General features: G+C 72.0%; 57 protein-coding genes (2 of these 57 running past the window's edge). 42 read left to right on the top strand and 15 right to left on the bottom strand.

Annotated features, from left to right (window positions below):
* The 4 genes in view from ACT01A_RS19655 to ACT01A_RS19670 are tightly spaced (at most 4 nt apart) and all read left to right on the top strand, a layout consistent with a single transcriptional unit that may run on beyond the window.
* Positions 1-324: the 3' portion of a sensor histidine kinase gene (locus ACT01A_RS19655; RefSeq protein WP_445148792.1), read on the top strand. The gene continues 1134 nt to the left of window position 1, outside the view; only the last 324 of its 1458 coding nucleotides appear in the window; its start codon lies beyond the left edge, outside the window; it ends in the stop codon at positions 322-324.
* Positions 321-638, top strand: a complete 318-nt coding sequence (locus tag ACT01A_RS19660; RefSeq protein WP_445148793.1) for a UBP-type zinc finger domain-containing protein — start codon at positions 321-323, stop codon at positions 636-638. The genes ACT01A_RS19655 and ACT01A_RS19660 overlap by 4 nt, the downstream gene beginning before the upstream one ends.
* A gap of 4 nt (positions 639-642) precedes the next feature.
* Positions 643-2187, top strand: a complete 1545-nt coding sequence (locus ACT01A_RS19665) for a Na+/H+ antiporter (RefSeq protein ID WP_445148794.1) — start codon at positions 643-645, stop codon at positions 2185-2187.
* Positions 2184-2666, top strand: a complete 483-nt coding sequence (locus ACT01A_RS19670; RefSeq protein WP_445148795.1) for a DsbA family protein — start codon at positions 2184-2186, stop codon at positions 2664-2666. The genes ACT01A_RS19665 and ACT01A_RS19670 overlap by 4 nt, the downstream gene beginning before the upstream one ends.
* A gap of 12 nt (positions 2667-2678) precedes the next feature.
* Here the strand turns inward: ACT01A_RS19670 and ACT01A_RS19675 are convergent, their stop codons facing one another.
* The 5 genes from ACT01A_RS19675 to ACT01A_RS19695 are packed head-to-tail and all read right to left on the bottom strand — an operon-like array spanning position 2679 to position 5978.
* Complete coding sequence (locus tag ACT01A_RS19675) at positions 2679-2990, bottom strand: DUF6510 family protein (RefSeq protein WP_445148796.1); 312 nt, start codon at positions 2988-2990, stop codon at positions 2679-2681.
* A 7-nt stretch (positions 2991-2997) separates the two neighbouring features.
* Positions 2998-3756: a ferredoxin reductase gene (locus ACT01A_RS19680; RefSeq protein WP_445148797.1), complete on the bottom strand. Its 759-nt coding sequence runs from the start codon at positions 3754-3756 to the stop codon at positions 2998-3000.
* Positions 3757-4362: a sulfite oxidase-like oxidoreductase gene (locus tag ACT01A_RS19685; protein WP_445148798.1), complete on the bottom strand. Its 606-nt coding sequence runs from the start codon at positions 4360-4362 to the stop codon at positions 3757-3759.
* Positions 4363-4371: 9 nt separating this feature from the next.
* On the bottom strand, positions 4372-5205 hold the full coding sequence (locus ACT01A_RS19690) for a siderophore-interacting protein (protein WP_445148799.1): 834 nt from the start codon (positions 5203-5205) through the stop codon (positions 4372-4374).
* Between the two features lie 44 nt (positions 5206-5249).
* Positions 5250-5978 (bottom strand): TetR/AcrR family transcriptional regulator, encoded by a 729-nt coding sequence (locus ACT01A_RS19695; RefSeq protein ID WP_445148800.1) that lies wholly within the window; start codon positions 5976-5978, stop codon positions 5250-5252.
* Between the two features lie 56 nt (positions 5979-6034).
* Here ACT01A_RS19695 and ACT01A_RS19700 point away from each other — a divergent pair, with 56 nt between their 5' ends.
* The 4 genes from ACT01A_RS19700 (at position 6035) to ACT01A_RS19715 (ending at position 9811) form a co-directional block, all read left to right on the top strand.
* Positions 6035-7063: an ATP-binding cassette domain-containing protein gene (locus ACT01A_RS19700; protein WP_445148801.1), complete on the top strand. Its 1029-nt coding sequence runs from the start codon at positions 6035-6037 to the stop codon at positions 7061-7063.
* Positions 7060-7920 carry an ABC transporter permease gene (locus ACT01A_RS19705; RefSeq protein ID WP_445148802.1) on the top strand — a complete coding sequence of 287 codons (861 nt, stop codon included), beginning with the start codon at positions 7060-7062 and terminating at the stop codon, positions 7918-7920. Before ACT01A_RS19700 ends, ACT01A_RS19705 begins: the two co-directional genes overlap by 4 nt.
* Before the next feature lie 221 nt (positions 7921-8141).
* On the top strand, positions 8142-9551 hold the full coding sequence (locus tag ACT01A_RS19710; protein WP_445148803.1) for an FAD-dependent oxidoreductase: 1410 nt from the start codon (positions 8142-8144) through the stop codon (positions 9549-9551).
* 59 nt (positions 9552-9610) lie between these two features.
* Positions 9611-9811, top strand: a complete 201-nt coding sequence (locus ACT01A_RS19715) for a hypothetical protein (RefSeq protein ID WP_445148804.1) — start codon at positions 9611-9613, stop codon at positions 9809-9811.
* A gap of 1 nt (position 9812) precedes the next feature.
* Here ACT01A_RS19715 and ACT01A_RS19720 read toward each other — a convergent pair whose 3' ends face one another.
* Positions 9813-10727: a TIGR03620 family F420-dependent LLM class oxidoreductase gene (locus tag ACT01A_RS19720; RefSeq protein WP_445148805.1), complete on the bottom strand. Its 915-nt coding sequence runs from the start codon at positions 10725-10727 to the stop codon at positions 9813-9815.
* A 238-nt stretch (positions 10728-10965) separates the two neighbouring features.
* On the opposite strand from ACT01A_RS19720, the gene ACT01A_RS19725 reads away from it, so the two are divergent.
* On the top strand, positions 10966-11478 hold the full coding sequence (locus ACT01A_RS19725; RefSeq protein WP_445148806.1) for a hypothetical protein: 513 nt from the start codon (positions 10966-10968) through the stop codon (positions 11476-11478).
* On the opposite strand, the gene ACT01A_RS19730 is transcribed toward ACT01A_RS19725, so the two are convergent.
* Positions 11475-11831 (bottom strand): hypothetical protein, encoded by a 357-nt coding sequence (locus tag ACT01A_RS19730; protein WP_445148807.1) that lies wholly within the window; start codon positions 11829-11831, stop codon positions 11475-11477. The two genes, ACT01A_RS19725 and ACT01A_RS19730, sit on opposite strands and share 4 nt — an antisense overlap.
* A gap of 162 nt (positions 11832-11993) precedes the next feature.
* Positions 11994-12278, bottom strand: coding sequence for a hypothetical protein (locus tag ACT01A_RS19735; protein ID WP_445148808.1), 285 nt, complete (start codon positions 12276-12278; stop codon positions 11994-11996).
* Positions 12279-12366: 88 nt separating this feature from the next.
* Here ACT01A_RS19735 and ACT01A_RS19740 point away from each other — a divergent pair, with 88 nt between their 5' ends.
* Both ACT01A_RS19740 and ACT01A_RS19745 read left to right on the top strand, forming a co-directional pair.
* Entirely contained in the window at positions 12367-12669 is a 303-nt protein-coding gene (locus ACT01A_RS19740) for an ArsR family transcriptional regulator (RefSeq protein WP_445148809.1), read from the top strand.
* A 45-nt stretch (positions 12670-12714) separates the two neighbouring features.
* A complete protein-coding gene (locus ACT01A_RS19745) occupies positions 12715-13635 on the top strand; it encodes a M28 family metallopeptidase (RefSeq protein ID WP_445148810.1) in 921 nt (306 codons plus the stop codon).
* Between the two features lie 4 nt (positions 13636-13639).
* Here the strand turns inward: ACT01A_RS19745 and ACT01A_RS19750 are convergent, their stop codons facing one another.
* A complete protein-coding gene (locus ACT01A_RS19750) occupies positions 13640-15472 on the bottom strand; it encodes a diguanylate cyclase (RefSeq protein WP_445148811.1) in 1833 nt (610 codons plus the stop codon).
* 148 nt (positions 15473-15620) lie between these two features.
* Between ACT01A_RS19750 and ACT01A_RS19755 the strand changes: the two genes are divergently transcribed.
* From ACT01A_RS19755 to ACT01A_RS19770, 4 genes are all read left to right on the top strand, one after another.
* Entirely contained in the window at positions 15621-16754 is a 1134-nt protein-coding gene (locus tag ACT01A_RS19755; RefSeq protein ID WP_445148812.1) for a 5-methyltetrahydropteroyltriglutamate--homocysteine S-methyltransferase, read from the top strand.
* 224 nt (positions 16755-16978) lie between these two features.
* Entirely contained in the window at positions 16979-18172 is a 1194-nt protein-coding gene (locus ACT01A_RS19760) for an aminotransferase class I/II-fold pyridoxal phosphate-dependent enzyme (protein WP_445148813.1), read from the top strand.
* Positions 18172-21180, top strand: a complete 3009-nt coding sequence (locus ACT01A_RS19765; protein WP_445148814.1) for a putative bifunctional diguanylate cyclase/phosphodiesterase — start codon at positions 18172-18174, stop codon at positions 21178-21180. Before ACT01A_RS19760 ends, ACT01A_RS19765 begins: the two co-directional genes overlap by 1 nt.
* Positions 21170-22522: an MFS transporter gene (locus ACT01A_RS19770; RefSeq protein WP_445148815.1), complete on the top strand. Its 1353-nt coding sequence runs from the start codon at positions 21170-21172 to the stop codon at positions 22520-22522. Before ACT01A_RS19765 ends, ACT01A_RS19770 begins: the two co-directional genes overlap by 11 nt.
* Before the next feature lie 47 nt (positions 22523-22569).
* On the opposite strand, the gene ACT01A_RS19775 is transcribed toward ACT01A_RS19770, so the two are convergent.
* Positions 22570-23502: a DUF559 domain-containing protein gene (locus ACT01A_RS19775; protein WP_445148816.1), complete on the bottom strand. Its 933-nt coding sequence runs from the start codon at positions 23500-23502 to the stop codon at positions 22570-22572.
* 57 nt (positions 23503-23559) lie between these two features.
* On the opposite strand from ACT01A_RS19775, the gene ACT01A_RS19780 reads away from it, so the two are divergent.
* Both ACT01A_RS19780 and ACT01A_RS19785 read left to right on the top strand, forming a co-directional pair.
* A complete protein-coding gene (locus ACT01A_RS19780) occupies positions 23560-23919 on the top strand; it encodes a VOC family protein (RefSeq protein ID WP_445148817.1) in 360 nt (119 codons plus the stop codon).
* 29 nt (positions 23920-23948) lie between these two features.
* Positions 23949-24323, top strand: a complete 375-nt coding sequence (locus ACT01A_RS19785) for a VOC family protein (RefSeq protein WP_445148818.1) — start codon at positions 23949-23951, stop codon at positions 24321-24323.
* Between the two features lie 27 nt (positions 24324-24350).
* On the opposite strand, the gene ACT01A_RS19790 is transcribed toward ACT01A_RS19785, so the two are convergent.
* On the bottom strand, positions 24351-24815 hold the full coding sequence (locus ACT01A_RS19790; RefSeq protein WP_445148819.1) for a MarR family winged helix-turn-helix transcriptional regulator: 465 nt from the start codon (positions 24813-24815) through the stop codon (positions 24351-24353).
* A 142-nt stretch (positions 24816-24957) separates the two neighbouring features.
* Here ACT01A_RS19790 and ACT01A_RS19795 point away from each other — a divergent pair, with 142 nt between their 5' ends.
* The 12 genes from ACT01A_RS19795 to ACT01A_RS19850 all read left to right on the top strand — a co-directional run bounded on the left by ACT01A_RS19795 (position 24958) and on the right by ACT01A_RS19850 (position 38500).
* Positions 24958-25806 carry an ABC transporter permease gene (locus ACT01A_RS19795; RefSeq protein WP_445148820.1) on the top strand — a complete coding sequence of 283 codons (849 nt, stop codon included), beginning with the start codon at positions 24958-24960 and terminating at the stop codon, positions 25804-25806.
* Positions 25807-25810: 4 nt separating this feature from the next.
* A complete protein-coding gene (locus ACT01A_RS19800; RefSeq protein ID WP_445148821.1) occupies positions 25811-26533 on the top strand; it encodes an ABC transporter ATP-binding protein in 723 nt (240 codons plus the stop codon).
* Complete coding sequence (locus ACT01A_RS19805; RefSeq protein WP_445148822.1) at positions 26530-27576, top strand: ABC transporter substrate-binding protein; 1047 nt, start codon at positions 26530-26532, stop codon at positions 27574-27576. Before ACT01A_RS19800 ends, ACT01A_RS19805 begins: the two co-directional genes overlap by 4 nt.
* Positions 27577-27581: 5 nt before the next feature.
* On the top strand, positions 27582-28571 hold the full coding sequence (locus tag ACT01A_RS19810; RefSeq protein WP_445148823.1) for an ABC transporter substrate-binding protein: 990 nt from the start codon (positions 27582-27584) through the stop codon (positions 28569-28571).
* A 3-nt stretch (positions 28572-28574) separates the two neighbouring features.
* Positions 28575-29702, top strand: a complete 1128-nt coding sequence (locus tag ACT01A_RS19815) for an LLM class flavin-dependent oxidoreductase (RefSeq protein WP_445148824.1) — start codon at positions 28575-28577, stop codon at positions 29700-29702.
* A 27-nt stretch (positions 29703-29729) separates the two neighbouring features.
* Positions 29730-30632 (top strand): ABC transporter substrate-binding protein, encoded by a 903-nt coding sequence (locus tag ACT01A_RS19820; RefSeq protein WP_445148825.1) that lies wholly within the window; start codon positions 29730-29732, stop codon positions 30630-30632.
* Positions 30633-30718: 86 nt separating this feature from the next.
* Positions 30719-32431, top strand: a complete 1713-nt coding sequence (gene ade / locus ACT01A_RS19825) for an adenine deaminase (RefSeq protein WP_445148826.1) — start codon at positions 30719-30721, stop codon at positions 32429-32431.
* A 15-nt stretch (positions 32432-32446) separates the two neighbouring features.
* Positions 32447-33184 (top strand): lipoate--protein ligase family protein, encoded by a 738-nt coding sequence (locus tag ACT01A_RS19830; RefSeq protein ID WP_445148827.1) that lies wholly within the window; start codon positions 32447-32449, stop codon positions 33182-33184.
* A gap of 63 nt (positions 33185-33247) precedes the next feature.
* Positions 33248-34447, top strand: coding sequence for an EAL and HDOD domain-containing protein (locus ACT01A_RS19835; protein ID WP_445148828.1), 1200 nt, complete (start codon positions 33248-33250; stop codon positions 34445-34447).
* A 36-nt stretch (positions 34448-34483) separates the two neighbouring features.
* On the top strand, positions 34484-35770 hold the full coding sequence (locus tag ACT01A_RS19840; protein ID WP_445148829.1) for a glycosyl hydrolase: 1287 nt from the start codon (positions 34484-34486) through the stop codon (positions 35768-35770).
* Between the two features lie 68 nt (positions 35771-35838).
* Entirely contained in the window at positions 35839-36852 is a 1014-nt protein-coding gene (locus tag ACT01A_RS19845; RefSeq protein WP_445152850.1) for a sensor domain-containing diguanylate cyclase, read from the top strand.
* 49 nt (positions 36853-36901) lie between these two features.
* Complete coding sequence (locus ACT01A_RS19850; RefSeq protein ID WP_445148830.1) at positions 36902-38500, top strand: DHA2 family efflux MFS transporter permease subunit; 1599 nt, start codon at positions 36902-36904, stop codon at positions 38498-38500.
* On the opposite strand, the gene ACT01A_RS19855 is transcribed toward ACT01A_RS19850, so the two are convergent.
* Complete coding sequence (locus ACT01A_RS19855) at positions 38497-39378, bottom strand: LysR family transcriptional regulator (RefSeq protein ID WP_445148831.1); 882 nt, start codon at positions 39376-39378, stop codon at positions 38497-38499. The genes ACT01A_RS19850 and ACT01A_RS19855 overlap by 4 nt on opposite strands.
* A 49-nt stretch (positions 39379-39427) precedes the next feature.
* On the opposite strand from ACT01A_RS19855, the gene ACT01A_RS19860 reads away from it, so the two are divergent.
* The 10 genes from ACT01A_RS19860 to ACT01A_RS19905 all read left to right on the top strand — a co-directional run bounded on the left by ACT01A_RS19860 (position 39428) and on the right by ACT01A_RS19905 (position 49582).
* On the top strand, positions 39428-40630 hold the full coding sequence (locus tag ACT01A_RS19860) for a M28 family peptidase (RefSeq protein WP_445148832.1): 1203 nt from the start codon (positions 39428-39430) through the stop codon (positions 40628-40630).
* A 78-nt stretch (positions 40631-40708) separates the two neighbouring features.
* Positions 40709-41050 carry a rhodanese-like domain-containing protein gene (locus ACT01A_RS19865; RefSeq protein ID WP_445148833.1) on the top strand — a complete coding sequence of 114 codons (342 nt, stop codon included), beginning with the start codon at positions 40709-40711 and terminating at the stop codon, positions 41048-41050.
* Between the two features lie 33 nt (positions 41051-41083).
* On the top strand, positions 41084-41788 hold the full coding sequence (locus tag ACT01A_RS19870; RefSeq protein ID WP_445148834.1) for an HAD family hydrolase: 705 nt from the start codon (positions 41084-41086) through the stop codon (positions 41786-41788).
* A complete protein-coding gene (locus tag ACT01A_RS19875; protein ID WP_445148835.1) occupies positions 41785-44151 on the top strand; it encodes a glycoside hydrolase family 65 protein in 2367 nt (788 codons plus the stop codon). Before ACT01A_RS19870 ends, ACT01A_RS19875 begins: the two co-directional genes overlap by 4 nt.
* Positions 44152-44161: 10 nt before the next feature.
* Positions 44162-45469 (top strand): acyl-CoA dehydrogenase family protein, encoded by a 1308-nt coding sequence (locus tag ACT01A_RS19880; RefSeq protein WP_445148836.1) that lies wholly within the window; start codon positions 44162-44164, stop codon positions 45467-45469.
* An 83-nt stretch (positions 45470-45552) separates the two neighbouring features.
* Positions 45553-46458: a serine hydrolase gene (locus ACT01A_RS19885; protein WP_445148837.1), complete on the top strand. Its 906-nt coding sequence runs from the start codon at positions 45553-45555 to the stop codon at positions 46456-46458.
* Between the two features lie 111 nt (positions 46459-46569).
* Positions 46570-46773, top strand: coding sequence for a hypothetical protein (locus tag ACT01A_RS19890; RefSeq protein ID WP_445148838.1), 204 nt, complete (start codon positions 46570-46572; stop codon positions 46771-46773).
* Between the two features lie 10 nt (positions 46774-46783).
* Positions 46784-48241, top strand: coding sequence for an amidase (locus tag ACT01A_RS19895; RefSeq protein ID WP_445148839.1), 1458 nt, complete (start codon positions 46784-46786; stop codon positions 48239-48241).
* The gene (locus ACT01A_RS19900) at positions 48238-48816 is read left to right on the top strand and encodes a TetR/AcrR family transcriptional regulator (RefSeq protein ID WP_445148840.1); all 579 of its coding nucleotides are present in this window, start codon (positions 48238-48240) and stop codon (positions 48814-48816) included. Before ACT01A_RS19895 ends, ACT01A_RS19900 begins: the two co-directional genes overlap by 4 nt.
* Before the next feature lie 10 nt (positions 48817-48826).
* A complete protein-coding gene (locus tag ACT01A_RS19905; RefSeq protein ID WP_445148841.1) occupies positions 48827-49582 on the top strand; it encodes an SDR family oxidoreductase in 756 nt (251 codons plus the stop codon).
* A 10-nt stretch (positions 49583-49592) separates the two neighbouring features.
* Here the strand turns inward: ACT01A_RS19905 and ACT01A_RS19910 are convergent, their stop codons facing one another.
* A complete protein-coding gene (locus ACT01A_RS19910) occupies positions 49593-50351 on the bottom strand; it encodes an MlaE family ABC transporter permease (protein ID WP_445148842.1) in 759 nt (252 codons plus the stop codon).
* Between the two features lie 84 nt (positions 50352-50435).
* On the bottom strand, positions 50436-51203 hold the full coding sequence (locus ACT01A_RS19915) for an MlaE family ABC transporter permease (RefSeq protein ID WP_445148843.1): 768 nt from the start codon (positions 51201-51203) through the stop codon (positions 50436-50438).
* 72 nt (positions 51204-51275) lie between these two features.
* On the opposite strand from ACT01A_RS19915, the gene ACT01A_RS19920 reads away from it, so the two are divergent.
* From ACT01A_RS19920 to ACT01A_RS19930, 3 genes are read left to right on the top strand one after another with little or no spacing between them, the layout of a single operon-like run.
* The gene (locus tag ACT01A_RS19920) at positions 51276-51974 is read left to right on the top strand and encodes a GntR family transcriptional regulator (protein ID WP_445148844.1); all 699 of its coding nucleotides are present in this window, start codon (positions 51276-51278) and stop codon (positions 51972-51974) included.
* A gap of 23 nt (positions 51975-51997) precedes the next feature.
* Positions 51998-52690 (top strand): GntR family transcriptional regulator, encoded by a 693-nt coding sequence (locus ACT01A_RS19925; protein ID WP_445148845.1) that lies wholly within the window; start codon positions 51998-52000, stop codon positions 52688-52690.
* The gene (locus tag ACT01A_RS19930; protein WP_445148846.1) at positions 52687-53277 is read left to right on the top strand and encodes a 2-oxo acid dehydrogenase subunit E2; all 591 of its coding nucleotides are present in this window, start codon (positions 52687-52689) and stop codon (positions 53275-53277) included. The genes ACT01A_RS19925 and ACT01A_RS19930 overlap by 4 nt, the downstream gene beginning before the upstream one ends.
* 23 nt (positions 53278-53300) lie before the next feature.
* Here ACT01A_RS19930 and ACT01A_RS19935 read toward each other — a convergent pair whose 3' ends face one another.
* A protein-coding gene (locus ACT01A_RS19935) for a GGDEF domain-containing protein (protein ID WP_445148847.1) crosses the window boundary here: on the bottom strand, positions 53301-54303 show its 3' portion. Its footprint extends 56 nt past the window's final position; 1003 of the gene's 1059 nt are visible here — the last part of the coding sequence; the start codon falls outside the window, past its right edge; it ends in the stop codon at positions 53301-53303.

The following is a 54303-nucleotide window of genomic DNA, read 5'->3' on the forward strand; positions in this document are numbered from 1 at the left end:
CTCGGCCAGACCGGGACGATCACGATCGGCGTCCACCGCGACGGCCCGTGCGTCCGGGTCGACATCGCCGACGACGGCCCGGGCATCCCGGAGGAGTCGCGCCGCCGCGTGCTGGAACCGTTCTACACCACCAAGGAGGTCGGGCACGGGACCGGCCTCGGCCTCGACACGGTCCGTCGTATCGTCGAGGAGCGCCACGACGGCAGCATCTCGTTCGACACCGGGCCCGACGGCACGACGTTCCACGTCTGGGTGCCGATCAACCCCACCACCAACGCCAACGCCACCGCCACCGCCACCGAGGATCAGGAGCCGACGCCATGAGCAGCAGCTGCACGCACCTGGACAGCATCGAGATCACCGAGCTGCCCGAGGAGGTCCCGGGCTGTGAGGACTGCCTGGCTGCCGGAGGCAAGTGGCTGCACCTGCGCATCTGCTTGACCTGCGGCCACGTCGGCTGCTGCGACGACTCGCCGTCCAAGCACGCGACCGCGCACGCCCGCTCGACCGAGCACCCCATCATCCGCTCGCTGGAGCCGGGCGAGGACTGGTGCTGGTGCTTCGTCGACGAGATCGGCTTCCGCATCCCGCAGGTCACCGGCTCGACGCGGATCCCGCCGTCGCCGATGCTCGCATAGCGCCTTGGAGCTGACCCAGGTCCTCATCGCGGTCCTGCTCGCCGTCGCCCTGCTGGCGTGGGGCGCGCGGGCGATCGGCGTGCCGTACCCGATCGTGCAGGTGCTCGGCGGCGCGGCGCTGGCGTTCATCCCGGGCGCGCCCGACGTCGTGCTCGATCCCGACATCGTGTTCTTGATCTTCGTGCCGCCGCTCGTGCACGCCGCGGCCTACAAGGCGGGGCACAAGCGGCTGATGGACCGCACCGAGGAGCTGGGGATCCTGGCGATCGGGCTGGTCGCGGTGACGGTCGTCGCCGCGGCGGCGGTCGCGCACGGGATGGTCGACGGGATGACCTGGCCGGCGGCGTTCGCGCTGGGTGCGGCGATCGCGCCGACCGACGCGATCGCGGCGACCGCCGTCTTCCGCCGCCTCGGCGCGCCCGAGCGCGTGCTGTCGGTCGTCGAGGGCGAGTCCTTGGTCAACGACGCAACCGGTCTGGTGACGCTGCGCCTGGCGATCGCGGCCGGCGTGGCGGGCACGTTCAGCGCCTGGCACGGCGTCGGCGAGTTCTTCTGGGTGTCGCTTGCGGGCGTGCTGGTCGGCGCGCTCGGCGGCCGGCTGGCCAGCTGGCTGCGTCAGCGGATCGACGACTCGCTGATCGAGATCACCGTGACGCTGCTGACGCCGTACGCGGTCTACGTCGGCGCCGAGGAGCTGCACGTGTCCGGCGTGCTGGCGGCGGTCGTGTCCGGGTTCTTCGTCGCCCAGCACGACTCGCGACTGGCGTCGGCCAGCGTGCGGCTCGAGGGCCGGACGTTCTGGGACATCTTGACGTTCTTGATGGAGTCGGCGCTGTTCGTGCTCGTCGGCTTCCAGGCGCGCGACACGTTCGAGGCGCTGACCGGCTCGGTGGGGCAGGTCGTCGGCGCGGCGTTCGCGGTCGTGGCGACGATCACCGCCGTGCGGATCTTGGTGTCCTTGGTCCTGTGGCGGCTGCCGGTCCGCGAGCGGCTGGTCGTCGGCTGGTCGGGCATGCGCGGGGCGATCTCGCTGGCGGCCGCGTTGTCGATCCCCTTGACGATCGACGGCGGCGGGGCGTTCCCGGTCCGCGACGAGATCCTGGCGATCACGATGATCGTGATCGCCGTGACGCTCGTGGGGCAGGGGCTGACGCTCGGGTTCCTCGCGCGGTGGCTGCTGCCGGCGGACGCGACCGTGCCGAGCGAGCGCGCTTCGGCGATGGCGCGCTTTGAGACCGTGACGGCGGTGCTCGACCGGATCGCCGACGTCCCGCCCGACAGCGAGATCTCCCCCGCGATCATCGAGCGGGCGCGCGAGCTGTACTCCACGCGCGCGCAGCAGCTCGCGGGCGCGTGCCGGTTGGGCGTGGCCGACGAGCAGTCCGACGTGGCGGCCTGGCTGCGCTTCCGCGTGCACCTGCTGGCGGTGGAGCGCAGCGCGCTGGCTGACGCGCGCAACGACGGGTCGATCGACAACAGCGTCAAGCTCGCCGTCGATCGCGAACTGGACCTCGAGGAGGAGCGCCTCCGGGCGCGGCTGGCGGCATGACGAACTGGGTGCGGGGCACGGGCGATCGCGAGCTGTTGGAGTACTTGGACTTCCAGTGTCCGTACTGCCGCACCGCGCACGGCGCGATCAAGTCGGTGGTGTTGGGCGACCTGGAGGGCAAGGTGCGCCACCGCGTGCGCCACTTCCCCTTGCGCGACAAGCACCCTCGTGCCGACGCCACCGCCCGCGCCGCTGAGGCTGCCGGGCGCCAGGACAGGTTCTGGGAGATGCACGACCTGCTGTTCGAGCGCTTCGAGGCCGTCACCGACGAGGACCTCGCCGCCTACGCGCTTGAGCTCGGCCTCGACCCGGCCCGCTTCGCCGCCGACATCGCCGACCCGACCTTGCTCGCCGCCATCGACGAGGACATCGCCACCGGCCTCGCCGCCGACGTTACCGGCACGCCCGGCCTCTTCCTCGACGGCGAGCGCTACACCGGCTTCTACGACCGCGAGACCCTGCTCGACCTGCTCTGGTGAGCGCTGCGGGCGTCAGCCCGCGAGGCCGGCCGCCGCGCTGACATCGCCGCCACCGCTGCCGATCGTCCAACGCCCCGCGAAGCGCACCTCGCGCACGTCGCGGGCCTCGTCCTCTACGACCGTCAGCGCGACGTCGCCGCAGCCCGGGCAGCGCAGGACCCAGCCGGCGCCGCGGTAGAGGCGGTGCTCGCCGAGCGGGTGGTGCTGGCTGCAGGAGCCACAGCCGCGGGCGGCGGCGGTCATCTCCGCACCGCCGAAGATGGAGGCGAGAACGCCGGCGAGGGCGTTGCCGTCGAGGACCAAGTTGTCGGGGTCGATCGTCATCGGGACATCACCCTCCTGTAGGGCCGAAGCGCTCGGTGTGGATCACGTCCGCGGCGTGGCCGAGGCCGACGAGCGCGTCGGCGACGGACTCGACGAACGGCGTCGGGCCGCAGACGAAGATCATGGGGTTGGTGGAGGGAGGCGGGCCGACCGACTTCAACATCTCGGCGTCGACGCGACGCGCCCAGCCGGTCCAGTCCGGCGGCGTGCCGCGCGTCAAGGTGTAGGTGATGCTCGGCGGCGCGCTGGCGGCACTTGCCAGCCGCCCCAGCTCGTCGCGGTAGAGCACCGCGTCCCACTCGCGCGCGCTGAGCAGCAGCCGCGCGTCGGTGGCGCCGCCCGCCGGGTCGGCCGCCCGATGGCGCAGCATCGCCATCAGCGGCACGAGCCCGCTGCCGCCGCCGATCAGCAGCAGCGGCCCGCCGTCGGCCACGCGCCAGGTGAAGTGCCCGCCGATCGGGCCGCGGACCTCGAAGCGGTCGCCCACGATCACCTCGCCCGCTAAGTAGGGCGAGACCTCGCCGTCGTCGATGCGCTCGATCGTCAGCGCCACGCGCTCGTCCTCAGGCGCGGAGGCGATCGAGTAGGAGCGCTCGGCCTGGTAGCCGTCCTCGGCGGTCAGGCGCACGTCGAGGTGCTGGCCGGCGGCGTGGCCGGGCCAGTCCGGGACGTCGAGGATCAGCGTCCGCGCGTGCGGCGTCTCGTCGCGCACCTCCGCGACGGTCGCCTCGCGCCACGTGATCCGCGCGGCGGGCAGGGCCGCCACTCAGTCGCTCCAGTAGCGCTGCTCGCGCCACGGGTCGCCGTAGTTGTGGTACCCGGCGGTCTCCCAGAAGCCGGGCTCGTCGTCGATCGTGAGCGTCAGCCCGCGCACCCACTTCGCGCTCTTCCAGAAGTACAGGTGCGGCACCAGCAGCCGGACCGGGCCGCCGTGCGCGGGCTCCAGCGGCTCGCCGTCGTAGGTGTGGACGACCCACGCCTTGCCGTCCTGCAGATCCTCCAGCGGCAAGTTGGTGGTGTAGCCGCCGTCGGCCCAGACGCTGACGTGCTCGGCCTCCGTGGCAACGCCTTCAAGAAGGCTGTCGACCGACACGCCCGTCCACGTCGTCCCGAGCTTGGACCACTTCGTGACGCAGTGGATGTCCACCGTGAACGTCTCCTGCGGCAACGCGTTCAGCTCGTCCCACGTCCACGTCGCGCTCGCGTCGACCGCGCCGTCGATCGCGAACGTCCAGGCCGCGGTGTCGATCCGCGGCGTGGGGCCCGCCGACAGGACCGGGAAGTCCTCGGTGACGTATTGGCCGGGCGGGACGCGCGAGGGGTCCACCTCCGGCCGCCTGCGGCCGTGGAACCCGCGGGAGAAGGACGACATGACGCGATGCTACGCGCCGAGGTCCTCCTCGACCAGCCGATTCCACTCGGCCTTGTCCTCGCGCCAGCCCTCCTCGGTGCGGGTGCGCTTCCAGTAGCCGGAAATCGACGTCGTCTCCTTGGGCACGTCGCGGTCGGCGAGCAGGTGGCGGCGGATCGCGCGGACGTCGCTGGCCTCGCCGTGGACGAAGGCGTGGACCGTGCCGGGCAGGAACTCCAGTGCCTCGAGCGCGGCGACCAGCTCGCCCGGCGCGACCCACGTCACGCGCAGGTCGCCCGGCGAGGTCAGCTCGACACGATCCTCCTCGGCGGCCTCGATCAGCACGACGGCCGGCACGCCCGCGCCGATCCGCGGCAGCGACGCCGAGATCGCGGGGACGACCGAGAGGTCGCCGACCAGCAGGTGCCAGTCCGCGGCGGGATCGGGCGCGTACGCGCCGCCCGGGCCGTTGAGCTGGAGCGTGTCGCCCGGCTGAGCGGCCAGCGCCCATGGGCCGGCGACGCCCTCGTCGCCGTGTACGACGAAGTCGATCGTCAGCTCGCCGCGCTCGGGGTCCCACGCGCGCACGGTGTAGGTGCGCGTGCGCGGCCAGTGCTCGCGCGGGTGGGTCGCCTTGACCTCTTCGGCGTCAAACGGCGCCGTGTAGGTGGCACCGCGCGGCGGGATCTGGAGCTTGACGTAGTGGTCGGTGTACTCGCCCGCGCCGAAGCCGGCGAGGTCGTCGCCGCCCAGGACGACACGGACGAGGTGCGGGGAGACGCGGGCGGTCGAGACGACGTGCGCCAGCAGCGGCGAGCGGCTGCGGCGCGGGGGAGCGGGGGAGGCGGGTGTGGGGTCGGCCATGTCCTGTCCGGTATAGCGCCCGGACACCCGCACCCCGCCGGCCTTCAGGCGGACTTCCTCGCCGGCGCGCCCGCCGCGCGCGGCACGTCCACATCAGCGAACGCCACCGCCAGGCGCTCGAAGGACTCGTCGACCACCGCGCGCACCCGCTTCTCGACCGTCCGCGCGCTGAGGCGCGCCATCATCGCCGCCGACAGCGTCCGCGCGCGCAACGTCATCGCCGCGATGATCATCGTCGCCAGCGCCGCCGCGCGCGGGTCGCCCGCCGGCAGCCCGAGCTGGTGGCCCAGGAGCTGGGTCAGCCGGACGGTCCACAGCTCCCCGATCACCAGCCGCCGGGTGCGCAGCGCGGGCGACCGCTCCTCGGTCTCCAGGTAGCGGCGGAAGCCCTCGTAGTGCTGTGGGTCGCGCAGCGTGCGCCAGCCGGACGGGTCGAACGGCACGCGCCGGTCGGCCAGCACGCGGTGCAGCGCGCCCACGACGGTCTCGCCCGCCGGCCGCTCGACGACCGCGTCGGCCAGCGCGCCGATGACGTCGTCGGCGCGGTCGAAGAAGAGGTCCTCCTTCGACGGGAAGTAGTTGAACACCGTCTTGACCGAGACCTCGGCCGCCGCCGCGATCTGCGCGAGCGTGACCGCCTCGAACCCGTCGCGCATGAACAGCCCGGTCGCGACGTCGGAGATCCGTGACCGCGTCCGCTCCTTCTTCCACGCGCGCAAGCCAGCCGGCGGAACTCCGCCAGCCTCGCTGCGCTTCGTCGAAGAAGCTTCCACGGGGTCAAACTTACACCCATTGAAATTTTCCGTCCAGCGTGGCACTCTGCTGCGCTGTGACCCCTCCCCCTGCCATCGAAGCCCACGGGCTCGTGAAGCGCTACGGCGACAAGCGCGCGCTGGACGGCGTCGATCTCGACGTCGCGCGCGGCGCGGTCTGCGCGCTGCTCGGCCCCAACGGCGCGGGCAAGACGACCGCCGTCCGCGTGCTCACGACCCTCACCCTCCCCGACGAGGGCACCGCTCGCGTCGCCGGCCACGACGTCGTCGAGAACCCCGTCGCCGCCCGCCGCGTCCTCGGCCTCGCCGCCCAGGACGCCACCGTGGACGGTCTGCTGACCGGCCACGAGAACCTGACCATGATCGGCGAGCTGCACCACCTCGGACGCAAGCCCGCGCAGGCACGCGCGACCGAGCTGCTGGAGCAGTTCTCGCTCAGCGACGCCTCCGACAAGCTCGCCAAGGAGTACTCCGGCGGCATGCGCCGGCGGCTGGACCTGGCGGCGACGCTCGTCGCCGAGCCCGAGGTGCTGTTCCTCGACGAGCCGACGACCGGCCTGGACCCCCGCGCGCGCAACGAGCTGTGGGACGTCCTGGATCAGTTGGTCGCGGGCGGCGCGACGCTGCTGCTGACGACGCAGTACCTCGAAGAGGCCGACCGTCTCGCAGACGACATCGTGGTCGTCGACCACGGGCGCGTCATCGCCCGCGGCGACGCGCGCTCGCTCAAGCGCCAGGTCGGCGGCGACCAGCTGCGGGTGGTCGTCGCCTCCCGCGACGACGTCGACGAGGTCGCACGGATCGTCGAGCGCGTCTCCGGCGCCGCGTCGGTCGTCGATCACGGCGCGCGGTCGGTCATCGCGCCAGCGATCGACGCCGGCTCGGCCCCGACCGACGGCGCCGGGCACGGCGTCGCGGCGCTCGGCGCGCTGGCCGAGGCGCTGAGCGAGGCGGGCGTCGCGGTCGAGGACCTCGGCCTCGCGCAGCCGACGCTGGACGACGTGTTCTTGACCCTGACCGGCAAGCCCGCGGAGGACGCGGACGCCGACGAGAAGGCCCCGATCGCCGAGGAGGTCGCCCGATGAGCGCCCAGGCCACCGCCGCTCCCACGCCCGCGCCGAAGGCGCAGCAGCGCGACAGCGCGCGCGGGACGTTCATCTCCGACACCTGGGTCATCGCCCGCCGCGGGCTGATCCACATGCGCCGTCAGCCGGAGGCGCTGTCGGACGCGACGATCCAGCCGGTGATGTTCGTGCTGCTGTTCGCGTTCGTCTTCGGCGGGGCGATCAGCGTGCCCGGCGGCGGGAGCTACAAGGAGTTCCTGATGGGCGGGATCTTCGCCCAGACGATCGTCTTCGGCTGCTTCGGCGTCGCGCTGGCGCTGTCCAACGACCGCAACAACGGCGCGATCGACCGCTTCCACTCGCTGCCGATCCCGCGCTCGGCGGTGCTCGCCGGCCATGCCGTGGCGAACCTCATCCGCTCGTTCCTGCCGATCGGCTTCATGACGGTCGCGGGGTTCGTGGTCGGGTGGCGGATCCACTCGGGCCCGCTGGACATCCTCGCCGCCTACGGGCTGATGGTGGTCTTCTCGTTCGCGATGATCTGGATCGGCGTGCTGCTCGGCTCGCTGGTCCCGACGCCGGAGGGCGTACAGGGCGTCGCGTTCGTGGTGATCTTCCCGGTGACGTTCATCGCCTCGACGTTCGTGCCGACGTCCACGCTGCCGTCGGTGCTGAAGACGGTCGCCGAGTGGAACCCGACGTCGTCGCTGGCCAACGCGTTGCGCCACCTGTTCGAGAACCCAGGCGGCATCCCGCCGACCACAGGCCCCTGGCCGTTGCAGCACCCGGTCGCCTACACGCTGATCTGGGCGATCGGGATCGTCGTGGTCTGCGCGCCGCTGGCGGTCATGCAGTACCAGCGCTCGATCAAGTCATAGGCCTAGGCCGCTCACACCTCGGGTCCCCGGCCCAAGGGCGGATTCCCCCGCGGGGACTCCGGTGCTCCGTACGTCCTCATGGCGTGGCGTGCGGGCACCGGAGGCCTCGTGCCGCAGGCTCGGCGCCTGCCGAATCGACAGCAGGCGCACAGCGTCTTCCCATATCCGATCGCTAGAGTCGGGGATCCGGCAAATCCCCTATTCCGGATCACCGATCGCCTATGACCGATATCGCCCCTGACTCCGCTGCCACTGCACCGCGCGCCGTGATCGTCGGCGCCGGCCCGTCCGGCTTCTACTGCGCCGACCAGCTGCTGGGTGCGGGCTTCGAGGTTGACGTGCTCGACGCGCTGCCGACGCCGTTCGGCCTGGTGCGCGCGGGCGTCGCGCCGGATCACCCGAAGATCAAGTCGGTCACGCGCGTCTACGAGAAGACGGCAAGGAAGGACGGCTTCCGGTTCTTCGGCGGGGTCTCGCTCGGCGAGCACGTCACGCGCGCCGAGCTGCTGGAGCGCTACGACGTGGTCGTCTACGCGCTGGGCACCAGCGACGACAACCGCCTCGGCATCCCCGGCGAGGACCGTCCCGGCGTCCACGGCGCCACGCAGTTCGTCTCCTGGTACAACGGCCATCCGGACGCGTCCGACCACGCCTACAACTTGGACGTCGAGCGCGCGGTCGTGATCGGCAACGGCAACGTGGCGATCGACGTCGCGCGCATGTTGGTGCTGGACGCCTCCGAGCTGGCGCCGACCGACACCGCCGACCACGCGATCGAGGCCTTCACCAACTCCAAGGTCCAGGAGGTCGTCCTGCTCGGCCGCCGCGGCCCGGCACAGGCGGCGTTCACCAACCCGGAGCTGCGCGAGCTGGCCGACCTGGAGCGCGCGGGCGTCGAGGTCGACATCACCGACCTGGAGCTCGACGAGGCCTCGGCGACGTGGCTGGAGACCGAGGCCGACGCGACCGCCAAGCGCAACGTCGAGCTGCTGCGCGATTACGCCGCCGCCTCGCCGAAGAACGCGTCGCACAAGATCGTGTTGAAGTTCCTGCGCTCGCCCGTGGAGATCCTCGGGGAGGGCGAGGACGGCGACGTCACCGCCATAAAGGTGGTGCGCAACGAGATCCGCCGCGGTGACGACGGCCGCCTCAGCGCGGTCGCCACCGGTGACGAGGAGATCATCGAGTGCGGGCTGGTCCTGCGCTCGATCGGCTACCGCGGCAAGCCCGTCGACGACGTGCCCTTCGATGAGCGCCGCGGCCTGATCCGCAACGTCGGCGGCCGCGTCAGCGCCGAGTCGGGCGACGCGCACACCGGCGAGTACGTCGTCGGCTGGATCAAGCGCGGGCCCTCGGGCGTCATCGGCACCAACAAGAAGGACTCGGCCGACACGGTCGCCAAGATCGTCGAGGACCGCGACGCCAACGCGCTGAACACCCCCTCGATCACCGACCCCGACGCGATCGCCGCGTTCTACGCCCAGCGCGCGCCCGAGTCGGTCACGTGGGCCGGCTGGGAGGCGATCGACGCGCACGAGAAGGCCTCCGGCGAGCCGCACGGCCGCCCGCGCGTCAAGCTCGTCCGCGTCGCGGACCTCGTCGAGCGCTCGCGCGCCACGACCGCGAGCTGACCGCACGCTGAGCAGCGGATGGTGGCGTCCCCCGAGTAGGGGAGCGCTACCGTCCGCGCATGATCATCGCCTCCGGCACCACGCAGATCCTGTTGGCCACGGGCGCCGGGGCCTTCGCGATCGTGGTCGGCGGCATCGGCGTGTTCTTCACGCTGGACGCGGAGGACCGCTCGAAGCTGGGCGTCCTGCTGCGCCATCCGGTCCGCACGATCTTCACCGAGGACGAGCCGGACCGCGACGACGACGAGCTCTCGCGTTAGGTCAGTCCAGCAGCGCCGGGGCCAGCGCCTCGAGCTCGGCGACCGCGCCGGCGACGCTCGTCCCCACGACCTGTAGGCAGATGTGGTCGGCGCCCGCGTCGAGGTGGTCGCGCACGCGGGCGGCGACGGCCTCAACGGAGCCCCAGCCGACGATCGCGTCGACCAGCGCGTCGCTGCCGCCGCCGGCCAGGTCGTCGTCGCCCCAGCCGAGGTCGCGGAGGTTGTTGGTGTAGTTGGGCAGCGCCAGGTAGAGCTCCATGAACGAGCGGGCGCGGGCGCGCGCGGTGGCCGCGTCGCTCTCGACCACGACCGAGACCTCCGGCGCCAGCAGCGGGCCGGCGCCCAGCGTCTCGCGCGCGATGCGCGTGTGCTCGACCGGCGTGAAGTACGGGTGCGCGCCCGTGGTCGCCGAGCCCGACAGCTTGAGCATCTTCGGGCGCAGCGCGGCGAGCACCAGCGGCACCGGCGTCTCGACGTCCGGGCCACCCCAGTCGGCGGCGTCCAAAGCCTCCAGGTAGTTGCGCATCGCGGTCAGCGGCTTGTCGTAGACCTGGCCGCGCAGTCGCACCGCAGGTGCGTGCGACACGCCGAGGCCGAGCGTGAAGCGCCCGGGATGGATCTCGCCCAGCGACAGGGCCGCGTTGCGTGCCGCCACGGCGTCCCGGGCCCAGATCGACGCGATGCCGGTGGCGACCGGAAGGCGCTCGGTGGCGCCCAGCAGTGCCGCGGCGAACGAGAGCGGCTCGCGGCCCATCGGCGTCTCGCTCAGCCACAGCGCGCCGTAGCCGAGCGCCTCGATCTGGCGAGCGGCGTCGAGCGCGTCCTCCCATGGCGCCCAGCCCAGGCCGCCGAACCACACGCCGACCCGCCCGAGCTGCGCTCGCGCGGTGTCCGGATCTGCCCAAGTCGTCGCCATATCCACTCGCCTCCAGAGTTCGATCGTCGTCGAACCTAGCAGGTCGAGACCAACGATCGGCGCTGCTAGGGTCAGCGTTTGATGACTTTCGGCCACGTCGACCCCGCCGCCTAGATGGGCCTTGCGACCATCGTCGCCCTCGGCACGTGGGTCGTCGCCGCCCTCGACCGACTGGTCGGGAGCAAGCGGCGCCGCGATGATCACTGAGCAAATCTAACTGTGAAGTAGCGTTTGCTCGGTGGCAAATGCGGAGCTACTTTGCTCGCATATGGCGACCAAGAAGGAGAAGGCCGAACGCCGAGCCTCGCTGCGCCCCCATCCGGCGCGCGATCAGATCCTCGATGTGATGCGCAGCTACGGCAAGCCGATCAGCCCGACGCAGTTGGCGAGGATCACGGGAGGGACCCTCGGGTCGACCGCCTACCACGTGCGCACGCTGGTCTCGGCGGGCGTCGTGGAACTGGCCGACGAGGGTCGGGTCCGTGGCGCCGTCGAGCACTTCTACGCGCTCGTGCCTGGCGACGATGATGACTTGCAGCTGGCGGATCCGATCACGCAGCTGCTGCGGTTGTGCGGGGCGTTGACGGTGCCCGCCGAGGACGGCGGCTATCCGCGTCCGAGCGTGGTCGACGACATCGCCCGCGAGCGGTTGACGTCCGTCATCGAGCGTCTCGGCCCTGAGGTGCGGCAGATCGTGGCCGAAGCGGTCGCTCGCGCGGAGGCCGAAGACGAGGCCGGCGAAGGCAGCTAGCCGGGCGCCGGTCCTGAACCCGGCCCGGACGACGACGGCCCCGCGGCGTCTCGGCGCACGAGCGCGGCCACGGTCCGCTCGAGCGCCTCGATGCGCTCGGCCATCGTCGGGTCGTCGTCGTCCCGCTCGACCGCGCGGCCGATCTCGGCGACCGTGAACCACGCGTAGGGCAGGTCGCAGGCGGCCGCGATCACCCGCAGGTGCGTCTCCTCGGCGCGCCCGCGGACCGTGCCGAGGTCCTTCAGCGTCGACCGGCTCAAGGGCGTGCGCGCGGCCAGCTCCTCCCAGGAGCCGATGTCGGCTAATGCCATCGCGGCGCGGATGCGCCGCCGGATCTCGTCCTGCTCGAGCACGTGGGACGCTTGACCGTACGGGGACAGAATCGGTCAGGAGTTGACAGCTTTCGAGGGTGCGGGTACGTTTCAGCCATTCCTGTCGGCAGACAACAGAAATGGTCGAATATCTGTGTGGTCGAGGACGGCACCTGTTCGCCGTTAGGCGATGCCGATCCGCGGTCAGGCGCCGTCGGTCGGCGACGGGGCGGCCGTGGCGGCGAGCAGGTCCGAAAGGCCGGCCCAACCGGTCACGCGGGTGCGCCAGAGCGGCTGGGCGCCGCCGTCCGGGACCGGCTCGATCAGGTACGCGTTCGCCAGCAGGCGCAGGTGCTCCGCGGCCTCGTCGGCGTCCAGCTCGCACCGCGCCGCGACGTCGCGGGTGGTGGCGGGCTCCTGCTCGAGCAGCACAAGCGCCCGCAGCCGGGCGGAGTGGCCGATCGCGGCGAGGAAGTCGGGGTCGAGCATGGGCGGAGGGGGCCGACCTTACGGGGTCGGAAGGGCGACCGCCGGGCGATGTCGTGTGGAGGAGGTCTTCGAGTGGTCCCAGACGGGAATGGCTGAGCCGGTCTCGGCTGCCGTGTTCGCGGCGATCTCCGATCCGCTTCGGCTCGCGCTGCTCGTCGCGCTCGAGCGCCGGCCTTCGACACCCGCCGAGCTGGCGACCCTGACGTCGGCGCGCGAGCCCGTCGTCGAACGCGCGCTCTCGGTTCTCCACGACGCGGGCCTGGTGAAGACTGCCAGCGGCGGGGACCGCCGCTTCCGGACGACCGGCCGCGGGTGGAGCGACGTCGCCGGCGCGCTGATCCTGCTGGACCGCGCGAGCCGCCCGGCGCAGGACGAGTCGGAGGACGCGTGAGCAAGAACCTCCACGCGCACCCCGGCAGACCGGCAGAATGCGCAGGTGGTCCGCCTCACGTCCCGCCGCCTCGTCGCGCTCGCGGCGCTTCAGGTCGTCCTGCTCGCCGTGCTCCTCGTGCGCCACGAGCACGCCAACGCGGCGCCGGCATCCGCGTCCGCTGCGGCCCGGGCCGCCACGCCGCCCACGACCGCGCACCGGTTCGACGTCGAGCGGGCGATGGCGACCGTGCGGCTCCAGCTCGCGGCCGGACAGCGGCCCGCAGGCTCACCGCAGCTGCGGCGCGTCGCCGAGCAGCTCCGCGCCAAGCTCCCGAACGGGCGCTTCGAAGATGTCCCAGGACATCCCGGCCTCCGCAACGTCATCGGGTCGCTGCCCGGCGTGCAGCCCGCGATCGTCGTCGGCGCGCACTACGACACCGAGTACCACCCGAAGGGCTTCGTCGGCGCTAACGACGCGGCCGCGGCGGTCGGCGCCGTGATCGAGATCGCGCGCGACCTCCAGCGCATCAAGCGTCCGGCCGGCTCCCCGGCGATCGAGTTCGTGCTCTTCGACGGCGAGGAGGAGCCGTTCCCGACCGAGGACTTCTACCTCGACGCGCTGCGCGGCTCCAAGGCCTACGCCGACGCCCACGCCGTGCAGACCCGCGCGATGGTCCTGCTCGACTACATCGGCAACCGCGGCGTCCGGCTCCCACGCGAGGGCACCTCGAACCCCAAGTTGTGGTCCATGGTCCGCGTCGCGGCCCGCAAGGTTGGCGCCGCCTCGGTCTTCCCGCTCGACGTCCAGACCGCGATCACCGACGACCACACCCCGTTCTTGCAGCACAACATCCCGGCCGTCGACCTCATCGACTGGTCCTACCCGGTCAAAGACACCAACAAGGACACCTACGACCAGCTTTCGCCCCGCGCAGTTGACGCGGTGGGGGAGACGATCGTCGAGCTCTTGCGGACCTGGCGCTGAGCGCCTAGACGACCGTGACCACGCGGTCGCGGCCCTCGTCCTTGGCCTGGTAGAGCGCCCGGTCGGCCGAGTCCATCAGCGCCCGCGGGTGATCGCGGCCGTCGGAGCAGACCACGCCCGCCGAGAACGTCACGGCGTCGGGCAGCGAGCCGCGCAGGCGCTCGATCAGCACCGCCGCGCCGGTCGCATCGCACCCGGGCAGCAGCAGCGTGAACTCCTCGCCGCCCCAGCGGGCCAGCACGTCGGTGGCCCGCAGCGACGAGCCCCATGCCGCGGCGGCGGCGCGCAGCAGCCGGTCGCCCGCGAGGTGCCCGTGCTTGTCGTTGTAGATCTTGAAGTGGTCGAGGTCGAGCATCGCCACCGCCAGCGGCTTGCCGTGCCGCTCGGCGACCGCCAGCTCGTGCGTCAGCAGCTCGTCCCAGGCGCGGCGGTTCGGCAGCCCGGTCAGCTCGTCGGTCCGCGTCAGCTCGTCCAGGCGCCCCAGCAGGTCGGCGCGCTGCATCGCCAGCGCGGCTTCGCCCGCCAGCACCCCGATCATCATCAGGTCGCCGTCGTCGATCGCGTCGCGCCGCTCGGGCCACGAGATCGCCAGCGCGCCGCGAATGCCGCTCGAGTCGGCGATCGGGTGAAAGAGCACCGACTTGGCGCCCAGCAGCTCGATGATCCGCCGGTCGCAGTGCGGCGAGTCGGCGGCGTCGCTGACCAGCAGCGGCTGCCCGGTCTCCATCACCACGCGCGCGCCGTGTTGGACCTGGCTGGGGCCGATCCGGTAAGGCGCGGTCGTCTCCGGTCGCGTCGCGGTCGTCGCCATGCCGCCGTCGTGCCCGTCCTCCCACAGGGAGACCGCGTGCGCGCCGTCGGTCAGCGCCAGCGCCGTCCGGCAGATCGCGGGTCGCGCGTCGAGCGGGTCGCAGTGCCCGATCTCGCGGATCACGTCGGCGATGTTCGCCAGCCGTTCGGCGTGGTGTCGCTGCGCGGCCTCGTGGGCGCGCAGCTCGGTGACGTCGCGCACCGTGTTCAGGAACGAGCGGCTGCCGTCGCCGAGGTCGGTCGGCACGCACGAGATCACCGCGGGGAAGTGGGTCCCGTCGGCGCGGACCAAGATCATGTCGAACGCGCCGCCGCCCGCGGCGACCACGTCGGCCAGCAGCTTGGCGTTACGCTCCACCGACTCCGCCGGCCAGAACGGGAACGGCGCCCGCGCGCCGAGCAGCCGCTCCTGGCTGAAGCCTGTGATCGTGGACAGCGCCGGGTTGATCTGGATGATCTCGCCATCGCGCGTCAGCGCGAAGCCCTCGGACATCGACGCCAGGATGGTCGCCGAGCGCTCGCCGGCCGCGCGCAGGTGCTCGACCAGCGCGAGCACAGCGAAGCCGGCGGTGGTCGCGACGACGAGCATCAGCGTGCCGCCGCGCCAGCCGGTCGACGGATACTGCGGCCCTGAGGAGACGAGGATCGGGACGAAGTAGATCGCCGCGACGCCGATCAGCACGAGCACGAGCTCGGTGCGGCGGCGTTCCAGCGCCGCCCACATGACCGGCAGGAAGATGAGCGGCCCGAAGCCCGCGCTGGCGCCGACGCCGTCGCGCAGCAGCATGATCGCGCCGAGCACGCTGAGCAGCGACGCGAGCGTCGTGCCGCGCCGCTCTTGGCCCAGCGCGGCGGCGGTCAGCCCCGCGCCCGCGACGATCATTAGGACCAGCGCGGCCGAGACCTCGGCGAGGTCGACGCGCTCTTCGAGAGGCAGCAGCCCGACGACGACGAGCAGCGACGCGCAGTACGGCAGGAGTAGCCGACGGGCCGACCGTGGGTCGCTGTGCTGATCTGCTCTGATCATTGGAGGTCGTGCCACCGGCGGAGAACGGCTCGCCGTGTGGCCCAGACACATGGTCGGCCGCAAGCGCCCCGCACTGGAGTGCAAACGCGCCCGTTTCTAGACACTGCCCCACGCGTTCCACCCGTCCGGGTGGGGTAGGAGCTACGACATGTCCCTCCGCACCACGCCTCCGTACCGCGCCGACCACGTCGGCAGCCTCCTGCGCCCGTCCTCGCTTCTGGACGCGCGCGCCGACCACGCCGCCGGCCGCATCGACGCCGCCGAGCTGCGCGCTCGCGAGGATGCGGCGATTCGCGACGTCGTCGCGATGCAGAAGGAGGTGGGCCTGCGCAGCGCCACCGATGGCGAGCTGCGCCGCGCCTCGTGGCACATGGACTTCATCTACCAGCTCGACGGCATCACCAAGGCGCCCGGCGATCTGAAGGTGCAGTTCCACAACGCCGAGGGCGACATCGAGTTCACGCCCGCCGCGATGCACGTCGACGGCAAGCTCGGCGTCAGCGAGACGATCTTCGGCGAGGACTTCGCGTTCCTGCGCTCGACGGTGGCCGACGTCGCGCCCGGATTGACGCCGAAGCTGACGATCCCCTCGCCGTCGATGGTCCACTACCGCGGGGGCCGCGCGTCGATCGACGAGTCCGTGTACCCCGACATGGACGCGTTCTGGGCCGACCTGACCGCCGCCTACGCTGAGCAGGTCCGCCGCCTGGGCGACGCGGGTTGCACCTACCTGCAGTTCGACGACACCTCGCTGGCCTACCTCAACGACCCCGAGCAGCGCCGGCACGTCGCCGAGATCGGCGGTGACGCCGAGCACCAGCACGAGGCTTACATCAAGCACATCAACGAGGCGTTGTCGGGGCGGCCCGAGGGCATGGCCATCACCACGCACATGTGTCGCGGCAACTTTCGCTCCTCGTGGGTGGCCGAGGGCGGCTATGACTTCGTCGCCGAGGCGCTCTTCAACGAGCTGGAGGTCGACGGGTTCTTCATGGAGTGGGACGACGCCCGCAGCGGCGGCTTCGAGCCGCTGCGATTTGTGCCGAAGGGCAAGGTCGTCGTGCTCGGCCTGGTGACCACCAAGCGCGGCGAGCTGGAGACCGCTGACGCGTTGAAGCGACGGATCGAAGAGGCTGCGCGCTACGTCGATCTCGATCAGTTGTGCCTGTCGCCGCAGTGCGGCTTCTCCTCGACCCTCGAAGGCAACGCGCTGACCTACGACCAGGAGGTCGCCAAGCTGCGTCGCGTCGTCGAGGTGGCGGAGGATATCTGGGGTAGCTGAGCGTCCCTGCGCGGACTTCGCTCAGGGAACCTGCAGAAAAGCGTCCAGAATCCTGGACATCCCTCAAATAGGGGATGGACGCTCCGACAACCGGACGGAGCATGCGTCCTTCGTCGACATCCCCTGCCGTCTCGCCTGCGGCTGGCCCGGTCGCTCGCCGACCCTGGCTTGACCACTGGCTCGAGAGCTGCCGCGACCTCGCTGAGCTGAAGGCGTCCCACCCCATGGTGGACGCCGTCATCGACGAGATCGACGGCCGCATGATCCGCGTTGGCGACCAGTGGCTCGCCGACTTCGCGTCGTGCAACTACCTTGGCTTCGACCTCGACCGCGAGATCATCGACGCGGTCCCGGCCTACCTCGACGCCTGGGGCACGCACCCGAGCTGGTCGCGTCTGCTGGGCTCGCCGGTGCTCTACGAGCAGATCGAGTCCGAGCTGACCGAGCTGCTGGGCTGCGAGGACTCGCTCGTCCTGCCGACGATCACCCACATCCACCTGTCGGTGATCCCGCTGCTGGCCGCCTCGGGGACGATCTTCCTCGACGCCCGCGCGCACAAGACGATCTACGACGGCTGCCAGGCCGCCCGCGCCCGCGGCGCCGCCGTGCGCCGCTTCCGCTTCGAGGATCCCGACCACCTCGACGAGCTGCTGTCCGCCGAGCGCGATCCGACGCGCCTGGTCTGCATGGACGGCGTGAACTCGATGACCGGCAACCCGCCGGACCTGCCCGCCTTCGCGGAGGTCGCGCGCAAGCACGGCGCGTTGTTGTACGTCGACGACGCGCACGGCTTCGGCGTCATCGGCGAGCGCGGCGAGGGGATCGCCAACCCGTACGGGTCGATGGGCAACTCGATCGTTCGTCACTTCGACGAGACCTACGACAACCTGATCCTCGTCGGCGGCTTTTCCAAGGCCTACAGCTCGCTGCTGGCGTTCATCGCCTGCCCGACGCCGGTCAAGGACCTGCTGAAGGTCGCGGCGCCGCCCTACCTCTACTCCGGCCCGTCGCCGGTCGCCTCGCTGGCGACGGTGCTCGCCGGGCTGAAGGTCAACCGCGAGCGCGGCGACGCGCTGCGCGACGAGCTGCACCGCCTGACGACGCGGACGCTCGAAGGGCTCGAGCGCCTGGACGTCCACACGCCCAACCGCTCCGGGCTGCCGATCATCGAGATCCCGCTGCGTCATCACGAGCAGATCGACTCGGTCGGGCGCTTTCTCTTCGAGAAGGGCGTCTACGTCACGCTCGCTGCCTACCCGCTGGTCCCCAAGGACGAGGTCGGGTTCCGCGTGCAGCTGACGTCGGCCAACACCGACGCCGAGGTCGACACGTTGCTGAGCGCGCTGGAGGAGCTGGCGGGCCGCGGCGTTCTGCGACCCGCGGGCGAGCTGCCGACCCCGATCAGGAGTGCCGCATAATGATCCGTCGCTGGGCGTGGGCCGGCTTCCTGGCTGTGGGCGCCGTTCTGGCGTTCCTGTACATGACGGTCCCGCCGTTCAAGGGCAGCCCGTACGTCATGTTCACGCTCGGCTTCTCGCCGATCGTCGGCATCCTCGCGGGCATCAAGCTGCACCGCCCGGAGTCCAAGGCGCCGTGGCTGTGGTTCGCGGTCGGCTTCCTGCTGTTCTGGCTCGGCGACCTCTACACCTACAGCTACCCGAAGATCACGGGCAACGAGACGCCGTTCCCGTCGATGGGCGACGCGTCCTACGTCGCGGTCTACCCGGCGTTGATGGTGGGGTTGCTGCTGCTCGTGCGCCGGCGCGCCGAGCGCTCCAAGGACAGCGGCCGGACCGACGCCATGATCTTGACCATCGGCCTGGCGGTCCCGCAGTGGATCGTGCTGATGGCGCCCAACCTGCACGTCGACGAGCTCTCGACGCTGGCCAAGCTGGTGTCGATCGCCTACCCGTTCGGCGACGTCCTGCTGCTGGCCGCGGCGTTGCGATTGACGCTCGACGGCGGCAAGCGCGGCATGGCCTTCCACTTCGTCGCCTCGGCGATCGTCCTGCTGCTGCTGACGGACTTCGTCTACGGCATCAAGCTGCTGCACGGCACCTACGACGGCCAGCTCTGGCTGGACCTCGGCTGGGGCGCGTTCTACGTCCTGTGGGGCGCGGCCGCGCTGCATCCATCGATGCGGATCATGGACCACGGCCGCCCGGCGCGGTCGGTGTTGACCCGCACGCGCCTGGCGCTGCTGACGGCCGCCGCGGCGATCGCGCCTGCCGTCGAGTTGCTGCATGACTTCGACCGGCGCGACTGGGACATGGCGGTCGTCACGGGCGCGGCGATCGTGCTGTTCGGCTTGGTCGTCGTCCGGATGGCCGGCCTGATGCGCCACCAGGAGCGCTCGATGGAGCGCGAGCGGGCGCTGGCCCGCGCCGGCGCGGCGCTGGTCGCGGCGGGCACGCGCGCCGAGCTGGAGACGGTGGCGTTGACCGCCGCCCAGGAGCTGGCGGGCGAGGAGGCGCACGTCGAGCTGCGCGACGCCGAGCGCTTCACGTCGGTCGACCGGCTGGCGCTGACCAAGCACGACAGCATGGTCATCGACCTGGTCCCGCGCGAGGGTGCGGCGTCGGTGCTGATCGCCTCCGGGGCGACGATCGTCGAGCGGCCGGTGCGCGAGATCCTCAACGCCTGGGGCACGCAGGTCGTCCTGGCCTTCGAGCGCGCGGAGCTGACCGAGGAGCTGGTGCGGCGCCAGAGCGAGGCGCGCTTCGCGTCGCTGGTGCAGCACTCGTCCGACCTGATCACGGTGCTTGCGCCGGACGCGACGATCGCCTACCAGTCGCCCGCGATCGAGCGCGTGCTCGGATGGGAGCCCGACGAGGTCGTCGGGCGGCGCATCGACGACCTGATGGAGCAGGGCGAGGGATCCCGGCTGCTGCGCTTGATCGCCGACGGCGCGCACGCGCCGGTGGCGTCGCAGACCCTGGAGACCACGCTGGCGCACAAGGACGGAACCACGCGCCAGTTCGAGGTCTTGTTCACCAACTTGACCCACGATCCGGCGGTTGGCGGGATCGTGTTGAACTCGCGCGACGTCAGCGAGCGCAAGGCGTTCGAGCGTCAGCTCGCCCATCAGGCGTTCCACGACCCGGTGACGGGTCTGCCGAACCGCGCGCTGTTCGTGGAGCGCGTGCGGCACGCGATCGCGCGGTCGCGCCGCGAGCATCGCGGGCTGGGCATCATCTTCATCGACCTCGACGACTTCAAGATCATCAACGACTCGCTCGGCCACGCGGCCGGCGACGAGGTGCTCACGCAGGTGGCGCAGCGGCTGGCTTTGAGCATCCGCGCCAGCGACACCGCGGCGCGCTTCGGCGGCGACGAGTTCGCGGTCTTGTTGGAGGACATCGAGGGCGTGCAGGAGGCGGCCGACGCCGCCGAGCGCATCATGGAGTCGATCGGCGCGCCGCTGACCGCGGCGCACAAGGAGGTCGGCCTGCGCTGCTCGCTGGGCATCGCGATCGCCCCCGAGGACGGCACCGCCGACGCCGACGAGCTGATCCGCGACGCCGATGCGGCGATGTACATCGCCAAGCGCGACGGCAAGGGCGGCTACCGCCTGTTCGAGCCCGAGATGCACGAGGGCGTGCTCCAGCGGCTGGAGCTGCGGACCGACCTGCAGCGCGCGCTGGCCCAAGGGCAGCTAGAGCTCTTCTACCAGCCGGTGATCCGGCTGGGCGACGGCACGGTGTCCGGCGTCGAGGCGCTGCTGCGCTGGAACCACCCCGAGCGCGGGATGGTCGGGCCCGACCAGTTCATCCCGTTGGCCGAAGAATCCGGCTTGATCGTTCCGATCGGCCGCTGGGTCCTGCGCCAAGGCTGCCGCGAGGGTCGCGCGTTGCTCGACGGCCTGACCGGCGACAAGCCCGCGACGCTGGCGATCAACCTGTCGTTGAAGCAGTTGCAGCACTCCGACGTGGTCGCCGACGTGCGCGACGCGCTGGAGGAGTCCGGCCTGGCGCCGGAGCGGCTGACGCTGGAGATCACCGAGAGCGTCCTGATGGCCGACACCGATCTGGCCGCGCAGCGCCTGAGCGACCTGAAGGCCTTGGGCATCAAGCTGGCGCTGGACGACTTCGGGACCGGCTACTCGTCGTTGTCCTACCTGTCGAAGTTCCCGGTCGACGTGCTCAAGATGGACCGCTCGTTCCTGCGCGAGGGTGCCTCGCAGCAGACGACCGACCTGGCCAACGCGGTCGTCGCGCTGGGCAGCACGCTGTCGCTGGAGGTTGTCGCCGAGGGCATCGAGATGCCCGAGCAGTGGAAGACGCTGCGCGACCTCGGCTGCGACCTCGGTCAGGGCTTCTACTTCGCACGCCCGATGGACGCGGCGTCAGCGCGCAGCTTCCTCGCCCAGGGGGTCGACGGCGCGGACTACTCCGCCGGCGTGCCCGCGGGCGACGATGCACCATAGCTACGAGAGCCTCGACGGCTTCGGCGGCGGCGGCGGAGCCGAATCCCGCCCGCCCGGTTCCGGGTCGCTGCTGACCCCGCTGCGCGACCGCGACTTCCGGCTGCTGTGGACGGGCGCGACCGCGTCGCTGTTGGGCGACGGCGCGTTCTTGGTGGCCTTGGCGTGGCAGGTGTACGCCATGAGCGGCGGCGGACCGACCGGCATGTCGCTGGTCGGGATCGCGATGACCGTGCCGACGATCGCGTTCTTGTTGATCGGAGGCGTGGCGAGCGACCGGTTGGAGCGGCGCTGGTTGCTGGTCGGGGCCGACCTGCTGCGGGCGTTGTCGGTGGCCTTGCTTGCCGGCCTCTGCATCGGGGGTCAGGTCGAGCTCTGGCACGTGATCGTGCTGAGCGCGTTCTACGGGACCGGCAGCGCCTTCCACGCGCCGGCGTTCGACGCCTTGGTTCCGGAGATCCTCTCGGGCGATCGGTTGACGCAGGCCAACGCGCTCGACCAACTCGTGCGGCCGCTCGCGTTGCGGTTGGCGGGCCCGGCTCTGGGTGGCGTGCTCGTCGCGGTGGCGGGCGCGGGCGGCGTGTTCTTATTGGACTGCGCGACGTTCCTAATGGCCGCCGGGACCGTGTTGATGATGTCGCCTGCACGGGCGGACCGCCCGCAGGCGGAGGGCGGCTCGCTGATCGCGGATCTGCGCGACGGTTGGCGCTTCGTGCGCAGCCATGCCTGGCTGTGGGCGACGTTCGTCAGCGCCGCGATCGCCTACTTGTTGTTCATGGGCCCCGTCGAGGTCCTGCTGCCGTGGATCGTCAAGGAGGGCATGGGCGGCAGCGCGTTCGACTTGGGCTTGGTCTTCGCCGCCGGCGGGTTGTCCTCCATGTTGTGCGCCGTCGGCCTCGGCCGCTTCGGCCTGCCACGTCGCGGCATCACCTTCATGTTGATCGTCTGGACGCTGGCGACCCTCGCCGTCGCGGGCTACGGCGCCGCCAACGCGATCTGGCAGCTGATGGTGGCCAGCGCCATCTTCAACGGCCTGGAGACCGCGGGCACGATCGTCTGGGCGACGACCAAGCAACGCCACGTCCCGACCGCCCTCCTCGGCCGCGTCTCCTCGCTGGACTGGCTCATCTCCGTCGGCCTGCTGCCTCTGTCTTTCGCCCTCACCGGCCCCGTCTCCGGAGCCATCGGCGCCCAGGCCACGCTCATCGGCGCCGGGTTGTTGGGCGCCATCGTCACACTGGCCGCCCTCTACGTCCCCGGCATGCGCACCCTCGACGACCGCGCCGACCGCGCACACCGCCGCCGCGCCGTCGTCGAACGCCGCGTGCGCGAGCTCGCGACCTGACGGCGCCCCTCCGCGCCCATTAGCGATCCGGGTCGTTTGAGCCGGAATTATTCCGGCTGTAGCGACCCAGACCGGTGGATGAGAGCTCGGAGGCGCCGCGCGGTATCCCGGCGCTGGCGGGTGACCTGGTTGTAGGTGAACCGCACGACGCGGTATCCCTGCAGCGTGAGTTGCTGATCACGCTCGCGGTCGGCGTCGAAGGCGGTGCGGGTGCGATGGAAGGCGAAGCCGTCGGTCTCCACGACGAGGCGCGCGTCCGGCCAGAAGAAGTCGACGAGGAAGCCGGTAACGATGGTGTTCACGGCGGGTGCCGGAAGGTGGTAGTCGTCGCACAATTGGAGAAAAGCGACCTCGAGAGCGCTCCGCGTGTCGGCGGCGTTCCCGCCGGCCAGCCGGTCGAGCACCGTCCTCAACTTGGGCGCGCCGCTCTGCCGCGGATGCGCTTCGAGACACCGGCGGACGGCGACGAGGTCGAAGAGCGCCAGGCGATCCATACGCTCGATGACCTCCTCGATCGCCCGCGGTCGGTGCGACGGAGCGAGGTCGAGGAGCGTGCGCGCGGGCGTCGTCACGGGAACACCGTCGAGCACGGTCGTCTCGTCCTCGGTGAGCGTCCCTACTCGATGCAAACGAACCCGTCGCCGATCCGGCACGCGGCCGGCACGTGACGGCGTCATCACGTGGATCATCGCGCCGCGAGAAGGAAGCAGATCCCACAGCGCCGCCGCATCGCCGTGACTCAGCACCGCACTGTCTCCGCACGCCAGGACCGCCGCCATCCACCGCCCCTCGCGCGTCATCACGGTGTGCCCGACCGCGTACACCTGTGGATAGAGGCGGAACAGACGCCCACAGCGCACGCGGTAGTCGATGTCGTCGTCGGTCAGCCCGAGCCCGCGGAGATGCGTGCGGGCGATTGGGCCGTGCTGTGCGGTGGCCAGCTCGGCAATTTTGTGATCCGGGTCGCTACGTCCGTACATATTCCGGCTTAGGCGACCCGGACCTGAAATTCGCCCCCTCGCGTAGCGTGTCTCCGGATGAGCACCCATCGCGTCGTCCCCGACCTCCACGCCGCCGACCCCAGCGCCGCCGACGCGTTCTGCACCGGCGTGCTCGGCCTCGAGAAGGCGATGGATCAGGGCTGGGTCGTGACCTACGTCGCGCCCGGCAACCCGGCGGCGCAGCTGACGTTCCTCACGCATGACGCGAGCGCTCCGGTCGCGCCGGACGTCAGCGTGGAGGTCGACGACGTGGACGCCGCCCACGCCACGGCGCAAGCCGCCGGTTACGAGATCGTGCACCCGCTGACCGACGAGCCGTGGGGTGTGCGGCGGTTCTTCGTCCGGGAGCCGGCGTCAGGGGCGGTCGTCAACGTGCTGACGCACCGGGAGCGATGAGCTTGGTGTCGGCGGGCAGTCTTAGGGACATGTTCTCCGACAGCAAGGCCTTTTCCGGGTTCGCCGTGCCCGACGTCGACGCCGCCGAGACGTTCTACGGCGAGACGCTCGGCATCCACGTCACCAACGACCACGGGCTGCTCACGCTGCACCTCGACGGCGGCGCGCGGCCGACGATCGTCTACCCCAAGCCCGACCACGTCCCCGCGACCTTCACGATCCTCAACTTCCCCGTCGAGGACGTCGGCGAAGCCGTCAAGCAGCTCGCCCTGCGCGGCGTCGAGGTCGAGCGCTACGACGGCATGCCCCAGGACGACGACGGCGTCATGCGCGGCAACGGCCCGGACATCGCCTGGTTCAAGGACCCGGCGGGCAACATCCTCTCGGTGATCAAGCCGGAGTAGATCCCCGGCCGGCCGCGCCCTGCGCCCTCAGTCCGGGTCGGCCCAGGCCGGCCCGGTGCGCTCGTCGACCTTCAGCAGGAGGCGTTGGAGGGTCGTGCGCTCGGCGGCGGTCAGTCCGGACAGGAGGCGTTCTTCGGCGGCGGCGACGGCGGTGTCGGCGAGGTCGCGGCGGGTGGTGCCCTCGGGAGTGAGGGAGACGATGTGGCGGCGGCGGTCGGTGGTGTCGCGGCGGCGTTCGAGGAGGCCGGCGGACTCCAACCTGTTCAACATCGTCACCAAGTTGGAGGGGTCGACGTCGACCTGCTCGACGAGCTGCTGCTGACTCAAGGGCCCGGCGGAGCGCAGGCGCAGCAGGATCTCGGCCTCGCGGCCGTTCAGACCGATCGGCGCGAGCGCCTCGGAGATCCAGCGGCGTGCCACGAACCCGACCTTGTTCAACAAGAACCCGGGCTGGGTGAAGCGGGTCTCGGGCGTGAGGCGGCGGGTCGTCATCGCGGGGCGCAGCGTAGCGGGAACGTCGATGTCTGGCGATCGTTGGCAAGTGCCGATGATTGACAGACCTGCGAGATCTGCTAACAATGACCGCAATGTCGACTGACTTTGTCGACTTTACCTCGATCTCGCCTCGCTTTCCATGTCTGCCGTCACGCCGATCCCCGTCGCCACCGCTCCTGCCGCCGTCCAGCGGCGCCGCCGCTTGCGCGCTCCGTCGCGCCGTTCGGCCCTCGCCCTCGCCCGCCGCGGCAGCGGCGTCGTCCTGATCCTGCTGCTCTGGGAGCTGAGCACCGCGGTGTTCGGCCTCTTCGAGCCCAGCGTGCTGCCGTCGCCGGGCACCGTGGTCACGACCACGCGCGACCTCTTCCGCGACGGCGACCTCGCTGGCCAGATCGGCACGTCGATCCGCCGCGCTGCGCTCGGGGCGGCGCTCGGCGTCAGCGTCGGCGCGACGCTCGGCGCGCTCTCGGGCCTGTGGCGGCTTGGGGAGGACCTGATCGACGCGCCCGTGCAGATGCTCCAGGCCGTCCCGTTCACCGCGGTCGTGCCGCTGTTCATCGTGTGGTTCGGGATCGGCGAGCTGCCGAAGATCCTGATCATCGCCTTCGGCGCCGCGTTCCCGATGTACCTGAACGTCTACGGCGCGATCCGCAACACGGACATCAAGCTCGTCGAGGCAGCGCGCGTGTTCGGGCTGAGCAAGCCGGCGCTGATCCGGCACGTGATCCTCCCGGCCGCCGCGCAGCCCGCGCTCGTCGCGCTGCGCCAGTCGCTGGCGATCTCGGTCGTCGCGCTCGTCGCCGCCGAGCAGCTCAACGCCTCCAGCGGCATCGGCTTCATCCTCGGCCAGGCACGCGAGTTCCTGCGCGCGGACATCGTCCTGGTCTGCATCGGGATCTACGCCGCGCTCGGCCTCACCGGCGATCTCATCGCCCGCCTCCTCGAACGACGGCTGCTCGCGTGGCGCCGCACCTACGGAGGGGCCTAACAGCATGTCCACCGACAACTCCGTCACCGTCCGCGGCCTGCGCCGCGACTACGGCGCCCGCACCGTCCTGCGCGACCTCGACCTCGACATCGCCCCCGGCGAGTTCGTCGCGCTGCTCGGCAAGACCGGCTGCGGCAAGACCACGCTGTTGCGAGTGCTCGCTGGCCTAGATCCGGCGACCGCCGGCACGGTCGACGCGCCCGGCCGCCCCGCGGTCGTCTTCCAGGAGCCGCGCTTGCTGCCCTGGAAGCGCGTGCGCGACAACGTGACGCTCGGTCTCGCCAACGCGGAGGACCGAGCGACCAGCGCGTTGCGCGAGGTCGGTCTCCAAGATCACGCCGGCGCCTGGCCCGTCACGCTCTCCGGCGGCGAGGCCCAGCGCGTCGCACTCGCCCGCGCGCTGGTCCGCGAGCCGCGCCTGCTGCTGCTCGATGAGCCTTTCGCCGCGCTCGACGCGCTGACCCGGATCAAGATGCACGCCTTGGTCAGCGCGCTGTGGCGCGCGCACCGCCCGGCGGTCCTGCTCGTCACCCACGACGTCGACGAGGCGCTGCTGCTCGCCGACCGGGTGATCGTCATGGCCGACGGCCGCATCGCCCACCACGAGCGCATCGACGCCGAGCACCCGCGCGACCGCACGGACCCGTGGTTCGAGGCGCTGCGCTCCGACCTCCTCGCCCAACTGGGCGTTCTCGCACCAACCACCCCAACAAGGATCCCCGCATGACGCTCTCGCTCCACCGCCACCGCTCGCTCGCCCTCGCCGCGAGCGCGCTCGCCGCCGTCGCTCTCGCGACGACCGCGTGTGGCAGCAGCGACGACGGCGCCGCCACCGCCGCGTCGAGCAGCAGCGGCGCTGACAGCGGCGCCGTGAAGGGCGGCGGCGGCACGCTGCGCGTCGCGCTGATCGGCACGACCGGCCCGGTCGCGGCCGCCAAGAACGACGGGTCGCTGGCCAAGGACCTCGCCAAGGTCGGCGCCAAGGTCCAGTTCACCGGCCAGTTCCCGGCGTTCGCGCCGGCGGCCGAGGCGATCAACGCGGGTGCTTTGGACGCCGCGCAGGGCTCGATCTCCAGCGGCGTCGGCGCGCTGGCCCAGAAGCCGAGCTTCAAGATCTACGCCGCGCAGCTCGACAACGCCGCCAGCGAGGGGATCCTGGTCAAGGACCCCAACATCAAGAGCGTTGCCGATCTGCAAGGCAAGAAGGTCGCGGTCAACCCGAAGGGCACGGGCGAGTACCTCCTCCTCAAGGCCCTGGAGAAGGACGGCGTGGATCCGTCGAAGGTTGAGCGCGTCTACCTCGGCGCCGCCGACGGCGCCACCGCGTTCTCCTCCGGCAAGGTCGACGCCTGGGCCGCGTGGGGCGACTTCGTCGCGACCGCCAAGAGCAAGGGCGCGCGGCTGCTGGCCGACGGCGAGCAGGTCGGCTCTGAGAACGACACCACCTACTCGATCGCCACCAAGTTCCTCGAGGAGCACCCGGCGACGGTCAAGGCCTTCTACGAGAACCTCCGCCGTCACTCGATCGCCGAGCACGACGACCCGGAGGGCGCGGTCGCCAAGGAGAACCAGGGCGCGATCAAGCTCGACGACGCCGCGGCCAAGATCCTGGCCGAGAACTACCGCACGCAGAACCCGATCGCCCCGATCGACGACAACTTCCGCGAGCGTTTCGGCCACGTGGCGGACTTCTTCGCCAAGCAGGGCGTGATCAAGGCCAACCTCGATCCGGCGTCGTTCACGGTCGACCCGACGACGCTGGGTAGCTGAGCGCCATGAGCGACAACAACGAGCTCTGGTACACCCGCTGCCCCGTTCCCACGGCGACGGGGATTGCGGCCGGCCTGGGCTGGCTGGACGGCGCGCGCTCGCTGCAGGACGGCGCGATCGGCACCGCCCTGCGCGGTGAGCACTTCACCCACGACCTGACGACGCTGATCCGCGAGGGCGGCAACGTCCCCGCGCTGTGGGCCAAGGCGCGCGGCGCGGACACGCGGCTGATCGGGCTGACGTGGATCGAGGAGCGCCAGGCGATCGTGGTGCGGCCGCAGGACGCGGCGCGCTCCACCCTGGCCGGGCGGCGCGTCGCCGTGCCGCGGCGGCCAGCCGAGCAGATCGACTTCTGGCGCGCGATGGCGCTGGCGGGCTTCGCCGGCGCGCTGCGGCTGGAGGACGAGACTCTTGGCGCGGTCAAGTTGGTGGACATCGAGTCCCAGCCGAACGGCCGTGGCCCCGACGGCTTCGCGCCCGAGGTCCAAGCGGTCGCCGACGGCCGCGCCGACGCCGCCTACGTCAAGGGCGCCCCCGGGCTGGAGGCGGCGACGCGCGCCGGCCTGGTCATCGGGATCGACCTCGACGACGTCCCTGATCCCACGATCCGCGTCAACAACGGCACGCCGCGCCCGATCACCGTGCACGCCCAGCTGTTGGAGGAGCGGCCGGACGACGTGGTGGCCTTCGTCGCCACGCTGCTGCGCGCCGCCGACTGGGCCGCCGAGAACCCGGGTGAGATCGCCAGTGCGCTGGCCCGCGAGACCTACGCCGACGAGGCCTACATCTCGGGCGCCTACCGCAACGGCTTCCACCGCTCGTTGCAGCTCTCGCTCAGCGACGCGCGCTTGGCGCTGCTCGAACGGCAGAAGGACTTCCTGTACGCCAACGGCTTCTTGGAGGCCGACGTCGACGTGGCGGCCTGGGCCGACCACACCATCTTGGCCGCGGCGCGCGAGCAGCGCGTCGCGGCGACCGCGAAGGAGCTGATCTAGGCCATGGCCTCGGACTACCTGTGGTACATCATCCCGCGCGACGGCGCCTATCCGTGGGAGCCGGAAGGGACGCGGGCGGTCGACTTCGACTACCTCAAGCACTTGGCAACCGGCGTCGAGCGGCTGGGCTTCAGTGGCGCGCTGCTGGCCACCGACATCCACGACGTCTGGGTCCTGGGCAGCGCGCTGGCCGCGCACACCAAGACGCTGCGCCCGCTGCTGGCCGTCCACCCGGGGCTGATCTCCCCGACGCTGCTGGCCAAGATGGCGCTGACCTTCGACGACCTCTTCGACGGCCGCCTGCAGATCAACGTCGTCAACGGCGAGACGCGCACGCTGAAGCAGTACGGCCTGGAGGTCGAGCACGACGAGCGCTACGCGCTGGCCGGCGAGTACTGGGAGATCTTCCGGCGCCTGACGGCCGGCGAGACGGTGGACTTCGAGGGCCGCCACTTCTCCGTGCGCGGCGCGGGGTCGAACTTCGGCCTGCCGGTCGTCCAGAAGCCGCACGTGCCGCTGTGGTTCGGCGGGTCGAGCGAGGCAGGCTTGCAGATGGCCGCCCAGCACATCGACCGCTACCTGTCGTGGGGCGAGCCGCCCGCGCGCGTCGCCGAGAAGATCACCAGGTTGAACGAGTTGGCCGCCCAGCACGAGCGCACGGTGAGCTTCGGGATGCGCCTGCACCTGGTCGTCCGCGACACCGAGCAGGAGGCGTGGGATCACGTCGACCACCTGCTGGCTCAGACCTCGCGGGCCACGTATGACCGCATGGCCGCGTCGAACAAGCAGACCGACTCGGTCGGCATGCAGCGCCAGTTCGAGAAGCACCAGGGCCAGGTGCCCGATCGCGCCAAGGACCTCGAGGTCTACCCCAACATCTGGCCCGGGATGAGCCTGCTGCGCCCTGGTCCGGGCACCGCGCTGGTCGGCTCGACCGAGCAGGTCGTCGAGCGGATCCAGGAGTTCGAGGCGCTCGGGGTCGACACCTTCATCTTGAGCGGCAACCCCTTGCTGGAGGAGGCCTACCGGGTCTCCGAGACCGTCCTGCCCAAGCTCGGCGTGCGCCCGGGCCAGCACGTGCGCTCGCGCGACCACCAGGCGATCGTCGACGTGCCCGTGGCCGCGGGCTGACCAAGACCTAGGAGAACCGAGAAGACCATGAGCACCCCCATCAAGATCGGCGTCCACCCCAACAACCCGGCGCTGTTCTTCCTCTCGCACCTGGACCTGATCGACGCTCAGTGGCTCCGCTACTCCGGCGGCACCACGACCGGCGCGCTGCTGGTCGACGGGACGATCGACGTCGGCGGGACCGGCGCGACGCCGCCGATCTCCGACCAGGCGTCGGGCAAGGACATCGTCTACTTGGCGGCGTCGGACCCGCGGCCCGCGCACGGCACGCTGCTCGTCACGCCGGACTCCGACGTCAAGACGGTGGCCGACCTGCGCGGGCGCAAGGTCGCGCTCGGCATCGGCTCCTGGCAGACGCTGCTGCTGGCGACCGCGCTGGATCGCGCGGGCGTCGGCTTCGACGAGGTCATCGCGGTGCCCTCGGGCGAGGACTCGCTCGCGCAGCTCCAGGCCGGCGAGCTCGGCGCGTGGATCGGCCAGGGCCCGCAGCACGTCGAGGCCACGCGCTCGGGCGCCGCCGTCGAGCTGATCCCCGCCAGCGAGCTGATCGCCAACCCGTCGGTCTGGTTCACGCGTCGCGACGTCGCGCGCGAGCGCGCCGACGAGCTGGCCGTCGTGGCCGGCGCGCTGGAGGACGCCGGCGCCTGGGTGCAGGCCAACCCGCGCGCGGCCGCCGAGCTCTACGCCCGCGAGGAGGGCGGCTCGGCCGACGCCTGGGAGGCGTTCCTGTCCGCGATCCCGTGGACGGTCAACCCGATCGGCGACGCGTTCACCGACGAGCAGCAGCGCGGCGCCGACATCCTCGCGCGCGTGGGCTTCATCGAGCGCGCGGTGCGGATCGCCGACGCGACCGAGCCGGCGCTGGCCGACGCGGTCGCCGCCGGCCTAACGAAGGTCCGCGCGCGGCGTGAAGGGGCGCCCGTGGCGTAGCAGTGCTCGGCGATGCGGGCGCGCGCCGCGGCTCCGCCGGGCCGTGCGTTGCGTGAGAATCCGGCGGCGTGCGCGAGACTGTCGGCATGACCGAGGCTCTCGCGCACGCCATCCGGGTCGCTCGTGGTGGCGAGCCGGCGGATCTGGTGATCCGCGGGGCGCGCGTCGTGGACGTGCTTACCCAGCGGGTGACCGAGCCGCGGGACGTCGCGATCGTCGGCAACCGGATCGTCGCGCTCGGGCAGGACCTGCGCGGCGCCGAGATCATCGACGCGGGCGGCTTGTACCTCGCGCCCGGGTTCATCGACGCGCACGTGCACATCGAGTCCTCGCTGGTCGCGCCCGGGCGGTTCGCCGACGCGGTGCTCCCGCACGGCACGACGACGATCGTCTCCGACCCGCACGAGATCGCCAACGTCCTGGGCATCCAGGGGATCGAGTGGATGCTGGCCGCATCGGAGGGGCTCGACCTCTCGGTGCTGATGATGGCCCCGGCGTGCGTGCCGGCCTCGCCGCTGGAGACCGCGGGCGCACGGCTGACCGCGGCCGACCTCGTCGCCCTCGCCGACCGCCACGCCCGCGTGCTCGGCCTGGCCGAGATGATGAACTACCCCGGCGTCCTGGCCGCGGATCCCGACGAGCTGGCCAAGCTCGTCGCGTTCGCCGGACGTCCGATCGACGGCCACGCGCCTGGCGTCGTCGCGACCGACCTCCAGGCCTACCTCGCCGCAGGCGTCGCGTCGGACCACGAGTGCCTGACCGCTGAAGAGGCCGCCGAGAAGGTCGCCCACGGCATGACGGTCTTCCTGCGCGAGGCGACCAACGCCCGCAACCTGCTCGACGTGCTCCCCGCGGTCACGCCCGCCAACGCCCGGCGCTTCGCGTTCTGCACCGACGACCGCGTGCCGGGCGAGCTGCTGGACGACGGCTCGATCGACGCGCTCGTGCGGATGGCGATCGGCGCCGGCCTCGATCCGGTCACTGCGATCACCATGGCCTCGCTCAACGCGGCCGAGCACTACAACTTGCGCGACCGCGGCGCGGTGGCGCCCGGGCGGCGCGCGGACCTGATCCTCTTCGACGACCTCGACGCACCTCGCCCGCACACGACGATCGCTGGCGGCCGCGTGGTCGCCCGCGACGGCGAGCGCGTAGGCGGGCACGAGGCCGCGCCCGGCGGGCTGCCGCGCACGATGGACGTCGCCTGGCGCGACACGCTCGCGCTCGCACGCGCGGGCGACCGAGTCAAGGCCATTGGGTTGATCGCCGACCAGCTCGTGACGACGGCGGAGCTGCGCGACCTGCGCGGCTCTGGCGACGTCGCCGCACCCCAGCCTGGCGACGACCTCCTGCGCCTGGCGGTGATCGAGCGCCACCACGGCACCGGCAACGTCGGCCACGGCTTCGTCACCGGCTTCGGGCTGAACGCCGGAGCGCTGGCCTCATCAGTCGCCCACGACTCCCACAACATCGTCACGGTGGCCGCCGATGACCACGACGCCATGGTCGCCGCCCGCGCGGTCGAGGCGATGGGCGGCGGGCTGGTCGTCGTCTCCGGCGGCGAGGTGCGCGCGACGGTCGGGCTGGAGATCGCCGGGCTGATGGCCGACCGGACGCCGCAGGTCGTCGCCGGCGAGGTGGCGTGGGCGGAAGCCGCCGCGCGCGACCTCGGCTGCACGGTCGCCGCGCCGTTCATGGCGCTGAGCTTCCTCGCGCTGCCGGTCATCCCCTCGCTGAAGCTGACCGACCACGGCCTGGTCGACGTCGACGCCTTCGCGCTGACCGACGTCTTCGAGTAGGCGAGCGGGACCGACGTGGAGCTGCTGCGCGACCGCTTCCCGGCCGACCCGGCGCTCGACGCCGCGGTCACCCACGCGCTGCTGCGCCAGGTCGGCGCGGGCGAGCGCGGGCCGGTCGCGCGCGTCTTCCGGCCCGGGCCGACGATGGCCTTCGGGCGCCTGGACTCCCTGACGCCCGGCTACGAGGCCGCGCGCGCCGCCGCGCGCGAGCACGGCTACACGCCGCTGTTGCGGCTCGGCGGCGGGCACGCGGCCGGGTACGACGAGGGCTCGGTGCTGGTCGAGGTGATCCGGCCGGTCGCGACGATCGCCGAGGGCGTCCACGAGCGCTTCGACTGGCTGACCGAGTTGCTGGTGGAGACGCTGGCGTTCCTCGGGATCACGGCGCGCGTCGGCGTCCTGCCCGGCGAGTACTGCGAGGGGGAGCACTCGGTCAACGCCGCCGGGGTCAAGCTCGCCGGGACCGCGCAGCGCACGATCAAGGGCGCGTCGCTGGTCACCGCGATGCTGATCGCCGAGGGCGGCGCCAAGCTGCGCGCCGCGCTCACCGACGTCTACGCCGCGCTGGAGATCGAATGGCGGCCGCCAACCGCGGCGGCCGCGAACGACATCGTGCCGTCGCTGACCGCCTCCGACGCCGAGCGTGTGCTCGTCGCGACCCTCGCCCAGCGCGAGCGGCTGACCGCCGGGACGCTTGGAGATGGCGTGTTGACGCTCGCTGAGCGGCTGCGCGATGGACATCTGAACGGTTGAGCCGTATGGATCCCCCGGTCGGGGGATCAAACCTCCTCAACGCTGGACGACCTTCCCGATGGCATGGATGCCGCGATCGCCAGCTCCGTCGCCGTCGCGCGACAGCCCATCCTGGACGCGCGCCAGCGGCTGTCGGGGTACGAGCTGCTGCACCGCGGGATGGCCACCTACGGCGAGCAAGCGACCGCGCAGGTCCTGCTGGCGGCCTTCGGCGACATCGGGATCCGCTCGCTGGTCGGTCAGCAGCCCGCGTGGATCAACGTGTCGCGCCGCTTCCTCTTGGACGTCGACCCGCTGCCGCTGCCGCCCGGCGAGGTCGTGCTCGAGCTGTTGGAGAACCAGCGGGTCGATGACGAACTGCTCGGCAAGGTCCAGGAGCTGACCGTCGCCGGGTTCACGATCGCGCTCGACGACTTCTCCTACAACCCGGAAGCCGACGACCTGTTGATGATGGCGTCGATCGTCAAGGTCGACCTGCTGGACGGCGGCGTCAAGCACGCCGCGCGCCAAGCCGAGTTGTTGAAGCCCTTCGGCGTGACGCTGCTGGCCGAGAAGGTCGAGGACCGCGCCACCTACGAGGCGTGCCGCGACCTTGGCTACGAGCTGTTCCAGGGGTACTTCTTCTGCAAGCCCGAGATCGTGCAGGGGCGCGAGATCCCGACGTCGGTGTCCTCGTCGCTGGCCGACATCGCGGTGCTGTCGCGCTCGGACGCGACGTTCGAGGAGATCGAGGCGATCGTCACCCGCGACCCCGGCCTGACGCTGCGGTTGTTGAGGCTGTTGAACTCCGCCGCCTACTCGCTGCGCCGCCGGATCACCTCGGTCCACGACGCGGTCACGATGCTCGGCGCCCGCACGGTCCGGCAGTGGGCCATGATGTTGGTGTTGGGCGGCATCAACGCCAACTGCGACGAGCTGGTGCCGACCGCGCTGAGCCGCGCGCACACGCTGCAGCGCCTTGCGGAGCGCCGCGACGGCGACGCCGACGTCGCGTTCTCGGTCGGCCTGCTGTCGGTCGCCGACGCGCTGCTAGGCGTCTCGATGGCCGACGCGCTCGACGGGCTGCCGCTCGACGAGCGGGTCTCCGACGCGCTGCTGCACCGGGCCGGGCCCGACGGGGCGGCGTTGAACGCGGTGCTCGACTACGAGTGGGGCATGAACCCGGTCGGCGACCCAGGCGCCCACGACGCGCTGGGCGAGTGCTACGCCGAGGCGCTGCGCTGGTCGCTGCGCACCGCGGCGACGGCGACCGCGCCGGCCTGAGCCCTCACATCCGCGGCCCGGCGGCGTGTCCGTCGTGTGCCCCGCCGTCTGATCCCCGTCGCGCTCTTCGCCGTCCTCGTCCTCGCGCTGGCGGTGGTCGCGCCCGTTACGCGTGCCTCCGTTGTCGTCGGGATGGGCGACCAGAAGGCGTCGGTCTTCTCCGACGCGCGGCTGACCGGCCTGGGCCTGCGCTACGCACGGCTGATCGTGCCCTGGGACGCGGCGAGCACCGAGCCGGCCACGGTCGACGCGTGGCTGGCCGCGGTCGCGGCCGCGGGCATGACGCCGCACATCGCCTTCGAGCACCTGCGCAGCGACGCGTGCCCGTCCTCACGGCGCTGCGTCGTGCCGACCGCCGCCCAGTACGGCGTGGCGGTCCGCCGGTTCATCGCGCGCTGGCCGCAGATCAAGACCTACACCACGTGGAACGAGGCCAACCACACCAGCCAACCGGTCGCGTCGCGGCCTGAGCTGGTCGCCGCCTACTACGACCAGCTCGTCGCCGCCTGCCTGGGCTGCACGATCGTCGCGGGCGACGTCCTGGACTCCGGCTCCTACGCCAACTGGCTGCGGCGCTTCCTCAGCGCGGCGTCGACCACACCGCAGCTCTGGGGCCTGCACGACTACGGCGACGTCACCTACGGGCGGACCACAGGCGTCGACACGGTGCTGTCGATCGTGCCGGGCACGCTGTGGATCGAGGAGACCGGCGGGATCGTCACGCTGCGCAACGACGCCGGCCGGGCCACCTTCTCCGCCACCGAGAGCGCGGCGGCGACCGCGATCGACCGGGCGTTCGCGATCGCGGCGACGCGGCCGCGGATCACCAGGATGTACATCTACTCCTGGCAGGCGAAGGCCAACGACAGCTTCGACGCGGGGCTCGTGCGGCCGGACGGGACCACGCGACCGAGCCTGACCGCCCTTCAGCGCAACCTCGCGGGCGCCGCGGCGGCCAAGACGACGACCGCGGCGGCCAAGACGCCCGTCACGTGGAAGGCGACGTGGTCAAAGCAGCACAAGCGCCAGGTGGTGCTCACCGCGACCTGCCGTACGACGGTCGTCCGTTGCACCGGCATGGTCACGGCGACGCTGCGGACCCGCGCGGCGGGCGTGGCGCAGGCGACGTTCGCGCGCGTCGCGTCCAAGAAGGCCTATGCGACGACCTCCAAGAAGCGCGTCGTCTCGGTTCGGATCACGCTCACCAGCAGGGCTTTTGCACGGGCGAGCCGTGCGCCGACGCGTCGAGTCGTCCTGACCGTGGCGGCGACCCGGCCGTCGAAGGCGACGTCCAAAGTTACGGTGACGTTGGCCCGCCCGTAGTGATCCATTCGTCCCTTTTCGGCTCAACCGAACATAGTTCGGGCCGATCATGCGGCACAGTGGACTTGATGGACCAGGACGACCCAATCCGGCTGACGCGGGGGCTCGAGTCGATCATCGACGCGGCTGCCTCGATCTTGGCCGAAGGATCCCTGGAGTCCACGTTCGACGAGATGGCGCGGGCGCTGGAGACGATCGTCCCGTTCACCTCGCTGGCGGTCTACTCCACCCAGGACCACGCGCCGGTGCTGCTGCCGGTTTTCGCGGTCGGGCGCTACGTCGACGAGACGCTGGCCGGGCGGCCGCCACTACAGGGATCGATCGCCGGGCAAGTCGTCCGCACCCGCACGCTCGTGCACTACGAGGCCGCAGCGCCGCGCGAGAGCGTCTACCAGGTGCCGGGCACGCCGGACGACGAGCCTGAAGCACTGGTCTGCACGCCGCTGATCGCGGGATCGCGCGTGCTCGGGACGCTGAACGTCTGGCGCGAGGGCGTCGTGGCGGAGTTCGCGCCGCACGAGGTCGAGCTGATCCAGCGCTTCGCGACGCTTGCCGCGTTGGCCTATGACAATGCACGGCAGCGCGAGCGGCTCTCCCACCAGGCGCGGACCGACGAGCTGACCGGGCTGTTCAACCGCCGCCACTTCCACGAGCGCCTGGGCTCGGAGCTGGCGCGGGCGCGCCGCTCGGGTGCGCCGGTCGCGCTGATGCTGCTCGACGTCGACGACTTCAAGGCGGTCAACGACACGCACGGCCATCCGGTCGGTGACAGCGTGCTGCGCGCGTTCGCGGGGCTGCTGGGCGACGCGGTCCGCGGCGCCGACGTCGTCTGCCGCACGGGCGGCGAGGAGTTCGCGGTGATCCTGCCGGGTGCCGATGCGGCGGAGGCGGTCGCCGCCGCGCACCGCGTGGTGGCCGCCGTGCGCGACGCCGACGTCGGCCCCAGCGGCGTCCTGACCGCGTCGGTCGGCCTGGCGGTGGCGCCGGCCGAGGGCGACACGGTGGCGGCGCTTTTCCGCACGGCCGACGACCGGCTGCTGGAGGCCAAGGCGCAGGGCAAGGACCGCGCCGTCACCGGCTGAGGCGGGCCTGGCGCGCGGGCGGCGGGCGCGCGCGGCTAGCCTGCGCAGCGTGCCCTCCTCGCTCCGCGATCCCAAGCGGCTCAGCCTGTTGGCCGCGATCATGGGGTCGTTCGTGGTCGGGCTGGACTCGACGGTCGTCAACGTCGCGCTGCCATCCATCTCGAATGACCTCGGCGGCGGACTCGCCGGGCAGCAGTGGGTGTCCAACGCCTACCTGTTGGCGCTCGGCTCGCTGATCTTGATCGGCGGCTCGCTCGGCGACCTGCTCGGCGAGCGGCGCGTGTTCGCGATCGGCGTGGCCGGCTTCGGCGTCGTCTCGGTGGTCTGCGCGGCGGCGCCGACGATCGAGGTGCTGATCGCGGGGCGCGCGCTGCAGGGCGTCTTCGGCGCGCTGCTGACGCCGAGCGCGCTGGCGGTGATCGTCAGCGCGTTCCCGCCTGATGAGCGCGGCGGGGCGATCGGGTCGTGGACCGCGTGGTCGGGGATCGCGACCGTCGTCGGCCCGTTGGCCGGCGGCTACCTGATCGACGCGACGTCGTGGCGGTGGATCTTCGCCATCAACGTGCCGTTCGTCCTGTTCACGATGATGTTGATCAAGATCGCCGTGCCCAAGCGCGAGCGCGGGCTGCGCCACGCGCCGATCGACTGGGTCGGCGCGGTGCTGTGCGCGCTCGGGCTGGCCGGGCCGGTCTTCGCGCTGATCCGCCAGCCGGAGCTCGGCTGGACCGCGCCCGGCGTCGTGCTCCCCGCGGTGGTGGGCATCGCGATGTTCTTGGGGTTCCTGGTCTGGGAGTCGCGCGTCGCGCACCCGATGCTGCCGCTCGGGCTGTTCAAGCGGCGTAACTTCGCGGTCGGCAACGCGCAGACGTTCGCGATGTACGGCGGCCTGGGGATCACGTTTTTCTTCTTGGTGCTGTTCCTGCAGCAGGTCGCCGGCTACGACGCGCTGCAAGCTGGGCTGGCGACGCTGCCGACCACGTTGGTGATGTTCTCGCTGAGCAAGCGCGCCGGCCGGTTGGCCGACCGCTTCGGCCCGCGCTGGTTCATGGGCTTCGGGCCGCTGACCGCCGCGGCGGGGCTGGCACTTATGCAGCGCATCGGCGCGACGCCGGACTACTTCGCCGACGTCCTGCCCGCGTTGTTGGTGTTCTCGCTGGGCCTGTCGGCGACCGTCGCGCCGCTGACCGCGACCGTCCTGGCCGACGCCGACGAGCAGAACGCCGGGATCGCGTCGGGCGTCAACAACGCGGTTGCGCGCGTGGCGTCGCTGCTGGCGGTCGCCGCGCTGGGCGCGGTCGTCAGCGCGTCGTTCACGGCGTCGATCGACGACACGCTCGGGGATCGCCCGCTGAGCGCTCCGGCCGCCGCGGCCGTCGAGTCCGCCAAGAAGCAGACGCTGACGACGATCGACCCCAAGGACTTGCCGCCCGCCGAGGCCGACCGCGTCGCCGCCGCCGTCACCGACGCCTCCGTATCGGCCTTCCACCTCGGCATGGGCCTCTCGACCATCCTCGTCGCGCTCGGCGGCCTGCTCGGTCTCGCCGGCATCGTCAACCCGCGCCGCACCGTCCGCTGCGAGGACTGCGCTGGCGGCCAGCTCGTTGCCGCGCCGCTGGCGGCGGCGGAACCGCAGCCGGCCGCGCGCTAGCCATCGGGCGCCAGCGCCAGCAGCGCGTCGAGCGCCGCGCTGCGCGCGTCGGCGCGCCAGGCCAGCACGAACGGCAGCGTCACGACCGGCTCGACGGGTACGAGCGCGGTGCCCTCGCGGCGCGGCCCGAACGCCGTGGCGACGTAGAGCGTCACGCCGAGCCCCTCGCGGACGGCGGTCGTCCCGAGGTCGGGATGCGGGTCGGCGAGCGTACGCGGCTCGAAGCCCGCGGCGCGGCAGGCCGCAACGACCGCGGCGGTGTAGCCGGGGCTCTCGGGACCGCCGGCGACCAGCAGCGTTTCTTCGCTCAGGTCGGTCAGGGCGACCGAGGCGCGGTCGGCGAGCGGGTGGTCGTCGCGCACGTGGACGACCGCGGGCTCGGCGCGCAGGACCGTGGACGCCAGGCCCTCGAGCTCGGCGGGCGGCGGGCAGAACGCGAGCGCGAGGTCGAGCCGGCCCGCGCGGACGTCGCGCAGCATCGCGCCGGTCGTGTCCTCGCGGGCGTGCACCATCACGCCCGGCGCCTGGGCCGACCAGTCGTCCAGCAACGCCGGGGCGAGGCCCACGCGGGCGGCAGGGGAGAGGCCAACGCGCACTAGCCCCGTCGGCGCCTTCTCGACCGCGCGCACCGCGGCGGCGACCGCGTCGGCCTCGCGCAGCAGCTCGCGCCCGCGCTCCAACAGCAGCGCCCCCGCCGGGGTGAGCTCCACGCCGCGCGTCGTCCGATCGAGCAGCCGCACGTCGAGCTGCTGCTCGAGCTGGCGGATCGCGGCGCTCAGCGGCGGCTGGGCCATGTGCAGGCGCTCGGCCGCGCGGGTCACGTTGCCCTCTTCGGCGACGGCCACGAAGTAGCGGATGAGACGCAGCTCGGGGGTCATCCGCGAGCGATCCTACGCGGGCACCGCTATTGCCGCATAGGATGCGCCGGTGATCGGTGAAGAGACGAAAGCCGTTGAGCGGACGCTGCGCACGGTCATCGAGGACCTGGCGACCCTGAGCCGCGGCGCCGGGTCCGAAGGCGAGCGGGAGGGCGCGCGGCGGCTGGCCGGGCACCTCCGTGCCGCGGGCGCGCACGACGTGCGCGTCGAGGACGTCTCCTTCCGCCCGGGCTACGCCAAGGTCCTGCTGCCGCTGAACGCCATCGCCGCGGTGGCCGGGGCGGTCGCCCTCCGCCGCGGCCGCGCCCCGGGCGCCGCCATGGCCGCGGCGCTGTGCGGCGCGCTCATCGCCGACGACGTCGGAAACGGCCGGCGGCTCTGGCGCCGGGTCGCGACGCGCCCGCAAGCGACGACCAACGTCGTGGCCGTGGCCGGGGATCCGCAGGCCGAGCGGACGCTCGTCGTGCTCGCCCACCACGACGCAGCGCCGACCGGCCTCGTGTTCACCCAGCGCCCGCAGCAGTGGATCGCGCGCCGGTTCCCCGGCCTGGTCGAGGGGGCCGACACCAGCGCGCCGCTGTGGTGGCCGATCATCGGCGCGCCGCTGCTCATCGCCCTCGGCGCGCTCACCGGCCGTCGGGGGATCACCCGCGCCGGGCTAGGCGCGCTGGCGACCACGGGCGCGCTGGGCGCCGACATCGCCCGCGACCGGATCGTCCCCGGCGCCAACGACAACCTGTCGGGTTGCGCCGCACTGGTCGCCCTCGCCCAGCGGCGCGACCTGCCGGTCCGCGTCCTGCTGGCCAGCTGCGGCGCCGAGGAGGTCCTGCAGGGCGGCATCTACGCCTTCGCCCACGACCACCTGCGGTCGCTGGACCCGTCGCGGACCTGGGTGCTGAACCTCGACACGATCGGCTCGCCGGAGCTGATCATGCTCGAGGGTGAGGGCACGCTGCTGCGCGTCCACGACTACCCGGACCCCGGCTTCCGCGACCTGATCGCCGTCGCCGCGCAGCGGACCTCGGGCGAGCTGCGGCGCGGCTGCCGGGCCCGTTCGAGCACCGACGGGGTCGTCACCAGCAAGGCCGGGTTCCCCACGGCGACGCTGTGCTCGTGGGACCCGGTGACCAAGTGCCTGACCGACTACCACCTGCCCACCGACACGCCCGATCGCCTGCACTACGCCACGATCGAGCGCGCCGTCGAGATCGCCGCCGCCGTCGCGCAGGACCTCGCCGCGGACCCGGGCTGAGGTCCCCTACGCGGCGCGTATGGCGACCAACGCAAGCGGTCTTGGACGCGCCGCGTCGCGCAGTCCAACCTGATGGCCATGAGCAACCACCCCATCATCACCCGGGACGAGCTGCAGGCCGCGATCGACGCCGGAGCGGTCGTCGTCGTGGAGACCCTCGGCCCCATGTACTACGAGTCGGGCCACCTGCCCGGCGCGATCAACCTCCCGCACACCGAGGTCGAGGCGCTCGCCGACGCGCTGCTGCCCGACAAGGACACCGCGATCGTGACGTACTGCTCCAACACGGCGTGCCGGAACTCGGCGATCGTGCAGGCGCAGCTGATCTCCCGCGGCTACACCGACGTGCGCAAGTACGCCGAGGGCAAGGACGACTGGTCGGCGGCCGGCCTTCCGCTCGAGGTTGGCGCGATCGCCTAGGTTTTCGCGCCGCGATGGGGTAGGCCTTGATGCGTGCTCGGACTCCCGGATGCCATCACGGCCTACCTCTTCGACCTCGACGGCGTGCTGACCAAGACCGCGACGGTCCACGCGAAGGCGTGGAAGGAGATGTTCGACGGCTACCTGAAGGAGCGCGACGGCGACGACTTCACGCCGTTCGATCTCCATCACGACTACGACGAGTACGTCGACGGCAAGCCGCGCGAGGACGGCGTGCGGGACTTCCTGAAGTCGCGGGGCATCGACGCCGACGACGCGCTGGTCAAGCGGCTCGGCGACCAGAAGAACGACCTCGTCCAGCAGGTCATCGAGCGCGATGGCGTCGAGGTCTACGAGGGGTCGGTGGACTATGTGCGGCGCGCGAAGGAGGCGGGCCTGAAGCTCGCGGTCGTCTCCTCCAGCGCCAACGCCAAGCCGGTCCTGGAGTCCGTCGGGATCCTCGATCTCTTCGACACCGTGGTCGATGGTCATGCGGTCGCCGAGGACGGCCTGAAGGGCAAGCCCGCGCCCGACACGTTCCTGGAGGGCGCGCGTCGGCTCGGCGTCGAGCCGGCCGCGGCCGCGGTCTTCGAGGATGCGCTGGCCGGCGTCGAGGCGGGGCGGGCGGGCGCGTTCGGGTTCGTCGTCGGCGTGGATCGCGTCGGCCAGGCAGACGCGTTGTCGCAACACGGCGCTACCGTCGTGGTCAAGGACCTGAGCGACCTGACCGCCTCGTGATCGAGCACACCAACTACTCCGTCGATCCCTGGGCGATCCGGGAGACGGCCCTCGACCTCGAGACGCTGGCGCAGACCGAGTCGGTCTTCGCGCTGTCCAACGGCCACATCGGGATGCGCGGCAACCTCGACGAGGGCGAGCCCGCCGGCTTGGCCGGCACCTACCTCAACGGCCTGCACGAGATCCGCCCACTGCCCTACGCCGAGTCGGCCTACGGCAACCCCGAGGCGGGCGAGACGGTGGTCAACGTCACCGACGGCAAGTTGATGCGCTTGCACGTCGACGACGAGCTGTTCGACGTCCGCTACGGCGAGCTGCTGCACCACGAGCGCGTGCTGGACTTCCGCGGCGGCGTCCTGCGCCGCGCCGTGCACTGGCGCTCGCCCGCGGGCGCCGAGGTCAAGATCACCTCCACGCGTCTGGTCTCGCTGACCCAGCGCGGCGCGGCGGCGATCCTCTACGAGGTCGAGACGCTCGGCGACGGCGCGCGCCTGGTCGTGCAGTCCGAGTTGGTGGCCAACGAGAACGGCCAGCCGCATGGTGATCATCCGGACCCGCGCGCGGCGGCCTCGCTGACCGCACCGTTGAAGGCCGAGGAGTCCTACCACGACGATCTGCGCGTCTCGCTCGTCCATCGCCTCGAGCGCTCCGGCCACCGCCTGTGCGCGACGATGGACCACGAGATCGAAGGCCCGGAGAACTGCAAGACGACCGTCGAGGCCGATCGCGACGCGGGGCGCGTGATCGTCGCCGCCGACGTCCCCGGCGGCGGCACCCTAGGAGTTCTCAAGTACATCGCCTACGGCTGGTCCTCGCACCGCTCGCTGCCGTCGCTGCGCGCGCAGGCGCGCGGTTCGCTGGCCGAGGCCAAGCACACCGGCTGGGAAGGGCTGTGCGCCGACCAGCGCGCCTACCTCGATGCGTTCTGGGAGCGCGCCGACGTCGAGGTCGACGGCGACCCCGAGCTCCAGCAGGCCGTGCGCTTCGCGCTGTTCCACGTCTTGCAGGCGGGCGCGCGCGCCGAGCGCCGCGCGATCCCCGCCAAGGGCCTGACCGGCTCGGGCTATGACGGCCACGCGTTCTGGGACACCGAGGCATACGTGTTGCCGGTCCTCACCTACACCGCTCCGGACGCGGCCGGCGACGCGCTGCGCTGGCGCCACGCCACGCTGCACCTCGCCCAGGAGCGCGCGCAACAACTAGGCCTTGGCGGCGCCGCGTTCCCGTGGCGGACGATCGCCGGGCGCGAGTGCTCGGGCTACTGGCCGGCGGGCACCGCGGCGATGCACCTCGGCGCCGACATTGCCGGCGCGGTGATGCGCTACCAGCACGCCGTCCAGGACCCGGACTTCGCGCGCGAGGTCGGCCTGCCGCTGCTGGTCGAGACCGCGCGGCTGTGGACGTCGCTCGGCCACCACGACCGCAAGGGCCGCTTCCGGCTGCCGGGCGTCACCGGGCCGGACGAGTACTCGGCGCTACAGGACGACAACGCCTACACCAACCTGATGGCGCGGTCCAACCTGCTTGGTGCGGCCGACGCGGTCGACCGCCACGCCGAGGAGGCCCGTGCGCTGGGCGTGCATCCGGACGAGGTCGGCGCCTGGCGCGCGGCGGCCGAGGCCATGCACGTGCCCTACGACGGGATCCTCGACGTCCACATGCAGGCCGAGGGCTTCACGCACCTGGACAAGTGGCCGTTTGACGACACGCCGCCCGAGAAGTACCCGTTGCTGCTCAACTACCCCTACTTCTCGCTGTACCGCATGCAGGTGATCAAGCAGGCCGACCTGGTGATGGCGCTCTACACCTGCGGCGATCGCTTCACCGACGAGCAGAAGCTGCGGGCGTTCCGCTACTACGAGCCGCTGACCGTCCGCGACTCGTCGCTCAGCGCGGCCGTCCAGGCGATCATCGCCGCCGAGACAGGCCACCTCGACTTGGCCTATGACTACCTCGGCGAGGCCGCGTTCATGGACCTCCACGACCTGGAGCACAACACGCGCGACGGGCTGCACATCGCGTCGCTGGCCGGGTCGTGGCTGGCGCTGGTGGCAGGCTTTGGTGGCTTCCGCGACTACGACGGCAAGCTGAGCTTCGCGCCGCGGCTGCCGCCGGGCGTCGGGCGCCTGGCGTTCCGGATCACGGTCGCCGGCTGCCGCGTGTTCGTCGAGGTCGATGGCGACGGCGCGTCCTACGCGCTGGAGGCCGGCAAGCGCGCCAAGGTCTCGCACTTCGGCGACGAGGTCGTGCTGGAGGCCGGGACGACCGTGCGCCGCGCGATCCCGCCCGCGCCGGACCGCGAGCGCCCGCCGCAGCCGGCCGGGCGCGCGCCGCTGCCGCGGTCGGGCGCTGGGCCGGAGTAGTCTCGGCCGCATGGCCTGGGACTTCTCGACCGATCCCGACTACGAAGCGAAGCTGGAGTGGGCGCGCGCGTTCGTGCGGGAGGAGATCTGGCCGCTGGAGACGGTGGCCGGAGAGCTCTCGCAGGACGCGCTCGACCGCGCCTACGTCCCGCTGCAGGAGCAGGTGCGTCGCCAAGGCCTGTGGGCGGCGCACCTCGACCCGGAGCTCGGCGGCCAGGGCTACGGGCAGGTCAAGTTGGGGCTGTTGCACGAGGTGCTCGGCACCAGCCCCTACGCGCCCAACGCGTTCGGCTGCCAGGCGCCGGACTCCGGCAACAGTGAGATCCTCGCGCTGGCCGGCACGCCGGAGCAGAAGGAGCGCTACCTCGAGCCGCTGCTGGCCGGGGACCTCAAGTCGGCGTTCTCGATGACCGAGCCCGACACCGCGGGCAGCGACCCCACCACCTTGAAGACGCGCGCCGTCCGTGACGGCGACGACTACATCTTGAGCGGGCGCAAGTGGTTCTCCTCCAACGCATCGATCGCCGACTTCCTGATCGTCATGGCGGTCACCGACCCCGACGCGCGGCCGCATCAGCGCGCGACGATGTTCCTGGTCGAGGCCGACGCGCCCGGCGTGAACATCCTGCGCGACGTGCCGACGATGGAGCATCCGTGGGAGGCCTTCGGGCAGCTCGGCGGCCATGCGGAGATCGTCTACGAGGACGTGCGGATCCCGGCGGCGCAGCGGCTGGGCGGCGAGGGCGAGGGCTTCCTGATCGCCCAGCAGCGGCTCTACCCGGGGCGCATCCACCACTGCATGCGCTGGCTGGGCGTGGCGGCGCGCGCGTTCGACATGCTCTGCGAGCGGGCGACCTACCGCGAGGCACACGGCAAGGTTCTCGGCCAGCACCAGACCGTGCAGAACTGGATCGCCGACAGCGCCGCGCAGATGCAGGCGGCCAGGTTGATGACCTTGCACGCGGCGTGGGTGATGGACACCCAGGGCGTCGCGGCCGCGCGCACCGACATCTCGATGATCAAGTACTTCGGCGCGACGGTCCTGCACGACGTGATCGACCGCGCGCTTCAGGCCCACGGGTCGCTCGGCTACTCGACCGACCTGCCGCTGGAGGCGATGTACCGCTACGCCCGCGCGGCGCGGATCTACGATGGGCCCGACGAGGTGCACCGCCAGTCGGTCGCGCGGCAAATCCTGCGCGGCTACGCGCCGCCGGCCGGCGAGCCGCCGGTGCCCTCCGAGCACGTGCCGACGCGGCGCGCGGCGGCGCGCGAGCGCTTCGCTGAGCTGCTGGACGCGGTCACCGCCGACGGCTGAGGCGCGGCCGCTGGCGCGGAGTCCCAGCGCCGGACTGGACCGGCGGTCTAGGCGCGTCCTTCTCAGTTGTTGCGGGAAGGCTCATGCCGTTCTTAGACGCGTCCGCTGAAGTTGTCGCCTTGCCGCCGTCGAAGCTTCGCCTCGTCCTGCTGACCGCTGCCGCCGTCGCGCTGGTCGTCGTGGCCGTGCGTGCGCCGGGCGGCCCGGCGCATTCGGTGGCGGTGCCGGTCGCGATGGCGCAGGCCGCATCGATCGACCGCGGGACCGCGGCGGTCGACGCGTCGGCGGCCAAGATGAAGGCCAAGGCGTCGAGCACGCCGCCGCTGGTGACCGCCAAGGGCATTCGCGCCGCGCAGCGTTACGCGCGCTCGCGCGCCGGCACCGTCGCCTTCGCGGTGCTCGACGGCCAGGGCCGCCTGCGCGGCCTGAACCGCACCGTGCAGTTCCCGTCGGCGAGCGTCGTCAAGGCGATGTTGATGGTGTCGGTGCTGCGCTCGATCGGCAAGGGCCACCTCGACGGTGGCACGGCCAAGACGCTGACGGCGATGATCACCGTGTCGGATAACGACGCGGCCAGCGCGGTCTACCGGAAGGTCGGCGCGTCCGGCCTATACCGCGTCGCGCAGGCGGCCAACATGAGGTACTTCCGCGACGTCGGCTGGTGGGCCAGCGCGCGGCTGACCGCGGCCGACCAGGCGCGGTTCTTCTACCGCATCGACAAGCTCGTGCCCGCGACCCATCGCCGTTTCGCGCGCAAGCTGCTGTCGTCGATCGTCGGCTACCAGCGCTGGGGCATCCCGCCGGTCGCGGTCCGCCACGACCTGAAGGTCTTCTTCAAGGGCGGCTGGCGGACGGCGATCACCCACCAGGTCGCGCTGCTGGAGAAGGGCGACCGCCGCATCGCGCTGGCGGTCTTCACGAGCGGCGAGCCATCGCAGGGCTACGGCGAGCAGACCATCGCCGGCATCGCCGCTCGCGTGCTCCGCTAGCTCGAGGAGGTCGTCGCGGTCCCGGAGGCCTGCGGCGCCGCGCCGTATCTGGGCGTCGCGCGGACGCGTGGTGGTTTCGGTCTTGGCGCTCGCGGTATCGGTGGTGGACCCGTGCCCGACCCGTCCTCCACCGACCCTCCGCCTGCCGACGACCGCCCCGGCGACCACGGCGCGATCCTCTCCGAGCTGGTCACCGCGCAGCTGCGCGCCGCGCGCGCCGAGGTCTTCCACGCCTGGCTGACCTCGCGCGAGAAGGCCAGTCGGCTGGCTAGGGACGACGACCAGGAGCTTCCGGAACGGCGCGGGGCCGCGTAGCCTCGCGTGCATGACCACCAAGCCCGCCCCGCCGGAGGGCCTCGCGTTCGCTGGGCTGCGCGCCCAGGCGGCGCTCATCGCAACCGGTGAGGCTTCGTCAGCCGAGCTGGTCGAGGCGGCGCTGGAGCGTGTTGAAGCGGCCCAGGGAGACCTCAACGCGTTCCGGATCATCTGCGCCGCGTCGGCGCGCGAGCAGGCCGCTGATGCCGACCGCCGCCGACGAGACGGCTCCCACCCACCCACCGCGCCGCTGCTCGGCGTGCCGCTGGCGATCAAGGACGACATGGACCTGGCGGGCGAGGCGACCGCGTTCGGCTGCGAGGGGACGTTCCCCGGCAAGACCGCCGACGGCGAGGTCGCGCGGCGGCTGCGCGCGGCCGGCGCGGTGATCGTCGGCAAGACGACGTCGCCGGAGTTCGGGCAGTGGCCGATCACCGAGGGGCCGGCGTTCGGCCAGACGCGCAACCCGTGGTCGCTGAACCACACGCCCGGCGGGTCGTCGGGCGGTAGCGCCGCAGCGGTCGCGGCTGGGCTCGTCCCGGCGGCGATGGGCTCCGACGGCGCCGGCTCGGTCCGGATCCCGGCGGCGTGGACGCACCTGGTCGGGATCAAGCCCCAGCGCGGGCGGATCTCGACGATGCCCGACCCCGAGGCGTTCCAGGGCCTCACCTGCATCGGGCCGCTGGCGCGGACGGTGGAGGACGCGGCGCTGCTGCTTGACGCGGTCAGCGGCGCGCACACGGGTGACCGCCACGTGCCGCTGCCGCCGGAGCAGCCGTTCGCGGAGATGGCGCGGCGCGCCGAGCCGGGGCGGCTGCGGATCGCGCTGTCGTTTCGGATCCCGTTCAGCGGCGCGCCCGCCGAGCTGGACGCGCGCGTGCGGGAGTCGGTGACGCGGCTCGCAGGCGTCCTTGAAGGCCTTGGTCACGACGTCGTCGAGGCCGACCCGCGCTACGGGCTGATCGGCGCGTCGTTCATCCCGCGGTCCATGGTCGGGCTGCGCGATTGGTCGCGGCGCGTGCCAGACGTCGAGCTGCTGGACGAGCGCACGCGGCACAACGTCGCGCTGGGGCGCTGGGTCGGCGGGCCGCTGCTGGCCGCGGCGCGCGCGCTGGAGAAGCCGTTCCGGACGCGCGTGGGCCGGATCTTCGAGCGGGTCGACGTGATCCTGGCGCCGACGACCGCGCAGCCGCCCTTGCCGATCGGGTCGATCGACGGGCTCGGCGGCTGGGCGACCGACAAGGTGATCGTCGGCGCGTGCCCGTACGCCTGGCCGTGGAACGTGCTCGGGTGGCCGGGCGTCAACGTCCCGGCCGGGCTGACGCCGGAAGGGCTGCCGGTCGGCGCGCAGCTGCTCGGGCCGGAGGGGACCGAGGCGCGGCTGATCGGGCTGGCGGCGCAGCTCGAAGGCGTCGAGCGCTGGGCAGAGCGGCGGCCGCCATACGTCGCTGGGGCCCGCGGCGGGTGACCGCGGCGGGCCGCGGCGCGCGCGACCGCGTCCTGGACGCGACGCTCGAGCTGATCGGCGAGCAGGGGGTCGGCGGCGTGACCAACCGCGCGGTGGCTGCGCGGGCGGGCGTCTCACCGGGATCGTTGTCCTATCACTTCCCGTCGCAGACCGAGCTGCTGCGCGAGACGCTGATGCGCTTCGTGGTCGCCGAGACCGAGCGGCTCGCCGCGCTGGCGGGGGAACCCGCGGAGCTCGACCCGCTGGCGGCGGCGGTCCAGGCGATCGTCGAGGGCGCCGATCGGCGCGCGGTGCTCGCTCAGACCGAGCTGTACCTCCAGGCGTGTCGCGACCCGTCATTGGAGGCCGTGGCGGCCCAGGCCTACTCGGCCTACGACGAGGCGGCGCGACGCGTGTTGGAGGGCCTGGGCGTGGCGGATCCCGAGCCACTGGTGCCGGCGCTGATCGCGCTGGTCGACGGCTTTGAGCTGCGGCGGCTCGCCTTGGGCGACGTCGGCGAGGGAGCGGGCGCCGACGCCGACGGCCGGCCCTCGCTGGTCAACGGCCTGGCCGCCCTGGTCCGGGCAGCGGCCTAGGGTTGTTGTCATGGACCTTGGGTGCAACGGCCGCGTCGCGCTGGTGACCGGCGCCTCGCGCGGGATCGGCCGCGGGATCGCCGAGGCGCTGGCCGCGGAGGGCGCGCGGGTGGCGGTGACGTCACGCAGCGCGGACGCCGGTGCAGCGGTTGCGGCGGGTCTGGGCGGAGGCGGCAAGGCCTATGTCTTCGACAGCGACGACCTCGGCGCGGTCGACGGGCTCGTGCGCGCGGTCGAACGCGATCTCGGACCGGTCGAGATCTACGTGGCGAACACCGGCGGGCCGCCGGTCGCGGCGGACCCTTTGAGCTTCACCGAGGAGCAGTGGGCGGCCGCGCACCGAACGCTGATCCTGTCGCCGATGAAGATCCTCGAGCGCGTCCTGCCGAGCATGCGCAAGCGCGGGTGGGGCCGCGTCGTGGCCGTCTCGTCCAGCGCGGCGATCGAGCCGCTGCCCGGCCTGCAACTCTCAAACGCCCATCGCCCCGGGCTGCTGGCGGCCTTCAAGCACCTCGCGCGTGAGACCGCGGGCGACGGCGTGACGTTCAACGCCGTGCTACCGGGCCGGATCCTGACGGACCGGATCGTCGGCAACAGCGGCAGCGCCGAGGCGGCTCAGGAGGCGGCGCGCACCGAGGTGCCGGCGGGGCGGCTCGGGACGGTCGAGGAGATCGCGGCGGCCGCGGTCTTCCTGGCGTCAGACCGCGCCAGCTACGTCACCGGGCAGTCGCTGCTCGTGGACGGCGGGCTGACGCGCTCCTGGTAGCGCGGGCGCGCTACTTCAAGGTCATCATGTCGGGGTGCGTCGCCAGCAGCGTCTGCGTGAACACGTAGTTGAACGCGCCGACCGCCAGCAGGCAGATCACGACCGCCTGGTTGACCGCGCGGCCGACGCCCTCGGCGCCGCCCGAGGTCGTCATGCCCTTGTAGCAGCAGACGATCGCGGTGATCGCGCCGAAGAGCGTGCACTTGACCAGCGAGCCCCAGACGTCGGTCGTCGAGCCGTTGGCCCAGAAGGTGGCGAAGAACGGGCCGACCTGCGAGTGGTGCAGCAGCGTGGCGAGCACGCCGCCCACGATCCCGGTCGCGATCGCGAAGATGTCAAACAGCGCGGTGGCGATCATCAGGGCGAGGAAGCGCGGGACGACGAGGTTCTTGACGGGGTCGACGCCGAGGACCTGCAACGCGTCGAGCTCCTCGCGGATCTTGCGCGCGCCGAGATCGGCGGTGATCGCTGTGCCGGCGACGCCCGCGACGATGATCGAGCAGACCAGCGGCGCGAACTCGCGGATGTCGGCGAGGCTGTAGAAGCCGCCGAGGCGGTCAAACGAGCCGAGGATCTGCAGGAACCCACCGCCCTGCACGCCCGGCACCGCGTAGTTGACGCACACCGATGTGATCACCAGCGGCAGCCAGCAGAGCTTGATCGCGAACATGAACTGGATCGCGAACTCGTTTCCGTACGTGTACGGCGGTCGGATGGCCGAGACCAGCGTCTTGCCGGTCAAGATCATCATGTCGCCGATTTCACTCAACAGCCCACCCATAGACGGGCGAACGTACAGACACTGGTGAGTTCATGTCACCGACCACCGCCCGTTCGGGTGGGAACGGAGCGCTCAGCGAAGCTGTGAAAGCTCGGGATGGGTGGCGAGCAGCAGCTGGGTGAAGACGTAGTTAACGGCGCCGTTGGCCAGCAGGCCGATCACGACCGCCTGGTTCACGGCCCGTCCCACCCCTTCGGCGCCTCCGGACGCGGTCATGCCCTTGTAGCAGCAGACGATGGCCGTCACGGCGCCGAAGATCGTGCACTTCAGCAGCGAGCCCCAGACCTCGGTCGCTGAGCCGCTGGCCCAGAAAGCGGCGAAGAACGGGCCGAGCGGCGCGTGGAAGCTGAGCGAGGCGATCATGCCGCCGACGACCCCGGCCCCGATCGCGAAGATGTCGAAGAGCGCGGTGGCGATCATCAGGGCCAGGAAGCGCGGGACGACGAGGTTCTTGACCGGATCGACACCCAGCACTTGGAGCGCGTCGAGCTCCTCGCGGATCTTGCGCGCGCCGAGGTCGGCGGTGATCGCCGTGCCGGCGACGCCCGACACGATGATCATGCACGCAAACGGCGCGAGCTCGCGGATCGCCGCCAGGCTGTAGAAGCCGCCGAGGCGGTCGAGCGCGCCGAGGATCGACGCGAAGTTGCCACCCTCCAGACCTGGTCCCGCGTAGTTGACGCACACCGACGTGAGCAGCAGCGGCAGCCAGCAGAGCCGGATCGCGAACAGGAACTGCACGGTGAACTCGCCGCCGTAGGTGTACGGCGGCAGCAGAGCGGAGAGCAGCGTTCGCCCGGTCAAGATCATCAGGTCGCCGACTTCGTCGAGCAGCTGCATCGCGGCGCGAGAGTACCAGTGTGATGGCACTCTGGGCAACTGCCCGACCGACGGATACTCTTGACCTTTCCAATGCGGAAGACGTGGACCGCGAGCGTGGGGATCGCGCTCGACCAGGGCGGCGAGGTTCCGATCGGCGTTCAGCTCGATTGGACGATCCGCGCCGCTGTCGCCGCGGGGCGCCTGCGTCCCGGCGAGCGGCTGCCAGGCCTGCGCGAGGTCGCCGAGGAGCTCGGCGTCAGCCACAACACGCTGCGGGCCGCGGTCGCCAAGCTCGAGGCCGACGGCGTCTTGGAGACGCGCCACGGCGCCGGAACCTACGTCGCGGCAGACGCCGCCTCCGGCGCGGCGGAGCAGCGGGCGCTGGTCGACGACACCGCCGCCCGGGCCCGCGCGGCGGGCATCGCGCCGCGCGAGCTGGCGGCCGCGCTCTACGTCACCGGCGCCGCCGCGGGCGAGGAGCGGGGCGACGGCGAGGTCGTCGAGCGCCGCGCGCTGCGCGACGAGCTGGCCGTCCTGGACCGCGTCCTGGTCGACCTCGAGTCCCGCCTCCCCGAGCGTCTGCCCGGCGGCGGCGAGGACTGGAAGCCTCGCGGCGCCCGCCTGCTCTCCGCCGCCGAGCTGCGCGCCCAGCGTGATGCGGTCATCGGCCGGATCGCGGACGCCCAGCGGGCGCTGGAGGCGCAGGACGAAGCCGGCGAGGCGGTTGCGGAGCCGCGTCCTGCCGCCCGGCGCGCGCCGGTCCCGCGCCCCGGAACCGCTCCGGCCTAAGCGCCCGCGATATACCTCCTGCCATGCGGATCGCCCTCGGCGAGCGCGCGTCGGGGGTCTCGGCGCGTGATCAGGTCTACCTCGCGTTGCGCGAGGCGATCGTTAGTGCCGAGCTGGCGCCGGGCCGGCGGTTGAGCGAGAACGAGCTGGCCGAGCGCTTGGGCGTCAGCCGGACGCCGGTGCGCGAGGCGCTCGTGCGGCTGCGCGACGAGCGGCTGGTCGCGATCGTGCCGCAGCTCGGGACGTTCGTCACGCTGATCTCGACTGAGGCCGTGGAGGACGCGGCGTTCGTGCGCGAGGCTCTTGAGTGCGCGGCGATCCGGCTGGCGACCGAGCGCGCGCGGGACGAGGACCTCGCCGAGCTGCAGGCCAACCTCGTCGCGCAGGACCGCGCGCAGGAGGCCGGCGACGCGGACGCGTTCGACCGTCTAGACGACGCGCTGCACCGGCGGCTATGCGAGCTGAGCGGGCGCGAGATCGCCTGGCAGCTCTCGCGGCGCGCGAACGGGCATCTGGATCGGGTGCGGCGGCTGTCGCTGCCCGAGCCGGGCTACCTCGGCGAGATGGTCGCCGAGCACCGCCAGGTCGTCGCCGCCGTCGCCGACCGCGACCCCGACCACGCCGAGGCGACGCTGCGCCACCACCTGCGGATGGTGCTCTCCAGCGTCCCGCACATCCGCGAGGTCCACCCCGACTACTTCGAGGAGAGCGAATGAGCGCTTCTGAGACGACCGGCGCTGTCGCGCCCTCCGGCGCTAAGGGCGCGCTGGAGCCGATCGAGCCGACCGCCGCGCAGCGCAGCCAGGCGCGCCGCGTCGCCGAGGCGAAGGCGACGATCCCCGACTTCGGCGTGTCGGTCGCCTTCGACCTGCGCGACGTCGACCTCGCCGCGGTCGTCGCCGCCGTCGGCCGCGCGCTGCGCGAGCACGCGTCGGTCAACGGCGCCTACGTCGACGCCAAGTTCCAGCACTACACCCGCGCGAACGTCGGCGTCGTCCTGGACGGCGCCGTGCCGGTCGTCGTCGACGCCGACGGCAAGGACGCCGACGCGATCGCCGGCGAGCTGGCCTCGGCGACCGAGCAGATCGCGGCGGGCACCCTGCCCGGCGCGGCGCAGAGCGGCTCGACGTTCACGGTCGCGCGTGTCATCGGCGTCACGTCCTGGACGCCGATCATCCAGCCTGGTCACGCTGCTGCCTTGGCGATCGCCGACGGCGCGCTCACGCTCTCCGCTGACGCCCGGATCGTCACGCCGCGCGAGGCGGCGGCGTTCCTGGCGCGCGTGGCGGCGCAGCTGCACTAGCCGCGCCAGCCGCCGCGCGGTCCCTACGCCGCGGCGCGGCGCGCGTCTTTGGCGGCGTACATGCGCTCGTCGGCCAGGCGCATCGCCTCGCGGGCGGTCGGTGCCTCGGTCGGCCAGAGCGCGAGACCGGCGGAGCCGCGGACCGGGTCGCGCGCGTTGCCGGTGCCGGCGACGGCCTCGCGGACGAGCGGCGCGACGTCGACGCCCGGGTCCGAGAGCACGCAGAACTCATCGCCGCCGAGTCGGTAGACCGTGCCGGCGTTGCCGACCGCGACGTCGACGCGGCGGCCGAAGGCGACCAGCAGCTCGTCGCCCGCGTCGTGGCCGAGCGTGTCGTTGAGCGTCTTGAAACCGTCGAGGTCACAGATCAGCACCTGGACGGGCGCGTCCTCGGTCACCGATCCGGCCAGCCGCGCGAGATCCTGCGACAGCCGGCGGCGGTTGTTCAGGCCGGTCAGCGGATCGCGGTCGGCGAGGTCTTGCAGCTGCTCGGCCTGGCGACGGCCGGCGGCGGCAAGTAGCCGATGGGCGTGCTGGAGGACGAACGCGATCAGGCCCATCGCGGCCAGGACGGCGATCGCGCCGCCGGCCATCGTCTCGCGGGCGATCAACCTCGCGCGGTTGCGCTCGCTGCGAGCGATCGCGTCGGCGGTCCGCGCCGTCCGGTTCGCGGCGGTGGTCAGCCGCTCGCCGTAGATCACCGGATCCGGGTTGGAGGCCGCGGTGCGCTGGATCGCGGCCAGTTGGCGGCGCAGGTCGTCGATGCGCGGGTCGGTGCCGAGCGTCGCCTCCAGCCGTGCCAGGCGCGCGCTCGACGTCGCCGCGGTCGAGGCGATCACTGGTCGCAGCGCCCGGCGCAGCTCGGACTCCCGGACCGTGTTGCCGAAGATCGTGATCTCGCGTACGGCGTCGCGCAGCTCGCTGGCGAACAGCGTCGCCTGCCCTTCTGCCCGGCGCGCGGTCTCCTCCCGCTGGTGCAGGACGCCGAGCACCGACAGCGCGAGCACGCCGATGGCCAGGCCGAGC

It is taken from the genome of Baekduia sp. Peel2402 (genome assembly GCF_052567285.1).

What these genes read in the sequence shown, in the direction of transcription:
- ACT01A_RS19660 (WP_445148793.1), top strand. Translation starts at nt 321, where the DNA reads ATGAGCAGCAGCTGCACGCACCTGGACAGCATCGAGATCACCGAGCTG.
- ACT01A_RS19670 (WP_445148795.1), top strand. Translation starts at nt 2,184, where the DNA reads ATGACGAACTGGGTGCGGGGCACGGGCGATCGCGAGCTGTTGGAGTAC.
- ACT01A_RS19675 (WP_445148796.1), bottom strand. Translation starts at nt 2,990, where the DNA reads ATGACGATCGACCCCGACAACTTGGTCCTCGACGGCAACGCCCTCGCC.
- ACT01A_RS19685 (WP_445148798.1), bottom strand. Translation starts at nt 4,362, where the DNA reads ATGTCGTCCTTCTCCCGCGGGTTCCACGGCCGCAGGCGGCCGGAGGTG.
- ACT01A_RS19690 (WP_445148799.1), bottom strand. Translation starts at nt 5,205, where the DNA reads ATGGCCGACCCCACACCCGCCTCCCCCGCTCCCCCGCGCCGCAGCCGC.
- ACT01A_RS19705 (WP_445148802.1), top strand. Translation starts at nt 7,060, where the DNA reads ATGAGCGCCCAGGCCACCGCCGCTCCCACGCCCGCGCCGAAGGCGCAG.
- ACT01A_RS19710 (WP_445148803.1), top strand. Translation starts at nt 8,142, where the DNA reads ATGACCGATATCGCCCCTGACTCCGCTGCCACTGCACCGCGCGCCGTG.
- ACT01A_RS19715 (WP_445148804.1), top strand. Translation starts at nt 9,611, where the DNA reads ATGATCATCGCCTCCGGCACCACGCAGATCCTGTTGGCCACGGGCGCC.
- ACT01A_RS19720 (WP_445148805.1), bottom strand. Translation starts at nt 10,727, where the DNA reads ATGGCGACGACTTGGGCAGATCCGGACACCGCGCGAGCGCAGCTCGGG.
- ACT01A_RS19735 (WP_445148808.1), bottom strand. Translation starts at nt 12,278, where the DNA reads ATGCTCGACCCCGACTTCCTCGCCGCGATCGGCCACTCCGCCCGGCTG.
- ACT01A_RS19740 (WP_445148809.1), top strand. Translation starts at nt 12,367, where the DNA reads ATGGCTGAGCCGGTCTCGGCTGCCGTGTTCGCGGCGATCTCCGATCCG.
- ACT01A_RS19750 (WP_445148811.1), bottom strand. Translation starts at nt 15,472, where the DNA reads ATGATCAGAGCAGATCAGCACAGCGACCCACGGTCGGCCCGTCGGCTA.
- ACT01A_RS19755 (WP_445148812.1), top strand. Translation starts at nt 15,621, where the DNA reads ATGTCCCTCCGCACCACGCCTCCGTACCGCGCCGACCACGTCGGCAGC.
- ACT01A_RS19760 (WP_445148813.1), top strand. Translation starts at nt 16,979, where the DNA reads ATGGTGGACGCCGTCATCGACGAGATCGACGGCCGCATGATCCGCGTT.
- ACT01A_RS19765 (WP_445148814.1), top strand. Translation starts at nt 18,172, where the DNA reads ATGATCCGTCGCTGGGCGTGGGCCGGCTTCCTGGCTGTGGGCGCCGTT.
- ACT01A_RS19770 (WP_445148815.1), top strand. Translation starts at nt 21,170, where the DNA reads ATGCACCATAGCTACGAGAGCCTCGACGGCTTCGGCGGCGGCGGCGGA.
- ACT01A_RS19775 (WP_445148816.1), bottom strand. Translation starts at nt 23,502, where the DNA reads ATGTACGGACGTAGCGACCCGGATCACAAAATTGCCGAGCTGGCCACC.
- ACT01A_RS19780 (WP_445148817.1), top strand. Translation starts at nt 23,560, where the DNA reads ATGAGCACCCATCGCGTCGTCCCCGACCTCCACGCCGCCGACCCCAGC.
- ACT01A_RS19785 (WP_445148818.1), top strand. Translation starts at nt 23,949, where the DNA reads ATGTTCTCCGACAGCAAGGCCTTTTCCGGGTTCGCCGTGCCCGACGTC.
- ACT01A_RS19790 (WP_445148819.1), bottom strand. Translation starts at nt 24,815, where the DNA reads ATGACGACCCGCCGCCTCACGCCCGAGACCCGCTTCACCCAGCCCGGG.
- ACT01A_RS19795 (WP_445148820.1), top strand. Translation starts at nt 24,958, where the DNA reads ATGTCTGCCGTCACGCCGATCCCCGTCGCCACCGCTCCTGCCGCCGTC.
- ACT01A_RS19800 (WP_445148821.1), top strand. Translation starts at nt 25,811, where the DNA reads ATGTCCACCGACAACTCCGTCACCGTCCGCGGCCTGCGCCGCGACTAC.
- ACT01A_RS19805 (WP_445148822.1), top strand. Translation starts at nt 26,530, where the DNA reads ATGACGCTCTCGCTCCACCGCCACCGCTCGCTCGCCCTCGCCGCGAGC.
- ACT01A_RS19810 (WP_445148823.1), top strand. Translation starts at nt 27,582, where the DNA reads ATGAGCGACAACAACGAGCTCTGGTACACCCGCTGCCCCGTTCCCACG.
- ACT01A_RS19815 (WP_445148824.1), top strand. Translation starts at nt 28,575, where the DNA reads ATGGCCTCGGACTACCTGTGGTACATCATCCCGCGCGACGGCGCCTAT.
- ACT01A_RS19820 (WP_445148825.1), top strand. Translation starts at nt 29,730, where the DNA reads ATGAGCACCCCCATCAAGATCGGCGTCCACCCCAACAACCCGGCGCTG.
- ade (WP_445148826.1), top strand. Translation starts at nt 30,719, where the DNA reads ATGACCGAGGCTCTCGCGCACGCCATCCGGGTCGCTCGTGGTGGCGAG.
- ACT01A_RS19835 (WP_445148828.1), top strand. Translation starts at nt 33,248, where the DNA reads ATGGATGCCGCGATCGCCAGCTCCGTCGCCGTCGCGCGACAGCCCATC.
- ACT01A_RS19845 (WP_445152850.1), top strand. Translation starts at nt 35,839, where the DNA reads ATGGACCAGGACGACCCAATCCGGCTGACGCGGGGGCTCGAGTCGATC.
- ACT01A_RS19855 (WP_445148831.1), bottom strand. Translation starts at nt 39,378, where the DNA reads ATGACCCCCGAGCTGCGTCTCATCCGCTACTTCGTGGCCGTCGCCGAA.
- ACT01A_RS19865 (WP_445148833.1), top strand. Translation starts at nt 40,709, where the DNA reads ATGAGCAACCACCCCATCATCACCCGGGACGAGCTGCAGGCCGCGATC.
- ACT01A_RS19880 (WP_445148836.1), top strand. Translation starts at nt 44,162, where the DNA reads ATGGCCTGGGACTTCTCGACCGATCCCGACTACGAAGCGAAGCTGGAG.
- ACT01A_RS19885 (WP_445148837.1), top strand. Translation starts at nt 45,553, where the DNA reads ATGCCGTTCTTAGACGCGTCCGCTGAAGTTGTCGCCTTGCCGCCGTCG.
- ACT01A_RS19895 (WP_445148839.1), top strand. Translation starts at nt 46,784, where the DNA reads ATGACCACCAAGCCCGCCCCGCCGGAGGGCCTCGCGTTCGCTGGGCTG.
- ACT01A_RS19905 (WP_445148841.1), top strand. Translation starts at nt 48,827, where the DNA reads ATGGACCTTGGGTGCAACGGCCGCGTCGCGCTGGTGACCGGCGCCTCG.
- ACT01A_RS19915 (WP_445148843.1), bottom strand. Translation starts at nt 51,203, where the DNA reads ATGCAGCTGCTCGACGAAGTCGGCGACCTGATGATCTTGACCGGGCGA.
- ACT01A_RS19920 (WP_445148844.1), top strand. Translation starts at nt 51,276, where the DNA reads ATGCGGAAGACGTGGACCGCGAGCGTGGGGATCGCGCTCGACCAGGGC.
- ACT01A_RS19925 (WP_445148845.1), top strand. Translation starts at nt 51,998, where the DNA reads ATGCGGATCGCCCTCGGCGAGCGCGCGTCGGGGGTCTCGGCGCGTGAT.
- ACT01A_RS19930 (WP_445148846.1), top strand. Translation starts at nt 52,687, where the DNA reads ATGAGCGCTTCTGAGACGACCGGCGCTGTCGCGCCCTCCGGCGCTAAG.